Annotated in this window: 51 protein-coding genes and 1 riboswitch (2 of these 52 cut by a window edge); of the genes, 14 read left to right on the top strand and 37 right to left on the bottom strand. The window is 74.6% G+C overall.

Translation table 11 applies throughout. The features are described 5' to 3' along the window. Positions 1 to 194: the 3' portion of a gamma-glutamyl-gamma-aminobutyrate hydrolase family protein gene (locus WCD41_RS27710; RefSeq protein WP_337718471.1), read on the top strand. The gene continues 505 nt to the left of window position 1, outside the view; only the last 194 of its 699 coding nucleotides appear in the window; the start codon falls outside the window, past its left edge; it ends in the stop codon at positions 192 to 194. Here the strand turns inward: WCD41_RS27710 and WCD41_RS27705 are convergent. From WCD41_RS27705 to lepA, 8 genes are all read right to left on the bottom strand, one after another. Beyond that, entirely contained in the window at positions 184 to 1605 is a 1422-nt protein-coding gene (locus tag WCD41_RS27705; RefSeq protein WP_337718470.1) for an aldehyde dehydrogenase family protein, read from the bottom strand. The genes WCD41_RS27710 and WCD41_RS27705 overlap by 11 nt on opposite strands. Then, entirely contained in the window at positions 1602 to 2309 is a 708-nt protein-coding gene (locus WCD41_RS27700; protein WP_337718469.1) for a glutathione S-transferase family protein, read from the bottom strand. Before WCD41_RS27700 ends, WCD41_RS27705 begins: the two co-directional genes overlap by 4 nt. Before the next feature lie 19 nt (positions 2310 to 2328). Then, positions 2329 to 3051, bottom strand: a complete 723-nt coding sequence (isoI, locus tag WCD41_RS27695) for an iIsoprene-epoxide--glutathione S-transferase (protein ID WP_337718468.1) — start codon at positions 3049 to 3051, stop codon at positions 2329 to 2331. Positions 3052 to 3061: 10 nt separating this feature from the next. Further along, a complete protein-coding gene (gene isoH / locus WCD41_RS27690; protein ID WP_337718467.1) occupies positions 3062 to 3766 on the bottom strand; it encodes a 1-hydroxy-2-glutathionyl-2-methyl-3-butene dehydrogenase in 705 nt (234 codons plus the stop codon). Further along, the gene (locus WCD41_RS27685) at positions 3763 to 5025 is read right to left on the bottom strand and encodes a CaiB/BaiF CoA transferase family protein (RefSeq protein WP_337718466.1); all 1263 of its coding nucleotides are present in this window, start codon (positions 5023 to 5025) and stop codon (positions 3763 to 3765) included. The genes isoH and WCD41_RS27685 overlap by 4 nt, the downstream gene beginning before the upstream one ends. A 69-nt stretch (positions 5026 to 5094) precedes the next feature. Further along, complete coding sequence (locus tag WCD41_RS27680) at positions 5095 to 5631, bottom strand: MarR family winged helix-turn-helix transcriptional regulator (protein WP_337718465.1); 537 nt, start codon at positions 5629 to 5631, stop codon at positions 5095 to 5097. Positions 5632 to 5758: 127 nt separating this feature from the next. Then, positions 5759 to 7687 (bottom strand): DEAD/DEAH box helicase, encoded by a 1929-nt coding sequence (locus WCD41_RS27675; RefSeq protein WP_337718464.1) that lies wholly within the window; start codon positions 7685 to 7687, stop codon positions 5759 to 5761. Positions 7688 to 7844: 157 nt separating this feature from the next. Next, positions 7845 to 9758, bottom strand: a complete 1914-nt coding sequence (gene lepA / locus WCD41_RS27670) for a translation elongation factor 4 (RefSeq protein WP_337718463.1) — start codon at positions 9756 to 9758, stop codon at positions 7845 to 7847. 171 nt (positions 9759 to 9929) lie between these two features. Between lepA and rpsT the strand changes: the two genes are divergently transcribed. Beyond that, entirely contained in the window at positions 9930 to 10223 is a 294-nt protein-coding gene (rpsT, locus tag WCD41_RS27665) for a 30S ribosomal protein S20 (RefSeq protein ID WP_274281743.1), read from the top strand. A 60-nt stretch (positions 10224 to 10283) separates the two neighbouring features. On the opposite strand, the gene holA is transcribed toward rpsT, so the two are convergent. Continuing rightward, the gene (gene holA / locus WCD41_RS27660) at positions 10284 to 11333 is read right to left on the bottom strand and encodes a DNA polymerase III subunit delta (RefSeq protein ID WP_337718462.1); all 1050 of its coding nucleotides are present in this window, start codon (positions 11331 to 11333) and stop codon (positions 10284 to 10286) included. A 144-nt stretch (positions 11334 to 11477) separates the two neighbouring features. After that, positions 11478 to 11591: riboswitch (SAM riboswitch) on the top strand. A gap of 11 nt (positions 11592 to 11602) precedes the next feature. On the opposite strand from holA, the gene thrC reads away from it, so the two are divergent. Further along, positions 11603 to 12862: a threonine synthase gene (gene thrC / locus WCD41_RS27655; RefSeq protein ID WP_337718461.1), complete on the top strand. Its 1260-nt coding sequence runs from the start codon at positions 11603 to 11605 to the stop codon at positions 12860 to 12862. 32 nt (positions 12863 to 12894) lie between these two features. Here the strand turns inward: thrC and WCD41_RS27650 are convergent, their stop codons facing one another. The 6 genes from WCD41_RS27650 to rsfS form a co-directional block, all read right to left on the bottom strand. Continuing rightward, positions 12895 to 15249 carry a ComEC/Rec2 family competence protein gene (locus tag WCD41_RS27650; protein ID WP_337718487.1) on the bottom strand — a complete coding sequence of 785 codons (2355 nt, stop codon included), beginning with the start codon at positions 15247 to 15249 and terminating at the stop codon, positions 12895 to 12897. Between the two features lie 110 nt (positions 15250 to 15359). Further along, positions 15360 to 16175 carry a ComEA family DNA-binding protein gene (locus WCD41_RS27645; RefSeq protein ID WP_337718460.1) on the bottom strand — a complete coding sequence of 272 codons (816 nt, stop codon included), beginning with the start codon at positions 16173 to 16175 and terminating at the stop codon, positions 15360 to 15362. A 362-nt stretch (positions 16176 to 16537) separates the two neighbouring features. After that, positions 16538 to 16969, bottom strand: a complete 432-nt coding sequence (locus tag WCD41_RS27640) for an SRPBCC family protein (protein ID WP_337718459.1) — start codon at positions 16967 to 16969, stop codon at positions 16538 to 16540. 48 nt (positions 16970 to 17017) lie between these two features. Next, complete coding sequence (octT, locus tag WCD41_RS27635) at positions 17018 to 17761, bottom strand: diglucosylglycerate octanoyltransferase (protein WP_337718458.1); 744 nt, start codon at positions 17759 to 17761, stop codon at positions 17018 to 17020. Continuing rightward, positions 17758 to 18372 (bottom strand): histidine phosphatase family protein, encoded by a 615-nt coding sequence (locus tag WCD41_RS27630; protein ID WP_337718457.1) that lies wholly within the window; start codon positions 18370 to 18372, stop codon positions 17758 to 17760. Before WCD41_RS27630 ends, octT begins: the two co-directional genes overlap by 4 nt. Next, positions 18369 to 18767: a ribosome silencing factor gene (rsfS, locus tag WCD41_RS27625; protein ID WP_337718456.1), complete on the bottom strand. Its 399-nt coding sequence runs from the start codon at positions 18765 to 18767 to the stop codon at positions 18369 to 18371. Before rsfS ends, WCD41_RS27630 begins: the two co-directional genes overlap by 4 nt. Before the next feature lie 100 nt (positions 18768 to 18867). Here rsfS and WCD41_RS27620 point away from each other — a divergent pair, with 100 nt between their 5' ends. Further along, entirely contained in the window at positions 18868 to 20025 is a 1158-nt protein-coding gene (locus tag WCD41_RS27620) for an FIST signal transduction protein (RefSeq protein ID WP_337718455.1), read from the top strand. A gap of 58 nt (positions 20026 to 20083) precedes the next feature. Then, on the top strand, positions 20084 to 20500 hold the full coding sequence (locus WCD41_RS27615) for a TIGR03618 family F420-dependent PPOX class oxidoreductase (protein ID WP_337718454.1): 417 nt from the start codon (positions 20084 to 20086) through the stop codon (positions 20498 to 20500). Between the two features lie 4 nt (positions 20501 to 20504). Here the strand turns inward: WCD41_RS27615 and WCD41_RS27610 are convergent, their stop codons facing one another. The 5 genes from WCD41_RS27610 to WCD41_RS27590 all read right to left on the bottom strand — a co-directional run bounded on the left by WCD41_RS27610 (position 20505) and on the right by WCD41_RS27590 (position 25562). Beyond that, the gene (locus tag WCD41_RS27610; RefSeq protein ID WP_337718453.1) at positions 20505 to 21125 is read right to left on the bottom strand and encodes a hypothetical protein; all 621 of its coding nucleotides are present in this window, start codon (positions 21123 to 21125) and stop codon (positions 20505 to 20507) included. Then, positions 21122 to 22387: a DUF6777 domain-containing protein gene (locus tag WCD41_RS27605; RefSeq protein WP_337718486.1), complete on the bottom strand. Its 1266-nt coding sequence runs from the start codon at positions 22385 to 22387 to the stop codon at positions 21122 to 21124. Before WCD41_RS27605 ends, WCD41_RS27610 begins: the two co-directional genes overlap by 4 nt. A 146-nt stretch (positions 22388 to 22533) precedes the next feature. After that, entirely contained in the window at positions 22534 to 23169 is a 636-nt protein-coding gene (gene nadD / locus WCD41_RS27600) for a nicotinate-nucleotide adenylyltransferase (RefSeq protein ID WP_337718452.1), read from the bottom strand. Positions 23170 to 23205: 36 nt separating this feature from the next. Continuing rightward, positions 23206 to 24660, bottom strand: coding sequence for a VWA domain-containing protein (locus WCD41_RS27595; protein WP_337718451.1), 1455 nt, complete (start codon positions 24658 to 24660; stop codon positions 23206 to 23208). Positions 24661 to 24671: 11 nt separating this feature from the next. Then, on the bottom strand, positions 24672 to 25562 hold the full coding sequence (locus WCD41_RS27590; RefSeq protein WP_337718450.1) for an AAA family ATPase: 891 nt from the start codon (positions 25560 to 25562) through the stop codon (positions 24672 to 24674). A gap of 149 nt (positions 25563 to 25711) precedes the next feature. Here WCD41_RS27590 and WCD41_RS27585 point away from each other — a divergent pair, with 149 nt between their 5' ends. Beyond that, positions 25712 to 27220: a DUF8692 domain-containing protein gene (locus WCD41_RS27585; protein WP_337718449.1), complete on the top strand. Its 1509-nt coding sequence runs from the start codon at positions 25712 to 25714 to the stop codon at positions 27218 to 27220. A gap of 13 nt (positions 27221 to 27233) precedes the next feature. After that, positions 27234 to 28688 carry an amidohydrolase gene (locus tag WCD41_RS27580; RefSeq protein WP_337718448.1) on the top strand — a complete coding sequence of 485 codons (1455 nt, stop codon included), beginning with the start codon at positions 27234 to 27236 and terminating at the stop codon, positions 28686 to 28688. A gap of 153 nt (positions 28689 to 28841) precedes the next feature. Here the strand turns inward: WCD41_RS27580 and WCD41_RS27575 are convergent, their stop codons facing one another. Then, positions 28842 to 29459 carry an MSMEG_1061 family FMN-dependent PPOX-type flavoprotein gene (locus tag WCD41_RS27575; protein WP_337718447.1) on the bottom strand — a complete coding sequence of 206 codons (618 nt, stop codon included), beginning with the start codon at positions 29457 to 29459 and terminating at the stop codon, positions 28842 to 28844. 104 nt (positions 29460 to 29563) lie between these two features. Between WCD41_RS27575 and WCD41_RS27570 the strand changes: the two genes are divergently transcribed. The 5 genes from WCD41_RS27570 to WCD41_RS27550 all read left to right on the top strand — a co-directional run bounded on the left by WCD41_RS27570 (position 29564) and on the right by WCD41_RS27550 (position 36623). Continuing rightward, complete coding sequence (locus WCD41_RS27570) at positions 29564 to 31702, top strand: RecQ family ATP-dependent DNA helicase (protein WP_337718446.1); 2139 nt, start codon at positions 29564 to 29566, stop codon at positions 31700 to 31702. Positions 31703 to 31771: 69 nt separating this feature from the next. Beyond that, a complete protein-coding gene (wsfD, locus tag WCD41_RS27565) occupies positions 31772 to 33433 on the top strand; it encodes a glycan biosynthesis hexose transferase WsfD (RefSeq protein WP_337718445.1) in 1662 nt (553 codons plus the stop codon). A gap of 48 nt (positions 33434 to 33481) precedes the next feature. Next, the gene (locus WCD41_RS27560; protein ID WP_337718444.1) at positions 33482 to 34375 is read left to right on the top strand and encodes an MOSC domain-containing protein; all 894 of its coding nucleotides are present in this window, start codon (positions 33482 to 33484) and stop codon (positions 34373 to 34375) included. A gap of 32 nt (positions 34376 to 34407) precedes the next feature. Further along, entirely contained in the window at positions 34408 to 35916 is a 1509-nt protein-coding gene (locus WCD41_RS27555; RefSeq protein ID WP_337718443.1) for an acyl-CoA synthetase, read from the top strand. Further along, complete coding sequence (locus WCD41_RS27550; protein WP_337718442.1) at positions 35913 to 36623, top strand: helix-hairpin-helix domain-containing protein; 711 nt, start codon at positions 35913 to 35915, stop codon at positions 36621 to 36623. The genes WCD41_RS27555 and WCD41_RS27550 overlap by 4 nt, the downstream gene beginning before the upstream one ends. A gap of 6 nt (positions 36624 to 36629) precedes the next feature. Here the strand turns inward: WCD41_RS27550 and WCD41_RS27545 are convergent, their stop codons facing one another. Further along, entirely contained in the window at positions 36630 to 38924 is a 2295-nt protein-coding gene (locus WCD41_RS27545; RefSeq protein WP_337718441.1) for an ATP-binding cassette domain-containing protein, read from the bottom strand. Between the two features lie 127 nt (positions 38925 to 39051). Between WCD41_RS27545 and WCD41_RS27540 the strand changes: the two genes are divergently transcribed. Then, complete coding sequence (locus tag WCD41_RS27540) at positions 39052 to 40701, top strand: N-acetylmuramoyl-L-alanine amidase (protein ID WP_337718440.1); 1650 nt, start codon at positions 39052 to 39054, stop codon at positions 40699 to 40701. 52 nt (positions 40702 to 40753) lie between these two features. On the opposite strand, the gene WCD41_RS27535 is transcribed toward WCD41_RS27540, so the two are convergent. The 9 genes from WCD41_RS27535 to WCD41_RS27495 form a co-directional block, all read right to left on the bottom strand. Continuing rightward, a complete protein-coding gene (locus WCD41_RS27535; protein WP_337718439.1) occupies positions 40754 to 42034 on the bottom strand; it encodes an aldehyde dehydrogenase family protein in 1281 nt (426 codons plus the stop codon). Next, complete coding sequence (gene proB / locus WCD41_RS27530; protein WP_337718438.1) at positions 42031 to 43173, bottom strand: glutamate 5-kinase; 1143 nt, start codon at positions 43171 to 43173, stop codon at positions 42031 to 42033. Before proB ends, WCD41_RS27535 begins: the two co-directional genes overlap by 4 nt. Next, positions 43170 to 44654: a GTPase ObgE gene (gene obgE, locus WCD41_RS27525; RefSeq protein ID WP_337718437.1), complete on the bottom strand. Its 1485-nt coding sequence runs from the start codon at positions 44652 to 44654 to the stop codon at positions 43170 to 43172. Before obgE ends, proB begins: the two co-directional genes overlap by 4 nt. Before the next feature lie 205 nt (positions 44655 to 44859). Beyond that, on the bottom strand, positions 44860 to 45129 hold the full coding sequence (gene rpmA / locus WCD41_RS27520) for a 50S ribosomal protein L27 (protein WP_337718436.1): 270 nt from the start codon (positions 45127 to 45129) through the stop codon (positions 44860 to 44862). A gap of 11 nt (positions 45130 to 45140) precedes the next feature. Beyond that, entirely contained in the window at positions 45141 to 45440 is a 300-nt protein-coding gene (gene rplU / locus WCD41_RS27515; protein ID WP_337718435.1) for a 50S ribosomal protein L21, read from the bottom strand. A gap of 179 nt (positions 45441 to 45619) precedes the next feature. Continuing rightward, positions 45620 to 48943: a translation initiation factor IF-2 N-terminal domain-containing protein gene (locus tag WCD41_RS27510; RefSeq protein ID WP_337718434.1), complete on the bottom strand. Its 3324-nt coding sequence runs from the start codon at positions 48941 to 48943 to the stop codon at positions 45620 to 45622. Positions 48944 to 49131: 188 nt separating this feature from the next. Then, a complete protein-coding gene (locus tag WCD41_RS27505) occupies positions 49132 to 49929 on the bottom strand; it encodes a TIGR03936 family radical SAM-associated protein (protein ID WP_337718433.1) in 798 nt (265 codons plus the stop codon). Further along, positions 49929 to 50453 carry a GNAT family N-acetyltransferase gene (locus WCD41_RS27500; RefSeq protein WP_337718432.1) on the bottom strand — a complete coding sequence of 175 codons (525 nt, stop codon included), beginning with the start codon at positions 50451 to 50453 and terminating at the stop codon, positions 49929 to 49931. Before WCD41_RS27500 ends, WCD41_RS27505 begins: the two co-directional genes overlap by 1 nt. Before the next feature lie 29 nt (positions 50454 to 50482). Then, positions 50483 to 52447, bottom strand: coding sequence for a TIGR03960 family B12-binding radical SAM protein (locus WCD41_RS27495; protein WP_337718431.1), 1965 nt, complete (start codon positions 52445 to 52447; stop codon positions 50483 to 50485). 87 nt (positions 52448 to 52534) lie between these two features. On the opposite strand from WCD41_RS27495, the gene WCD41_RS27490 reads away from it, so the two are divergent. Beyond that, the gene (locus WCD41_RS27490) at positions 52535 to 53398 is read left to right on the top strand and encodes an alpha/beta fold hydrolase (protein WP_337718430.1); all 864 of its coding nucleotides are present in this window, start codon (positions 52535 to 52537) and stop codon (positions 53396 to 53398) included. On the opposite strand, the gene ndk is transcribed toward WCD41_RS27490, so the two are convergent. The 6 genes from ndk to WCD41_RS27465 all read right to left on the bottom strand — a co-directional run. Further along, a complete protein-coding gene (gene ndk, locus WCD41_RS27485; RefSeq protein WP_337718429.1) occupies positions 53379 to 53783 on the bottom strand; it encodes a nucleoside-diphosphate kinase in 405 nt (134 codons plus the stop codon). The genes WCD41_RS27490 and ndk overlap by 20 nt on opposite strands. Before the next feature lie 81 nt (positions 53784 to 53864). Then, positions 53865 to 54251 (bottom strand): DUF4233 domain-containing protein, encoded by a 387-nt coding sequence (locus WCD41_RS27480; RefSeq protein ID WP_337718428.1) that lies wholly within the window; start codon positions 54249 to 54251, stop codon positions 53865 to 53867. Beyond that, positions 54248 to 55813 carry a bifunctional tetrahydrofolate synthase/dihydrofolate synthase gene (gene folC / locus WCD41_RS27475; RefSeq protein WP_373695207.1) on the bottom strand — a complete coding sequence of 522 codons (1566 nt, stop codon included), beginning with the start codon at positions 55811 to 55813 and terminating at the stop codon, positions 54248 to 54250. The genes WCD41_RS27480 and folC overlap by 4 nt, the downstream gene beginning before the upstream one ends. 11 nt (positions 55814 to 55824) lie before the next feature. Further along, positions 55825 to 56100, bottom strand: coding sequence for a DUF6457 domain-containing protein (locus tag WCD41_RS27470; protein ID WP_337718427.1), 276 nt, complete (start codon positions 56098 to 56100; stop codon positions 55825 to 55827). Next, positions 56101 to 56208: an MFS transporter small subunit gene (locus WCD41_RS31255; protein ID WP_444876309.1), complete on the bottom strand. Its 108-nt coding sequence runs from the start codon at positions 56206 to 56208 to the stop codon at positions 56101 to 56103. Then, positions 56205 to 57048 carry the 3' portion of an OFA family MFS transporter gene (locus WCD41_RS27465; RefSeq protein ID WP_337718426.1) on the bottom strand. Its footprint extends 533 nt past the window's final position, so 844 of the gene's 1377 nt are visible here — the last part of the coding sequence; its start codon lies off the right edge, out of view; its stop codon occupies positions 56205 to 56207. The genes WCD41_RS31255 and WCD41_RS27465 overlap by 4 nt, the downstream gene beginning before the upstream one ends.

The following is a 57048-nucleotide window of genomic DNA, read 5'->3' as shown; positions in this document are numbered from 1 at the left end:
ACCAGGGCGTCGACCGGGTCGCGGACGGCCTGGCGGTCACCGCCCGGGCGCCGGACGGCCTCGTCGAAGGCCTGGAGAGCGAGGGTCTCGTCGCCGTGCAGTGGCATCCCGAGCAGCAGGAGGACGCACCGCGGCCCGTGTTCCGCTGGCTGGTCGACGCCGTGCGCTCCCCGGGGCACCGCACTACCTCTTGACCGACAGGACCCGCAGGTCGGTGTAGGCGTGCAGGCCGTGGCGCGAACCCTCCACGCCGATCCCGGACTGCTTGGCGCCCCCGAACGGCACGGTCGCGGTCACGACGGGGTGCTGGTTCACCCAGACCGAGCCGGCCACGAGCCGCGCCCCGACCGCTGCCGCCCGGTCGAGATCCAGGGACCACACCGACGCGCCGAGCCCGTAGTCGGTGGCGTTGGCGCGCGCGACGGCGTCGTCGACGTCGGTGTAGGTCAGGATCGGCAGCACGGGCCCGAACGGCTCCTCGTCGACCAGCGGCACGCCCTCGGCGACGCCGCGGACGAGGGTCGTCGGGAACCAGTAGCCCGGGCCGTCGGGGACCTCGCCGCGGAAGAACGCCTCCCCGCCACGACGCACGGCGTCCTCGGTGAGCCTCCGTACTCGCTCGAGCTGCGGCGCGTTCTGCACCGGCCCGGCCGTCACCCCGTCCTGCAGGCCCGGGCCGACGACGACCGTGGCGGCCTCCGCGGCGACGGCCTCGCAGATCGCGTCGAACCGCGACGCGGGCACGTAGAGCCGCTTGAGCGCGGCGCACACCTGGCCGCCGTTGGAGAACCCGGCCCAGAACAGGTCGGCGCCGACGGTCGCCGGGTCGGCGTCGTCGAGGACGATGCCGGCGTCGTTGCCGCCGAGCTCGAGCGTGACGCGCTTGACGGTGCGCGCCGCCGACGCCATGACACGCTTGCCGGTCTCGACCGACCCGGTGAACGAAATCTTGTGGATGCCGGGGTGCTCGGTGAGCGCGGCGCCGAGCTCGTCGCCCCCCGCGACCACCTGCACCACCGCGGGCGGCAGCACCTCCTGCACGAGCTCGCCGAGGCGCAGGGTCACCACCGGGGTGAACGGCGACGGCTTGATGATCACGACGTTGCCCGCGACCAGGGCGGGGACCATCTTGAACATCGCGACGAGGAACGGGTAGTTCCACACCGTGATGGCCCCGACGACGCCGAGCGGGGCGCGCCGGACCTCGACGCGGCCGGTCTCGTCGTCCTTGAGCACCTCGACGGTGTCGACGTCGAGCCCGCCGAAGTAGTCCACCTGCCGCAGGCCGGCCTGGATCTCGCCGCGTGCCTTGGCCAGGGGCTTGCCCTGCTCCAGGGTGATCAGCACCGCGAGCTCGTCGAGGTGCGCGAGGACGAGGTCCTTGATCGCACGGACGAGCTGCTGACGCCGTCCCGCGGGCGTGTCCCGCCACGCCGGGAAAGCGGCGTTCGCCGCCGCCACCGCCTCGTCGAGCTGGGCGAGCGACGCCGCCGGCACCTCGACGAAGGGCGCCCCGACCGACGGGTCGACCACCGGCAGCATCGTGTCGGCGCCGTACACCCGCCCGGCGATCGTCAGGCCCGGGGCCGTCACGGACGTGGTCATGAGCGAGCCTCCGGGGCCGTCGGGAAGAGCACCGCCCGCTGGGCGGCGCTGTACTCGAACCGCTTCGTGGCCTCGTCACGGCGGTCCTCGATCTTCGCCCTCGCCGACGGCCGCGTCGCGATCCGTTCCGACCACGCGGCGACGTGCGGGTACTCCGCGACGTCGACGCCGTGGTTGCGGTGCAGGCGCGTCCACGGGAAGCAGGCGATGTCGGCGATCGAGAACATGTCCCCGGCGAGGTACTCGCGCCCGGCCAGACGCTCGTCCAGCACCCGGTAGACGCGCCCCGCCTCCGCGCGGAACCGGTCCTGGGCGTAGGGATCGGTGTGCCCGCCGTCCGGCGCGTACTTCAGGAAGTGGGTGGCCTGCCCGAGCCCCGGCCCCTGGTTGGCGACCTGCCAGACCGTCCAGCAGATCGCCTCCCACCGGGCGACGGGGTCGTCGGGCAGCAGCGCCCCGGTCTTCTCGGCCAGGTAGAGCAGGATCGCCGCGGACTCGAACAGGGCCACGGGCGCGCCCCCGGGGCCGTCGTGATCGACGATCGCCGGGATCTTCCCGTTCGGGTTGACCTGCAGGAACTGCGGCGCGAACTGGTCCCCCGTGGTGATGTCGACCCACCGGACGGCGTAGGGCAGGTCGAGCTCCTCGAGCGCCATGTGGATCTTGCGGGCGTTCGGGCTGACGAAGTAGAACAGGTCGATCACGGCGGGACCCCTGGGCCGTTCAGACGTTGAAGCGCTCGCGCATCCGCTCGGCGTACGCTGCGAGGTTCTCCTTGGAGCGGGCGTGGTCGCGGCCGGCCCAGTCCCAGGGCGAGTCGGTGACGTGCCGATAGGTCGAGTAGATCGTCGCGTCGTACGACGTCGGCTCGTCGCCCAGGAAGAACGGCTTGTCGCCGAGGTAGGCCGAGAGGGCGTCCATGTCCTCGGCCAGGCACGCCACGATGTCCTCGTGGGCCCGCAGACCCATGCCGTGCTTGAGGTGCTGGTCGTGGATCTTCTCGCGGAACGCGAGCAACGCGTCCTGGACCTCTTGCGGCAGCTCGTCGAGCCCTGGTCCTCCGGTGATGTACGGGACGTAGATCCGGAAGCGCTCGACCGTGGGCCACCGCGGCTCGATGACGCCCGACCAGTACGTGTACTCCTCGACCATCCGCTGGAAGGCGAGGCCGACCGCCTTCTCGCTCTCGCTCAGGTGGTCGTCGAGCTTGTCGCCGTACTTCTCCTTGAGGTACTGGATGATCCGCGTCGAGTCGGTGACCTGCGTGCCCTCGTCGATGATGTAGGGCAGCTTCGCGGTCGGCGAGTCGGTGCCGAGCGTCCCCAGGTCCTGGGCCTTCTGCTCGTACGGGATGCCGGCCATCGTCATGTAGTTGACGACCTTGGTGACGAACGGGCTGATGCACGGCAGTCCCCACGCCGGGACGTAGCCGTAGACGGTGATCATGAATCTCCTCCTACCAGGGCAGTTCGGTGCCGTCGGCGTGCTGGAAGCGGCCGGCGGACTCGGGGGTGAGGGCGTCCAGCACCGTGACGAGACGGGCCGCGGCCTGCTCGGGCGTCGAGAACGCCGCGGCGTAGCGCTCCATCTCGCCGGGATCGATGACGTCCAGCAGGTGGGTCCGGACCATCCCCGGGTGGAGCGCCTGCACCATCACGCCCCGCGGCGCGAGGTCGTGGTGCAGGTTGAGCGCGACCATGTTCGCGCCGGCCTTGGAGATCCGGTACGCGTAGTCGCCGCCGCTGGCGTTGTCGCCCAGCGACCCGACGCGGCTCGTGAGGATGCCGACCTTGCCGCCGGCGTCGATCAGGCCGCGCAGCGTGCGCACCACGCGCAGGGGACCCAGCGTGTTGACCTCGAACTGGCGCCGGGCGTCGTCGAGGTCGACGGTCTCGAGCGTGTCGAGGTGCATGATGCCCGCGACGTGCACCAGCCAGTCGAGGCGCGTGCCCCGCTCCTCGAGCCGCTTCGCGAGCCCGGTGACGGCTTCGTCGGAGGTGACGTCGACGTCCGGCTCCACCGTGACGCCCGCCGCGGCGAGGTCGGCGCCGTCCCCGACACACACGGCCACGACCGCGTCGCCCCGGCCGTGGAGATGGCGGGACATCGCGTGGGCGATCCCGCGGTCGGCCCCGACCACCAGTTTGACGTGCACGGTCATGCCCCCCGGGTCAGCACGGCGTCGGCGTCCTCGACACCCGTCGGCCCGGGCTCCGCCGGATCGACCCGGTTCTCGTCCCCGACGACGCCGCTCTCCACGAGCCGGTCGACGGCGGCCCGGTCGAGCCCCAGCTCGGCAAGCACCTCGTCGTTGTGCTGCCCGAGCAGCGGCGCCCCGCGGGGCGGGTCGACGGGGGTGTCGGAGAAGCGCGGCGCCGGACGGGCCTGGCGCAGGCGCCCGGCGACCGGGTGGTCGCTCTCGACGACGGTGCCCGACGCGAGGATCTGCGGGTGGTCGATGAGCTCGTGGCGGCGCAGCGCCGGGGCGCAGGGCACGCCGTGCTCCGGCAGGATGCGCAGCCAGTCCGCGGCGGGACGCTCGCGCAGCACCTCCTGGATGCACGCCAGGCGCTCGTCGACGTTCTCGTCGCGCCCGGCCGCGGTGGTGAAGCGGTCGTCGGCGAGCAGGTCGGGGCGCCCGGCCGCGGCGCAGAACGCCGACCACTCGCCGTCCTTCATCGTCGAGACCGTGATGTAGTCGTCGGCCGTCTCGTAGATCAGGTCGATGAAGCTCGCGGCCCGCTCGGGCTCCACCGGCCGGTCGGCGAACGTGTACGCGTTCATGTCGGTGGCCCAGAGGAACGACACGACGGTGTCGAGCATCGAGAGGCGGACGTGCTGCCCCTCGCCGGTGCGGCCCCGGGCCACGAGGGCGGAGGTGATCGCCTGCGCGCCGGCCATCGCCGTGAGCTTGTCCGGCAGCACGGTGCGGATCAGCCGCGGCCGCGCGGTGTCGGACCCGGCCTGCACCGTGGTCAGCCCGGAGAGGGCCTGGACGATCGGGTCGTACACGCGGCGGTCGGCGTACGGCCCGGTCTCCCCGAACCCGCTGATCGACAGGTACACCAGCCCCGGGTTCGCCGCGCGCAGGTCCTCGTAGGAGATCCCGAGCCGCTCGACCACCCCCGGGCGGAAGTTCTGCACGAGGACGTCCGCGGACGCCACCAGCCGTCGCAGGATGTCGACGCCGTCGGGGACCTTGAGGTTCAACGTCAGCGACCGCTTCGAGCGGTTGACGTTGACGAACATCGAGGCCAGACCCTGGGCCTGGTTGCGCAGCGCCCGTACGTGGTCGCCCGCGCCCGGCGGCTCGACCTTGACGACGTCCGCGCCCTGGTCGCCGAGGAGGTCCGCGGCCCAGGGCCCGGACAGCATCGCCGACAGGTCGAGCACGCGGACGCCCGCCAGCGGACCACCCATCGTTCACCTCGCGATGTGGCACCAGTTGTGTCTGGCGTCACACACTAGCGGGGTTATCTTAGGAGTCAATTACTTTGCATCAAGCTGATCTTCCGGAGGCTCGAGGGTCAGCAGGAGCTTGCGCAGGAGCTGCCGCAGGCTCTCCTGCTCCGGGACGGTCAGGGCGTCGTCGAGCACCCGGCTGTCGTGCTCCATCAGGCCGACGAGCACCGCGTCGACGAGGTCGACGCCGGCCGGGGTGAGCTCGACGTCCACGCGTCGGCGGTCCGCGGTGTCGACGTGGCGGGTCACCAGCCCGGCCCGCTCCAGCTTGTCGAGGCGCTGGGAGACCCCGCCGGAGGTGATGAGCGCCGAGCGCGTGAGCTCACCGGCGGTGCGCCGGAAGGGCGGTCCGGACCGGCGCAGCATGGCGAGGACGTCGAGGCTGCCGCGGTCGGTGTCGAACCGGTCGAGCTGCGCCTTGCGCTGCTGCTCGAGGTGCCGGCCCACCCGCCACACGCGGCTCACGATGCCGATCGAGCTGACGTCGACGTCCGGCTGCTCGCGGCGCCAGTCGCGCTCGACGCGGTCGACGTCGTCGGTGGCCTCGTCGCGTTCCGTCGTCACCGACCCGGCCCCTTCCCGCGGACGTCCCCGGCGGTCGGAAGCGTAGTCCGGAACTCCTCAGCGCCCGGAGACACGACCGCGCCCGCCCGTGCGGGATGCACGGACGGGCGCGGAGGGTCGTTCCGGACTAGCGCGGCCGACGCTGCGGGCGGCCCGGACCGCGGCCGCTGCGCGCGGACGCCGCCTCGTCGCCGGACGCGCGGCGCAGGCCCATCGGGCGGCCGGCGACGCGGGCGCGCTGCAGGCGCTTGACCACGGGGCCGGGCACGTCGGCGGGCAGTTCCACCAGCGTGTGGTCGGTGCGGATGTCGATGTGCCCGATGTGCGCCGAGTCGAGCCCCGCCTCGTTGGCGATGGCCCCGACGATGGCGCCGGGGCGCACGCGCTGGTTGTGCCCGACGTCGATCCGGTAGGTGTCGGTGCCCGACCCGACGCTCCACTCGGGCGCCTTGCCCCGGCCCTGTCCACGGCCCGGCTTGTCGTCCCGCGGGCCCCGCTTCTCGCCGCGCGGCGGCGGGGCGGGCAGGTCCTCGACCAGCAGCGGCTTGTCGCCCTGGACCATCTTGGCCAGCGCGGCGGCGAGCTCGAGTGGGTCGGCCCCGGTCTCGGCGACGTAGTCGCCGACGATGCCGCGGAACACGTCCATCGGGTCGCCGCCGGAGACGGTGCCGTCGAGGGTGCCGGTGATGCGCTCGGCGAAGCGGCGCTTGCGCACCGCGTTCACCTCGGCGGTGTCCGGCACCGACATCTCGTCGGCCTTCTGCTTGGTGACGCCCTCGATCATCCGCATCGTGCGGATCTGGCCGCGGGTGACGAACGAGATCGCCTCGCCGCTGCGCCCGGCCCGGCCCGTGCGCCCGATGCGGTGCACGTAGGACTCGGGGTCGGTGGGCAGGTCGTGGTTGACGACCAGCGAGATGCGGTCGACGTCGAGACCGCGGGCGGCGACGTCGGTGGCCACCAGCACGTCGATCTTGCCGGCGCGCAGGTCGCCGATCGTCTTCTCGCGCTGGGGCTGCGAGAGGTCACCGGAGATCGCGACGGCGGCGAAGCCCCGGCGGTTGAGGGCCTCGGTGACGTCGGTGGTGTTCTGGCGGGTGCGCACGAACACCAGGCAGGCGTCGAAGTCCTCGACCTGCAGGATGCGCGACAGCGCGTCGGCCTTGAGCCGCTCGGGCAGCACGACGTAGCGCTGGCGGGTGTTGACGCCGGTCTGCGTCTTCGACTTGATCGACACCTCGGCGGGCGCGTTCAGGTGCCGCCGCGAGACCTCGCGGATCGCGCCGGGCATCGTCGCCGAGAAGAGCGCCACCTGCCGGTCGGCGGGCAGCAGGTCGAAGATGTGCTCGACCTCCTCGAGGAAGCCCATCTGCAGCATCTCGTCCGCCTCGTCGAGCACGAAGTGCGCGACGTCGGTGAGGTCGAGGGTGCCCTTCTCGAGGTGGTCGGAGATGCGGCCCGGAGTGCCGACGACGATCTGGCCGCCGCGGCGCAGCCCGTGCAGCTGCGGCCCGTAGGGCGCGCCGCCGTAGAGCTGGACGACGTTCAGGCCGGGCACGCCGGCGCCCAGGCGCTCGATGGCCTCGGCGACCTGGATGGCGAGCTCGCGCGTCGGGGTGAGCACGAGGGCCTGGACGGACCTCTGCGCCGGGTCGATCGCCGAGAGCATCGGCAGCGCGAACGCGGCGGTCTTGCCGGTGCCGGTCTGCGCGAGCCCGAGGACGTCGCGGCCCTCGAGCAGCAGCGGGATCGTCTCGGCCTGGATCGGCGTCGGGGTGTCGAACCCGGACTCGACCAGCGTGGGGAGCAGGCGCTCGGCGACGCCGAGCGCGGCGAAGGCCGAGGCGGGGACCTCGTCGGTCGCCCCGTCCTCGGTGCTCTCGTCGGTGTCGTGGGTGTCCTCGGCGTCGTTCCCGACGTCCTCGAGGCTCTCGTTCTGGTCCTCCGGGGCGTCGACGGCGGCGTCAGCAGCGTCGTCGGTCGCGTCGGAGGTGGAGGGGGAGATCACGTCCACGAGTTCGACGTCGTGGTCGGACAGGACAGCAGCGTTGGTCACGTAGATCTTTCAGGAGAGGGAACTCGGACACGAGAGCTGTCCGCGGACCCGGTCACACTCCGGAGGGTCCTACCCAGGCCGACAGCTCGGCGTTGGTAACCACTCTACGCGAGTGGTCATTCCCGACCGGCCACCTGTGCCCCGTCCGACACCGCCGCTACTTCTTCGCCTTGCTCTTCTCGACCGCGTTCTGGTCGGTGGACAGCGCCGCGACGAAGGCCTCCTGCGGGACGTCGACCCGCCCGATGGTCTTCATCCGCTTCTTGCCCTCCTTCTGCTTCTCGAGCAGCTTGCGCTTGCGGGTGATGTCCCCGCCGTAGCACTTGGAGAGCACGTCCTTGCGGATCGCGCGGATGGTCTCGCGGGCGATGATGCGCGAGCCGATGGCGGCCTGGATCGGCACCTCGAACTGCTGGCGCGGGATGAGCTCGCGCAGCTTGCCGGCCATGTCGTTGCCGTAGGCGTAGGCGGCGTCCTTGTGCACGATCGCCGAGAACGCGTCGACGGGCTCGCCCTGCAGCAGGATGTCGACCTTCACCAGGTCGGCGGCCTGCTCGCCGGCCGGCTCGTAGTTCAGCGAGGCGTAGCCGCGGGTGCGCGACTTCAGGACGTCGAAGAAGTCGAAGATGATCTCGGCGAGCGGCATGGTGTAGCGCAGCTCGACGCGGTTGTCGGACAGGTAGTCCATGCCCTCGAGCGACCCGCGCCGCGACTGGCAGAGCTCCATGATCGGGCCCACGAAGTCCGCGGGCGCGAGCACCGAGACCTTGGTGATCGGCTCGTAGATCGTCGAGACCTTGCCCTCGGGCCACTCGGCGGGGTTGGTGACCTCGACCTCGCCGCCGTCGTCGAGCTCGACGCGGTACACGGTGTTGGGCGCCGTGGAGATCAGGTCGAGGCCGTACTCGCGCTCGAGACGGTCGCGGGTGATCTCCAGATGGAGCAGGCCGAGGAACCCGCAGCGGAACCCGAAGCCCAGCGCCGCCGACGTCTCGGGCTCGTAGGAGAGCGCGGCATCGTTGAGGCGCAGACGGTCGAGCGCGTCGCGCAGCAGCGGGTAGTCCGACCCGTCGATCGGATAGAGCCCGGAGTAGACCATCGGCTGCGGGTCGCGGTAGCCGCCGAGTGGCTCGGTGGCGCCCTTGCGCTCCCAGGTCACGGTGTCGCCGACGCGGGACTGGCGGACGTCCTTCACGCCGGTCATGAGGTAGCCGACCTCGCCGACCCCGAGGCCCTGGCAGGGCTTCTGGTCCGGCGAGATGATCCCGACCTCGAGCAGCTCGTGCACCGCGTTGGTCGACATCATGCGGATGCGCTCGCGCGGGGTGATCCGGCCGTCGACGACGCGGATGTAGGTGACGACGCCGCGGTAGGTGTCGTAGACCGAGTCGAAGATCATCGCGCGGGCGGGCGCGTCGGCGTCGCCGACCGGGGCGGGCACGCGGCGCACGACCTCGTCGAGGACGGCCTCGACGCCGTCGCCGGTCTTGGCCGAGATGCGCAGGACCTCGTCGGGCTCGCAGCCGATGAGGTGCGCGAGCTCCTCGGCGTAGCGCTCGGGCTCGGCGGCCGGCAGGTCGATCTTGTTGAGCACCGGGATGATCTCGAGGTCGTGCTCCATGGCCAGGTAGAGGTTGGCCAGGGTCTGCGCCTCGATGCCCTGCGCGGCGTCGACCAGCAGGATCGCGCCCTCGCACGCGGCCAGCGACCGGCTCACCTCGTAGGTGAAGTCGACGTGACCGGGGGTGTCGATGAGGTGCAGGACGTGGTCGCGCATCTCGCCGTCGGGACCCGCGGCGTACCAGGGCAGCCGCACGTTCTGCGCCTTGATCGTGATGCCGCGCTCGCGCTCGATGTCCATGCGGTCGAGGTACTGGGCGCGGTAGGCGCGCTCGCCCAGGACGCCGGTCATCTGCAGCATGCGGTCGGCCAGCGTCGACTTGCCGTGGTCGATGTGGGCGATGATGCAGAAGTTCCGGATCTGCGCGGGCGGCGTGAACGTCTCGTCCGCGAAGCCCTTCGTGCCCGGCCGTCCCGGCGTGCTGGCGGACTGCTGGGTGGTCTGGCTCAACGGGTTCCTCACGCTCTCACTCGGCCGGATCGCCACCATCGTCCCACGAGGCCCGCCCGCGTTCCGCGACGAGCGGTGTTGCTAACCTTGTGGACACGTGTGAGGCGGTCGAGCGCCCCCGCGCGCTCCCGTGACGCCAGACAGCACCGACAGACGAGGTTCGAAGACTCCGTGGCGAACATCAAGCAGCAGGTCAAGCGCATCCGCAAGAGCGAAGAGGCGCGCCAGCGCAACAAGGCGGTGAAGTCGCGCATCAAGACCGCGATCCGCCGCTACCGCGAGGCCGTGCAGGCCGGCGACCAGGAGCAGGCCACCACCCGCCAGCGCGAGGCCGCCCGCCTGCTCGACAAGGCCGTCAGCAAGGGCGTCATCCACAAGAACCAGGCGGCGAACAAGAAGTCGCGCATGGCCCACCGTGCCGAGCGCTTCACCGTCGACGCCAAGGCGGGCAAGACCCCGGCCTGAGCCGGTCCCCGCTCTCGCGACAGCCCGTCCCCGGACTCCGGGGGCGGGCTGTTCCGCGTCTCAGCGCCGGGCGCTCCCCCGCGCCGCGACCACGGCCTCGACCGCGGACTCGAGCGCGTAGGACGGGTCGGCGGCCGCGCCCTTGACGTTCGCGTTGAGGTCGGCGACCACCCCCATGGCGTGGGTGAGCCCCTCGCCCGTCCACCCGCGCCCGTTCTGCTGACCCCGTTTGACCTTCCACGGCGGCATCTTCAGCGAGGACGCGAGGCTGTAGGGGTCGCCGCGGCCGGCGGCCGTCACCCGCGCCGCCGTGCGCACCCCGTCGGCGATCGCGTCCGCGACGACGACGTGGGGCACCCCGGTGTCGAGCGCCCAGCGCAGCGCCTCGAGGGCGCCGGCACGGTCACCGGTCATCGCCCGGTCCGCCACGGCGAAGCCCGTGACCTCGGCGCGGCCGCGGTGGAAGCGGCGCACGGCGTCGGCGTCGACGTGCCCGCCGGAGTCGGAGGCGAGCTGGGACGCCGCGGCGGCGAGCTCGCGCAGGTCGGACCCGACGGCGTCCATGAGCAGCCCGAGCGCATCCCCGGTGATCTTGCCGCCGGCCTGGCGGACCTCGGCGCGCACGAAGTCGGCCCGCTGGTCGTCCGACAGTGACGACGCCGACGTCTCCGTGGCGCCCGCGGCGCGCAGGCCCTCGAGCAGCGCGTCGCCCTTGGCACCGCCGCCCTTCGCCGGAGCCTTGGCCGCGCCGCGGGCGGCGGGCCGGCGGCCCTTGGCCCCCTTCGGCGGCCCGCGGTGCACGACGACGAGGGTGACGCCGTCGCTGGGCGCCTTCGCGTAGTCGAGCAGCAGCGTGGTGACCTCGGCGCCGGCGTCGTGACCGTTCTCGACCACGACCACCCGCGACTCGGCGAAGAGCGAGGGGCTGACCAGCTCGCCGAGCACGCCGGCGGTCAGGTCGCCCGCCGGGAGGCTCGAGACCTCGACCGCCGGGTCGGCCTCACGGGCCGCGGCGACGGCCCGCGCCACCGCCCGCTCGACCAGCAGCGCCTCGTCGCCGACGACGAGGTGCAGCGGCCCCGGCGGGCTGGTGGTGCTCACGGGGGTCATGGTTCCACGACCGTCCGACGGTCCCCGCCGCGCGCTCGCGGGTGAGGCACGTCTCGGCTCGGGGGTGCTCGGTGGTCGACCCGGCGCGGGTCCCGTAGTGTCCTGCGCCGGATGTCCCACGGTGGACGCCCCACAACCGAATACGGCTCATCCAGAGGGGTAGAGGGACCGGCCCGACGACACCCCGGCAACCGGCGTCAGCGTTCTCCGCAGGCGATCACGGTGCCAATTCCGACCCGTCCGCGGGGAAGATGAGGAGGAATCCTTCCATGACGCTGACCGCCCAGCCCACGAGCACCGGCCTCGATCTCGGTCCTGCTGCCGCGCTCGCCTGCCGCGCCTGCGGCCACCGCCTCGACCTCGCCGCCGAGTTCGCCTGTCCGCAGTGCTTCGGCCCGCTCGAGGTCGCCTACGACTTCGGCCGCGTCACCCGCGAGGACATCGAGCGCGGTCCGCGCAGCATCTGGCGCTACAAGTCCCTGCTGCCCGTGCCCAGCACCGTCGAGACGCTGCCCAACACCGACCCGGGCTGCACGCGCCTGCTGCGCGCCGACCGCCTCGGCGCCGAGCTCGGCATCCGCAACCTGTGGGTCAAGGACGACACCGGCAACCCGACCCACTCCTTCAAGGACCGGGTCGTCGCCGTCGCCCTCGCCGCGGCCCGCGAGCTGGGCTTCACCGTCCTGGCCTGCCCGTCGACCGGCAACCTGGCCAACGCCACGGCCGCCGCGGCGGCGCGCGCCGGCTGGGACTCCGTCGTGCTGATCCCCGCGTCCCTCGAGCGCGCGAAGATCCTCATGACGGCGGTGTACGACACGAACCTGCTGGCCTGCGAGGGCACCTACGACGACGTCAACCGCCTCGCCACGGAGCTCGCCTTCGAGCAGGAGGACTGGGCGTTCGTCAACGTCAACGTCCGCCCGTACTACGCCGAGGGCTCGAAGACCCTGGGCTACGAGGTCGCCGAGCAGCTCGGCTGGCGCATCCCGGCGCAGACCGTCATCCCGATCGCCTCGGGCTCGCAGCTCACCAAGGTCGACAAGGCCTACGGCGAGCTGATCTCCCTCGGCCTCGTCGACGACGCCGAGTACAAGGTCTTCGGCGCCCAGGCCGCGGGCTGCTCGCCGGTCTCGACCGCCTTCCGCGAGGGCACCGACGTCGTGCGCCCGCAGAAGCCGGACACCATCGCCCGCTCCCTGGCGATCGGCAACCCCGCCGACGGCCCCTACGTCCTCGACGCGGTGCGCCGCTGCGGCGGCACCGTCACCGACGTGACCGACGAGGAGGTGCGCGACGGCATCCGGCTGCTCGCCCGTACCGAGGGCGTGTTCGCCGAGACCGCGGGCGGCGTCACCGTGGCGAACGCCAAGAAGATGGTGGAGTCGGGCGACCTCGACCCCGACGCCGACACGGTCCTGCTGATCACCGGCGACGGGCTGAAGACCCTCGACGCGATCGAGCACCAGGTCGGCCCGAAGGCGACGATCCCGGCCACCTCGGCGGCGGTGCGCGAGGCACTGGGCCTGTAGTCCGGCCCGCCACCCGGTTCCCGGGCCGAGGTTCATCGCTTCCTCGGATCGGGGCGCGGGTCGCCACGGGCCACGACGGCGGGGGCTCCCGCACCGGACCCCGCACCGGCCCCCGCCACGACGGCGAGGTCGCCGGACTCGTCGGTGCGGCGCACGAGCGCGCCGGTGCGCGCGAGCAGCCCCACGACCTGCGGGTTCGGGTGCCCGTAGGTGTTGCCGCGCCCGACGCTGACCAGCGCGAGCGAGGCCCGCGCGGCGGTCAGGAAGGTCGGCAACGACGACCGTGACCCGTGGTGCGGCACCTTGAGGATCTCGGCGTGCAGGTCCGACCCCGAGCCCAGCAGCGACGACTGCGACGAGAGCTCCGCGTCGCCGGGCAGCAGCACCCGCCCGACCGTGGTGTGGGCCCGCAGCACCACCGAGGTGTCGTTGACCGCGGTGCCGTCCTCGCCGTCGACGTGGGTCGCCGGGTGCACCGGCCCGAGCACCTCCAGCGTCAGCCCGGGCCAGCGCAGCACGATCCCGCGGGCCAGGCCGACCAGCGGCGCGCGCACGCTGCCGGCCCGGCGCACCACCTGCGCGAGCGTGTCGGCGGGCTCGCGGGCCGGGCCGAGGGCCACCCCGCCCACCGGGCGCCCCGCCAACGCACCGGCCAGCCCGCCGACGTGGTCGGCGTGCAGGTGGGTGAGCACCACCAGGGCCAGCGACCGCACCCCGAGCCGCGCGAGGCATCCGTCGACCGCACCGGCGTCCGGGCCCGCGTCGACGAGCACCGCCCGCCCCGGCTCCCCCGTCGCCAGCACCAGCGCGTCGCCCTGGCCGACGTCGCAGGCGACCACCGACCATCGCTCCGGTGGCCAGCCCGGCGGCGCGACCCGGGTGGGGACGAGCACCAGCAGCAGGCCGACCAGCGCGGCGGCCACCACCACGCGCAGCCGCCGCCAGCGCAGCGCGGCCCCGACCAGCACGACGACCGCGGCCAGCGCCAGCGCTCCCGGCACCCCGCCGGGCCACGCGAACGTCGCCCCCGGCACCGCGGCGCAGCGCCGCGCCACCCACACCAGCCACGACACCCCCGGCCCGGCGACCCCCACGAGGACGTGCGCACCCGCGGTCCACCACGGCGCCACGGTCGCGGCCAGCACGCCGAGCACCGTCACCGGCGCGATCACCGGCGCCGCGAGCAGGTTCGCCGCCACCGCCACGACGCTGACCTCGCCCGAGAGCCCCGCGATCACCGGCGCGGTCACCACGTGCGCGGCGACCGGCACCGCGAGGGCCTCCGCGACGCCCGCCGGCACCCCGCGCGCCCGCATCCGCGCAACGAACCCCGGCGCGAGCAGCACCAGCGCCCCGGTCGCGAGCACCGACAGCGCGAACCCCGGATCGGTCGCCAGCCCCGGGTCGACGAGCAGCAGCACGACCACCGCCGTGCACAGCGCCGGCACCACCGACCGCCGCCGCCCCACCGCCAGGGCCAGCACCGTGACCCCGCCCATCACCGCGGCGCGCAGCACGCTCGGCGACGGCCGCGCGAGCACCACGAACCCCACCAGCGCGAGCCCCGCCAGCAGCGCCGCCGTCCGTGGACCGAGCCGCCCCAGCCGCGCGAGCAGCAGCACCGCGCCGCAGACGATCGCGACGTTCGTCCCCGACACGGCCGTGAGGTGGGTCAGGCCGGCCGTGCGGAAGTCGTCGGCGAGACCCGGGGACACGCCGGAGGTGTCGCCGACCACGAGGCCCGGCAGCAGGCCCGCCGGGTCCTCCGCCAGCACGGCGCGCGCCGCATCGCGCAGGCCGCCGCGCAGGTCGCCCGCGACCCGCTGGAGCGCGGGCACCGGTCCGACCGCCCGCGGGGGTCCGCGGACCTGGAGCACCGCGACCGTGAGGTCGGCGCGGTCGGGCGGGCCGAGCCGCCCCCGCGCACCGACCAGCTGACCGGGCAGCAGGTCCGCCCAGCCGTCCGCCGGCGCGAGCAGCACCACGCGGCCCCCGGCACGCCACGACGGCCCCGGCCCGACCTGCCCGCCGACCAGCTCGCCGCGCACCACCACCCGGCCCGGGCCCGGCACCGACGAGCGGACCGGACGCGGGTCGGCGGTGACCACGAGGTCGAGCGACGCCGACGCCCCGGCGCCGGTGGCCGGGCGCAGCGGGTGGCTCGCGACCGCGAACGCCCCGAGCCCGGCCACCAGGCCCACCGCGGCCCCGCACCCGCCCGCGGCGATGACCACGGCGCGCAGCCCGGGCCGCCCGACGGCCCCGCCACGACGCCGTCCCGCGACCACCGCCGCCGCGGCGCCGACGACGACCAGCACCAGGGCCGCACCCCAGCCCGCGGTGAGGGCCGCGATCGCCGCGCCCCACGAGGCGAGCGCGGCCGGCACGAGCCGCAGGTCGGGTGGCGCCGGCGGCTCGGGCGGGGACGCAGCCCGCCGGTCGGGTGAGGACGCGGCCTGCGGGGCCGCGGCCACCCGGGTGCGCCCGTGAGCCGAGCTCACACCGCGACCAGGTCGCGCAGGGTCGCGAACCGTGCGTCCCCGATGCCGCTGACCTCCTGCAGCTGCTCGACCGCGGCGAAGCGCCCGTTCTGGTTGCGCCACTCGAGGATCCGCTGCGCGGTCACCGGGCCCACGCCGGGCAGCTGGTCGAGCTGTTCGAGGGTGGCGGTGTTGAGGTCGAGACGCCCACCCGGCGCACCACCGCCCGGTGGCGCGGCCCCACCGCCCGCAGCAGCACCCGCCGTACCCCCGGCCGGCGGCGTCTCCGGCGCGGGCACCCCGACGACGACCTGCTCCCCGTCGGAGAGCCGCGTCGCGAGGTTGAGGCCGGTGAGGTCGGCGTCCGGCGACGCACCGCCGGCCGCGTCGACGGCGTCGCCGACCCGGCTGCCGGGCGGGAGACGCACCAGCCCCGGCCGTGCCACCTTCCCCGACACCGAGACGACGATCGGGCCCGCGTCGACCGGTGGCCCGCCGGGAGCAGCCGGCGACGGCGCGGGCGGCCCGGCCACCACGGGCAGTGCCGGCACCGGCTCCGGGACCGGGCGGTCGGACCACACCCCCACCGCCGCCACGACGGCCGCGACCGCGGCGACCGCCGCGAGGGCGAGCGCGCCCGACCGTCCCGGGTCCCAGCGCGCCCCCGCCCACGACGCCGGCAGCCACCGCGCCGCCCACCGCCGCGCCCGCTCGGCGTGCTCCGGCGGGTCCCAGGCGCTCCCCCGCCGCGCCGAGGGCGCCGGTGCCGGCTCGTCCTCCTCGTCCTCCCACCAGGTGTCGTCCTCCGCGGACACCGACACCGGCGGCGACACGGGCCCCGACCGTGGCGGCAACCGCAGCCGCGCCGCGGGCGTGCCCGGAGGCGCTCCCGGCCAGCCGACCCGCGCGCCCCCGGCGGACCCACCCACCTCGACGCTCTCCCGCCCGCCCCAGGACCCGGCACGGGGAGGCGAAGGCGGAGGCGGCGCCGACCGTGCGCCGAGCGACCGCAGGCGGGTCCGGGCGCCGTCGGCGTCAGGTGGTGCGGAGCGGGCCATGGGCGAGAACGCTAGGAAGCGCGCGGGCCGCTGGCCCAGCGTCGGACGACGGCCTGGGGACAGCGACCCGGGGTGGGGACGGTCCGCCGTCATGGCGGCGGCGCGAGAGCCCCGGACGGTGCAGCGGCGGCGCCCGCTCAGACCCCCGGCATCGTCAGCAGCCGACCGAGGCGACGCATGTTGCCCCGACCCGCCACCCGCAGCCCGGCCGCGAGCACGGGCAGCACCGGACGCAGGACTCCCGACGGCGTGAGCTCGATCGTCAGGGTGAGGCGGCTCCCCCGTCCCCGGGCCTCGACGTCGCCGACGAGGTCGATGTCCAGCCCACGGAACCGGCACCGCGAGCGCCAGTGCGCCGGCCGCTCGAACTCGACGATCTCGGCGGTCCCGCGACCCAGCCCGAGCCACGTCCCGTCGAAGCGCGACCCGGTCCCGATCGGCTCGCGGGTCACCAGGTCGATCCGCCGGGCGGCCGGGTTCCACAGCGCCTCGGTGCGCAGGTCGGAGACCTCGTCGAACACCTTCTCGGGATCCGCGTCGACGTCCAGCCGGTTCACGACGGTGGTCACCCCGTCATCGTCGCCGGTCGGGGCCCCGACGGTCACGCGGCCGAACGGTCAGGACCGCGCCCGCAGCGCCGCCGCCACCTCCCGGCCGACCGCCTGTCCCACCGCCTCGTGCGCCGCCCAGCCCCAGTGGATGCCGTCGGGGTTGCCGTGCCCGCCGAGGACGTGGTCGGCGACGAGGGGCACGGGGTCCACCAGCAGCACGCCCCGGGACGACGCCCACGCCGTCAGCGCCGCCACGTGCCGGTCCCGCCCCGCGTGCACGCCGCCGTACAGCGGCGCCCGGTGCACCGCCGGCAGCACGCCGACCACCGGCAGGCCGGGGATCAGCGTCGTCACCGCGACGCGCAGACGTTCGAGGTACCGCACGGTCTCCCCCGGCGGCAGCGCCACGGGGCCGGCGCGCCCGAGCACACGCGCGGCGCGCGGCGTCATCCACCGGTGCGCGTCGCGCACCGACCGTCGCAGCCACGACGGCCGTACGGCGGGGATCAGCTCCCGCAGCGCCGTGGGCAGCGGCGAGGGCAGCGTGTCCATCCCCCCGACCCCGAGGACGACCGCGTCGGCGTGGCGCAGCGACGCCCAGATCCGCGGGTCGCCGAGCATCGCGCGCCACGCGTGCCGGGCCGTCCAGCCCAGGCCCGCGTGCAGCTCGGCGCGGCCCCCGGCGGCCCGGCCGGCGACGTGCGGCCACAGGCGCGGCTCGTCGGCGGGCTCGGCGCGGTCGGGTCCGTGGAAGGACAGCGAGTCCGCGATCACCACGAGGACCGGCGCTCCGCCTCCCCCGGGGCTCACGCGTGGAGGCCCCAGGCCCGCAGGCGCCAGCGGTCGATGCGGTGCTCGAGGATCGCCCAGGCGCAGTTGTGCAGCGGGGAGAGCGAGTGCCACGCCTCGATCGGCCAGGCGAGCGCCGAGGCCGTCAGCGCGCCGATCGTGCCGCCGTGCGCGACGACCATCGCGGTCTGTCGCTCGTCGCTGCCGGCGAGCTCGGCGTCCAGCTCGGCGAGCACGGGGAACGCGCGCTCGGCCACGTCGACCCGGGACTCGCCACCGGGCGGCGCCCAGCCCGGATCGGTGCGCCACGCGTCCAGCCCGCCGGGCCAGCCGCCCTCGACCTCGGGACCGGTCAGGCCCTCCCAGTCCCCCAGCGCCGTCTCGCGCAGCCGCGGCTCGGGCCGCGGCACCAGCCCCGCCTCCTTGGCGACGGCCTCGGCCGTGCGCCAGGCGCGGACCTGGTCGGACGCGACGAGCAGCACCGGCTCGAAGGCGGCGAGCAGCGGCGCGGCGGCCAGGGCCTGGGCGCGCCCGACGTCGTCGAGATCGGGGTCGAGCCTGCCCTGCATCCGGCTCTCGGCGTTCCACGTCGTCCGACCGTGGCGGACGAGGACCAGCCGGGTGAGGCTCACTCGCCGGTGACACCCGGACCGGAGGGCGGCCCGGACACCTCGGCGGGCAGCGGCACGGCCGGGCAGTCCTTCCAGAGCCGCTCGAGCCCGTAGAACTCCCGCTCCTCGGAGTGGAACACGTGCACGACGATGTCGGCGAAGTCCAGCAGCACCCAGCGGGCCTCCTGGGTGCCCTCGCGGCGCACCGCCTTCGCGTCCAGGTCGCGCAGCTTCTCCTCGACGCTGTCGACGACGGCCTGCACCTGGCGCTCGTTGGGCGCCGAGGCGATGACGAACGCGTCGGTGAGGGGCAGCCGCTCGGACACGTCGATGGCGACGACATCCTGGGCCAGCTTGTCGGCGGCGGCGAGCGCGGCGGTCTCGGCGAGACGGCGCGCGCGGTCGGTGACGGCCACGAAACCCTTCGGAGGTCGACGGCAACGGCGTGTCGATGCTACTCGACCGCGCTGCGTGCACGCCGGAGCACGACGTCGGGGCCGGGCGCATACTGGCCCGATGGCGGACTTCGGGGACGGGCTGGCCCAGGGCGCCGACCTGGTGGCGGCCGCCGAGAGCGCCGTCGCGCAGGCCACGGCCCCGCTCGGGGGCCGCCGGCCGGACCTGCTCGCCGTCTTCGTCTGCCACCCCGATCCCGACGAGATCGCCCGGGCCGGGGAACGCGCGATGGAGGTGGCGGGCGCGCGGGTCGCGGTCGGCTGCAGTGCCGGTGGCGTGATCGGTGACGGGCGCGGCGTCGAGGCGCAGCCCGCCGTCGCCGTGTGGGCCGGGGCCCTGCCCGACGCGTCGCTGACGCCGTTCCGGCTCGACGCGAGCCGCACCGACACCGGGATCGTCGTCGGCGGGATGCCCCACCGCGGCGACGGCGACGAGGTCGCGCTCCTGCTCGCCGATCCCTACACCTTCCCCATCCAGGGCTTCGTGGAGCAGTCCGGTGAGGCGCTGCGGGGCCTGCCGCTGGTCGGCGGCCTCGCCTCCGGTCCCGGCGGACCCGGGGCGACGCGCCTGTTCCTCGACGGCGCCGTCCACGAGCGCGGCGTCGTCGGCGTGACGATCGGCGGTGACGTGCGGGTGCGCACGCTCGTCAGCCAGGGCTGCCGGCCGGTGGGCCCGACGATGACCGTCACGGCCGCCGACGGCCCGCGTCTCCAGGGCCTCGCCGGCCAGCCCGCGTACCGCAAGCTCGAGCAGATCGTCCGCGAGCTCGACGAGGACGAGCAGCAGATGGTGGCCCGGGGCCTGCACCTCGGGGTCGTGATGGACGAGTACGCCGACGACCACCGCCAGGGCGACTTCCTCATCCGCGGCGTCGTCGGCGCCGACCCCGAGGAGGGCACGGTCACCGTCGGCGACGTCGTCGAGGTGGGCCGCACCGTGCGCTTCCAGGTGCGCGACGCCTCGTCCGCGGACGCCGACCTCGACTGGCTCATGACCCGCTTCCGCGGCGAGGGCGGCACCGCCGGCGCGCTGCTGTTCTCGTGCAACGGGCGCGGGCGGGCCATGTTCCCCGACGCCGACCACGACGTCACGGCCGTGGCGCGCGGCCTCTCCCCCGAGGGCGTCGCCGGGTTCTTCGCCGCCGGCGAGATCGGGCCCGTGGCGGCCCGCAACCACCTGCACGCCTTCACCGCGTCGGTCCTCGCGTTCGGCGGCTGACCCCCAGGAGACGGGCCCCTCGCACGGCCCGTGACCACCGGTCCTACCGTGGGGGGCGATGAGCGTCGAGCCACGGCAGGACGAACGCCTCCCCGAGGACGTCGTCTCGCTGCTGCGTGGCCCGAACCCGTGCTTCGTCGCGACGGTGATGCCCGACGGCTCCACGGAGACCACCGAGACCTGGGTGGACACCGACGGCACCCACGTCGTGCTCAACGCCGTCGAGGGCCTGCAGAACGTCGCGAACGTCCGGCGGGACCCGCGGGTCTCGGTCGCGATCGCCGACGTCCGGCAGCCAGGGCGCTACGTCGCGGTGCGCGGCCGCGTCGTCGACGTGACGCCCCACGGCGCGACCGAGCACCTCGAGTCCCTCGCCCGGCGCTACCTCGGGCGCCCGTACCCCTGGCACCGGCCGGACCAGACGCGCCTGATCCTGCGCATCGCCCCGACCGCCGTGCGCCGCGAGAGTTCCTGACCCGTCAGCGCGTCCCCGGGACGACCTGGGCCACGCCGGGAGCCTGCTCGCCGCCGGTCGCGAACACCGGGCCACCGGAGAGCCCGACGAGGTCGGGCCGGACGAGCGCGACGCCGAGGACCGCGAGCATGACGACGAGCACGACGATCGTGCCGATCATCAGGGCCGTCGTACCGCGGCGTGCCGGCGCGACGGGGGCCATCGGGGCGACGACGGGAAGCGGCGCCGACCGGGGGCGGGCGATCGCGGGGTCCGCCGGCCACGGTCCCCAGCCGTCCGCCGCGTCGAGGGGATCCGGCGGGAGGAGCCGCGGGGCCTCGACCGGGGCGTGCGGCGGGCGTGCCGCCCGCCCGGCGCCCCACGGGCGGGCGAACTCGCCGGGCGCGTCGGCCCAGGCGCGGGCCCGGTCGTCGAACCGGGGCACCGGCCGTGGCGGGATCGCGACCGCTCCCGGTGCTCCGTCGACCCCATCGGGCGGGGTCGACGGACCAGCCGGGGCGATCAGGTCGGCCGGCGTGCGGGTCACCAGCACGACCCGCGGGGAGGGCAGGGCCACCGGCCCGGTCGGGGCGTCGTCCACCGCGACCTCGTCCCTGTCGGGGGCGGACATCCGGTGCCGGCTCACGACTGCGTCAGCGTGCAGCCGGCGGTGTCGCTCCACAGCGCGGTGCTCCCGGTGAACTCGACCTCGGTGCCGGAGCTCGGCGTCAGGACGAGGTCGTCACCACGCATCTCCCAGGTCCCCGAGCCGCTCTCCGAGGTGTAGCCGCCGTCCTCGAACGTGAGCGTGCCGCTCCCGACGCTGCAGGAGCCCGAGGCGGTGTAGTCACCGGAGGGCTCGCTCGCCGAGGTGGTGGTCGTCGTCGCGCTCGACGACGGCGTGGCCGACGAGGACGTCGGGTCGTCCGCGAGGGTCGTGGCGTCGGGTCCGCCGGCGGTGTCGCCCGTCGTGTCGCCCGTCGTGTCGCCCGTCGTGTCCGCCGTCCCCTCGGGCAGGGCGCCGGCGACGGGAGTGCTCCCGTCCGGCACGACCGGGCCGGCGGAGCTGTCCGGCGTGCCTCCGGCAGCCTGGCCCGCCTCGGGGTCCGTGGCCGGGTCGTTCGCCCGCACGGTGGGGTTCGGACGGTCCTGCTCGCCCTCGGTGCCGTGCGGCCGGTCGTGCCCGCGCCCGGTGTGGACGTCGATGATCGTGAACTCGTTCGTGACCTGCGTGGTCTGGTGGGTGATGACGGTGACCGACGACGACGTGAAGGACGACCAGCGCGGGCCGACGTAGGCGACGCTGGTGAACGACTGCGGCGCGGTCAGCGGGTTCCCGCAGAAGCAGCGGGTGACGAGGTTGCCGTACCGGTCGACGAGCACGGCGGTGCCGGCCTGGAGGACCGCGGGCCAGGACGTGACCTGTCCGCTCGCCCAGCCGTGGTTGGTGACGAAGGTGTCCGAGCGCAGGACGACGGCGGTGAGCCCGTCGACGTAGCTCGTGATCGTCGAGGAGGACGCGTCACGCAGCCCGAGCACCGAGGCCCAGCCGGCGGCGCGGTCGGGGTGCCGGCCGAGGAAGGAGCTCAGGCGGGAGCGGTCGCACGCCGCGTCGCTCCCCGACCCGCCGTAGAGGCCCGGCGTCGTGCCCGCGTAGCTCCCGCTGGTGTGGGCGACGGGGCGGACGTCGGGGACGTCGGTGCCGACGCTCTCCATGAACGGGTTGGCCCCGGCGGTCGCGACCGGCTCGAGGGCGACGTCGGTCGGCGCGTTCAGCTCCCGCGCCACGATGACGCCCCCGAGCGCGGCGACGAGCATCGCGAGCACGACGACGGCGATGATCGGTCCACGGGCGGCGCGCCGCGGCGGTGGCGGTGGGGCCTGGTGGGCGACGGGCGGCGGCGGCATCAGCACCGAGATCACTCCCCGAACAGGTGCCGCACCCCGGTCGGGCGTGGCGTCGAGTGGATCTCGCCGGGTCGACGCAGGGTGTTAGTCGACGCGCCGTCATGTCACTCGTTCGTGGCGCACAGGCCCTGATCGGACCAGGGCGGCTACTCCGAGGCGACGTGCTCGGTCGGCCCGAGCACCCAGCCCTGACCCCGCGGCCGGTAGAGGCCGCGCTTGGCGATGTACTGCACGACGCCGTCGGGCACGAGGTACCAGACCGGCTCCCCCGCGGCGACGCGCTCGCGGCAGGCCGTCGACGAGATCGCCATCGCGGGGACCTCGAGGAGGCTGACCGACCCGCGCGGGAGGTGGTCGTCGACCAGCTCGAACCCGGGCCGGGTGACGCCGACGAAGTGGGCGAGCCGGAACATCTCGTCGGCGCGGTGCCACGACAGGATCTGCTCGAGGGCGTCCGCGCCGGTGATGAAGAAGAGCTCGTCGTCCGGGAAGATCGTCGCGAGGTCGGAGAGAGTGTCGACCGTGTACGTCGCGCCCTCGCGGTCCACGTCGACGCGGCTCACGGTGAAGCGCGGGTTCGACGCCGTCGCCACCACCGTCATGAGGTAGCGGTCCTCGGCCGGGCTCACCGACCGGCTCTCCTTGCGGTACGGCTGGCCGGTGGGGACGAACACGACCTCGTCGAGGGCGAAACGGATCTGTGCCTCGCTGGCGGCCACGAGGTGGCCGTGGTGAATGGGGTCGAAAGTGCCGCCCATGACCCCGATCCGGCGGCCGCTCATCCGTTCAGACTAGATCGTCGCGACACGGGACCCGTCTCACACCGGCAGGAGCCCGGACACCACGCCCGCGAGCTGGGCGGCGGTGCGGCACTCGTGCATGGGCACGACCTCGCCGTAGCGGCGGGCCGCCGAGTCGCCCGTGCCCCACTGCGCCTGGGGCTCCGGGTTGAGCCAGTGCACGTGGCGGGCCTGGTCGGCGAGCTGACCGAGGACGGTGAGGTTGGGGTCGCGGTAGTTGGTGCGGGCGTCACCGAGCAGCAGCAGCGAGGTCCGGGGCCCGACGACGTCGGGCCAGCCCTCGCGGAAGCGCCCGAGCGCGGACCCGTAGTCGCTGTGCCCGTCGAAGGCGATCAGCCCGGGCCGGGCGGTGATCTCGGCCATCACCCCGCCGAGGTCGGCGTTGGGGCCGAACAGGTCGGTGACCTCGACGCAGCCGTCGACGAAACAGAAGATGCGGATCCGGGAGAACTGCTCGCGCAGCGCCTGGACCAGCATCATCGTGAAGTGGCTGAACCCCGCGACCGACCCGGACACGTCGCAGAACAGCACCAGCTCGGGGCGTCCGGGGCGCGGGCGGCGGAACGCGGGCCGCATCGGGACGCCCCCCGTGGACATCGACCGGCGCAGGGTGCGGCGCAGGTCGATCGGGCCCCGACGGGCCCGGCGCCGGCGCGCGGCGAGCCGGGAGGCGAGGTGGCGGGCGAGCGGGGCGACGCGGCGGCGCAGGTCGGCGAGCTGCTCGGAGTTGGCGGTGAGGAAGTCGACGCGGTCGCCCTGCTTGGGCACGCCGGTGCGCGCCGCGGCCTCGCGGCCCCGGATCTCGGCGCCGCGACGGCGGGACTCGTCGGTGACCATCCGCCGGAACGACGAGATGCGGTCCCGGACCTGGCGCCGCGAGACCTCCTCCGCGAACGGGCTGTCCCACTCCGCGTCCGGGCCGCCGCGCAGGTCGGCGAGCACGCGCGCCAGCAGCGTCTCGGGCCGCACGGCGTTGAGCGCCTGGTAGGCCGACCACGTGGCGGGCCGGCCGCCCCCGCCCTCGCCGCGGTCGCCGCCTCCTCCGCCCTGGCCCTGACCCTGGCCACCGGCCCCGGTCCCCCGGCCCACCGCGCCCAGGCCGTCGACGATCGCCCGGGCCAGCTCGGCCATGGCCGCGGTGTCACCGTCACGCAGCAGGCCCGCGAGCAGGTCGCGCAGCGCCTCGACGTCGACCGACCCGTCCTCGGCGTACGGCAGCGCCACCTCACCCAGCGCGGCGCCCTGCCCCAGCGGGAACCACAGGTCGAACAGCGCGTCGAACACCGCGCGCTGCCCCGAGCGGCGCAGCATCGCCGCGGCCAGGCCCTCGCGCAGCTGCTCGCGCTGCAGCAGGTCGAGCTCGGCGATCACCGCGGCGGCGTCGACCGACTCGCCCGGCCCCACCGCGATCCCGGCGCGCCGCAGCGCGCCGACGAAGTCGACGAGGTGTCCGGGCAGGCCACCGGCGACCACGGGGGACACGGTCAGTTCAACCGCAGCTCGGCCATCGCGCGCTGCGCGTCGGCCTGGTGCTTGAGCACGACGCCGAGGGTGGAGCGCACCGTGTCGTCGTCGAGGGTGTCGAGCCCGAGCGCGAGCAGCGTGCGCCCCCAGTCGATCGTCTCCGACACCGACGGCGCCTTGCGCAGCTGGATGCCGCGCAGCACCCCGACGATCCGCACCAGCTCCTCGGCGAGCGCCTCGGGCAACTGGGGCACCCGGGCGAGCACGATGCGGCGCTCGAGCTCCGGGTCCGGGAAGTCGAGGTGCAGGAACAGGCAGCGCCGCTTGAGCGCCTCGGAGAGCTCGCGGGTGGCGTTCGAGGTCAGCAGCGTGAACGGCCGCTGGTTCGCCGTGATCGTGCCCCACTCGGGGACGGTGACCTGGAAGTCGCCGAGCACCTCGAGCAGCAGGCCCTCGACCTCGACGTCGGCCTTGTCGGTCTCGTCGACCAGCAGCACGGTCGGGTCCTCGCGCCGGATCGCGGTGAGCAGCGGGCGCGGGAGCAGGAACTCCTCGGAGAACACGTCGTCGCGCGTCGCGTCCCACGACTCGCCCTGGCTCGCGGTGATCCGCAGCAGCTGCTTCGCGTGGTTCCACTCGTAGAGGGCGCGCGCCTCGTCGATGCCCTCGTAGCACTGCAACCGCACCAGGCCCGCGCCGGTGGCCTCGGCGACGGCACGCGCCAGCTCGGTCTTGCCGACGCCGGCGGGTCCCTCGACGAGCAGCGGCTTGCCCAGCCGGTCGGCGAGGAAGACGGTGGTCGCGACGGCGGTGGACGCGAGGTAGCCGACGTCGGCGAGCCGGGTCAGGACGTCGTCGACGGAGTCGAACAGGGCCTCCTGGGCCTTCCCGCCGACCGGCTCGGTGCTCACGGGCCGCATCCTGCCTGCCGCGCCCCGTGTTGTCCCGGCGATGTGGTCGACGCGGGCCCGGTGAAGGCACTCCACCGGGCGAACACCGGGTGACGCGCCGGTTTCCGAGCAACTCCCGTGCCGGACACCTCGTTGAACGCGAGGTGAACGTGAACCGGCTGCTCCTGGTGGTCCTCGTCACGGTGACCACCGCGCTGACCGCGCTGTCGCTCGTCGTCGCGCTCGTCCGGCCGTCGCCGCCCGCACTCTGGGCCTACGTCGACGTGCTCGAGCCGTACAACCTCCCCACCTGGTTCGGCGCGGCCGTGCTGGTCCTGACCGCCCTCGTCTGCCTCGTCGACGCGCTGGTCGCCGCCGCGCGCGGCCGGTGGGGCACCGGGCTCTGGCTGGCGGCCGCGGGCGCGGCGGCCGTGGCGTCGCTGTGCGTGGCGACCGGCCTCCACACCCGGATCGACGGCCTGGCACGCCAGATCGTCGGCACCACGCCGCTGACCACCGACTGGCTGCTCCCCGCCGTGGTGGTCGGCATCCTGCTCACGACGCCGTTCGCGCTCCTCGCGCGGCGGCTGCCGCAGGGCCGGTGGCTGGTCGCCGCGCTGGTGACGTTCGGTGTCGGCGCGCTCGGCGGCGAGCTGCTGGCGCGGACGCTGGGCGACGGCGGGCGGGCCCTCGCCGCGCTCGCGGAGGGCGTGCAGGGCCTCGGGGGCGCCGGTCTGCTGGTCGTCGCCGTGACGGCCCTCGGCGCCACCACGGGGAACTCCGAGGTCCACCTGGTCTCGGGCCTCGCGGACGAGGCGCCGCGGGAGCTCCCCGCCGTGCCGCGGCGGCGGGCGTTCTGGGCGGTGCTGGCGGCGGGGACGCTCGCGCTGAGCGTGGTGAGCCTGGTCGCGACCCTCGCGCTCCCGGCGCCCGGCCCGAAGCTCGCGCAGTGGATCGGCTACCTCGACGTCAACCGCGAGGGGAACCTCCCGACCTGGTGGAGCGTCGGTCTCCTGCTGACGGCGGCGGCCGCGCACCTCGCCGCCGGGATCGGCGGCCGCGCCGCCCGCGCCCGCGGAGCGATGGGCTGGTTGGTGACGGCCGCGATCCTCGCGGGCATGTCGCTGGACGACATGACCTCGATCCACGAGCGCGTGGGCGACCTCGTGCGCCCGGAGGGGGCGGCCGCCGCCGGCAACCCGGAGGGTGACTTCTCGTTCTACTGGGTCGTGCCCGGTGCCGGGGTGGCGCTGCTCGTCGCGGTCGCGGTCGGGCTGCTCGCGCTGCGCCTGCACGGCCGCCCGCGGCGGCTGCTCGTCACCGGCCTGGCGGTCCTGTTCTTCTTCGCCCTCGGCCTCGAGGGCGTCCAGGGCGCGGTCCTTGCCAGCGGCTCCGGCGGGCGGATCGGCGAGATCCTCGGCTACCACCTCGAGGAGCTCGGCGAGAACCTCGGCGCGCTGCTGCTCCTCGGGGCCGCGGCGAGCGCGCTGGCGCTGCGCCGCCGCGACGACGGTGTGGACGTGTCCTACGTCGGCGCCGGGGACACCGTCGCCGAGCACGACGCCCTGTTCGCGGCCGAGCAGCAGGCCGCGCGGATCGCCGGGAGCCCGACCGAGGCCATCCCCGTCGTCGCGACCGGCCCCGTCACCCGGCTCCGGGGCGTGCGCCCCGCCGGGTGACAGGCTGGGGCTCGTGAGCGCCCTCCTGCTGCGCGGTGCCCGGTCCCCCGGCTCCGCGCGCGAGATCGACGTGCGCCTGGCCGACGGGCACGTGGCGTCCGTGACGCCGGTCGGCGAGGCCGAGGTCCGTCACGGCGACGAGGTCGTCGACGCCCGGGGCACCACGGTGCTGCCCGGGCTGGTCGACGCCCACGTGCACTGGACCCAGTGGGCCCAGGTGCGCCGGCGGGTGGACGTCGGCGCCGCCCGCGACCCCGAGGAGGTCGCGACGACGATGGCGGGCGCCGCGACGGGCGGGCCCGGGATGGTCGTCGGGCACGGGTTCCGCGCCGCGCTGTGGTCGCGCCCGCCGCACAAGGAGATGCTCGAGCGGGCCGCGCCCGGCGTGCCGATCGCCCTGGTCAGCGACGACCTGCACGCCGTCTGGCTCAGCCCCGCGGCGCTGGTCCGGCTGGGCCGCGAGCACCCGACGGGCCTGCTGCGCGAGCACGAGGCGTTCGCCGTGATGCCCGCGCTCTCCGCCGGACCGGACGTCGCCGAGCTCGACCGCTGGGTGGCCGCGGCGTCGGCGGAGGCCGCGGCGCGGGGGCTCACGGCCGTCCGGGACTTCGAGTACGACGACACCGTCGCCGCCTGGTCCCGGCGCGCGGCGGACGGCGGGCTCGCCCTGCGCGTCGACGCCGCCGTCTGGGAGCCGTGGCTCGCCGCGACGCTCGACCGCGGGCACCGCACGGGCGACGCGGTCGCCGACCTCGTGCGCGTCGGCCCGTTCAAGATCCTCGCCGACGGCTCGCTGAACACCCGCACCGCCGCGTGCCACCACGCCTACCCCGACCCCGGGGACGGGTACGGCGCGCTCAACATCGACCCCGGCGACCTGCGGGACCTCATGGTGCGGGTGGCGCGCGACGGCCTGCACCCGGCGGTCCACGCGATCGGTGACCGCGCCAACGCCGTCGTGCTCGACGCCTTCGCGCACGTCGACGGCCCCGGCCGCGTCGAGCACGCGCAGCTCGTGGCGCCCGAGGACGTCGCCCGGTTCGCCCGTCCGGGCCTCGTCGCGTCGGTGCAGCCCGCGCACCTCGTCGACGACCGCGACGTCGCCGAGCGCCACTGGCCCGACGCCACGGCGCGCGCCTACCCCTACGCCGACCTCGTCGCCGCCGGTGCCCGCCTGGAGCTCGGCTCCGACGCCCCGGTGGCGGCGCCCGACCCGTGGCTCGCGATCGCCGCGGCGGTGGCGCGCACCGGCGACGAGCGCCCGCCGTGGCACCCCGAGCAGTCGCTCGACGTCGCCACCGCCCTGCGCGCCTCGTGCGGCGGGCGCCTCGAGCTGCGTCTCGGCGACCCGGCGGACGTGGTGCTCGTCGAGGAGGACCCGCTGCACGCCGATCCGGGCACGCTGCGCGCGATGCCGGTGCGCGCGACCGTCCTCGCCGGGCGCGTCACGCACCGCGGGGCGGCGTAGTCCCTCCGGTTTGCGACCGAACGGCACCTTCGCTCGGATAGACCGGCGAGGGGCGCCCTTCGCCGGAACCGCGACGGGGACGGAGGCGCGCGAGCGGCACGTTCGGCATGATCCACAGGCACGCCGGCCTGCCGAACGTGCCGCTCGCGAGCGTCAGTAGCGGTTGGCTCGCGCGTCGACCGCCAGCGCGGCGTCGATCGCGGCCGCGGGCACGTGGGTCCCCGACATGCTCTTGGCCATCTTCCCCGCGGAGGGGACCTCCCTGCTGCCGGGCCAGGCCTCCGGGTCCCACAGCGAGGACCGCAGGAACGCTTTCGCGCAGTGCAGGAAGAGCTCGTCGATCTCGACCTTCACCGCCAGCTCGGGCGTCCTGCCCTGCACCGTGAAGTCCCCGGCGAACGGCGGGTGCTGGAGGATCCGGGCGCGCCCGTTGATCCGCACCATGTGGTCGCGGCCGGGCACGAGGAAGAGCATCCCGACCTGCGGGTGCTCGAGGATGTTGCGGAACGAGTCGAGGCGGTGGTTGCCGGGGCGGTCGGCGAACGCGATTGCCCGGCCGTCGTCGAGCACCAGCACCTGGCCGGCGGGGTCGCCGCGCGGCGAGACGTCGACGCTGCCGTCGGCGCCGGTGGTGGCGAGCAGGAAGAACGGCGACGCCGCGAGGAAGCGCCGCGACTCGGCGTCCACGTGGTCGATGGCCTTGTCGGCGATGACCGGCGGCGGCTCGGACACGATCGCGCGCAGGGTCGCCAGGTCGGTGATCTCGGGCATCAGGTCGCCCCGTCCACGCGTCGCTCCACTGAGGTGACCCTAACTCCTGCGCGTTCCCCGGGACCACCCGCGGACTGTCGGACCCCTCGTCCACCATGGAGCCCATGACGAGTGCGACCACCGATCTGCGCGCCGACGCCGAGGCGACGCTGCAGCGCCTCGCGGGCCCCGGCGCCGCGCTGCGTGACGACCAGTGGGCGGCGATCCACGCGCTGGTGGCCGAGGGCCGGCGGGCCCTCGTGGTCCAGCGCACCGGGTGGGGCAAGTCGGCGGTCTACTTCGTCGCGACCGCGCTGATCCGGGCGCGCGGCGGCGGCCCGACGGTCATCGTCAGCCCGCTGCTCGCGCTCATGCGCAACCAGATCGACGCGGCGGGCCGCGCGGGCATCCACGCCGTCACCGTCAACTCCGCGAACACCGACGGCTGGCAGGAGGTCTACGCCCAGGTGCAGGCCGGCGAGGTCGACGTCCTGCTCGTGAGCCCGGAGCGGCTCAACAACCCCGAGTTCCGCGACCAGGTGCTCCCCGAGCTCAGCCGCACCGCCGGCATGCTCGTCGTCGACGAGGCGCACTGCATCTCCGACTGGGGGCACGACTTCCGGCCGGACTACCGGCGGCTGCGCACGCTCATCGCCGAGCTGCCCGACGGCGTGCCCGTGCTCGCCACGACGGCCACGGCCAACGACCGCGTCACCACCGACGTGGCCGACCAGCTGGGGGTGTCCCAGGGTCAGGAAGCACCGGGCCACGACCACGCACTGGTGCTGCGCGGCGAGCTCGACCGCGAGTCGCTGCGTCTCGGCGTGCTGCCGCTCGACAAGGGGGCCGACCGCTTCGCCTGGCTCGCCCAGCACCTCGACGACCTGCCGGGCTCGGGCATCGTCTACACGCTGACGGTCTCGGCCGCCGACGAGCTGGCCGCGTTCCTGCGCGAGCGCGGCCATCCCGTCGCCGCGTACACGGGCAAGACCGACCCCGCCGAGCGCGAGCGCGCCGAGGACGACCTGCTGGCCAATCGCGTCAAGGCGCTGGTGGCGACGAGCGCACTGGGCATGGGCTTCGACAAGCCCGACCTCGGGTTCGTCGTGCACCTGGGCGCGCCGCAGTCGCCGGTGGCCTACTACCAGCAGATCGGCCGCGCCGGCCGCGGCGTCGAGCGGGCCGAGGTGCTGCTGCTGCCCGGCCCGGAGGACCGGGACATCTGGGCCTACTTCGCCTCGCTCGCCTTTCCGGCCGAGCCGCAGGTCCGGGTCGCCCTGTCCGTGCTCGGCGACGCGGGGCGCCCGATGTCCACCGCCGCACTCGAGCCGCGCGTGGAGCTCTCGCGCGGGCGCCTCGAGATGATGCTCAAGGTCCTCGACACCGACGGCGCGGTGCGCCGGGTCAAGGGCGGCTGGGAGGCCACCGGCCAGTCCTGGGAGTACGACGGCGCGCGCTACACCGGGCTCGCCAAGGCCCGGCGCGTCGAGCAGCAGGCGATGCTCGACTACATCGCCACCGACGGGTGCCGCATGGAGTTCCTGCGCCGCCAGCTCGACGACCCGGGTGCGGCGCCGTGCGGGCGCTGCGACAACTGCACCGGCCGCCACGCCGACCCGACCATCGGCGAGGACGTCCGGGTGCAGGCGCAGACCACCCTCGACCGCCCGGGCGTGCCGCTCGCGCCGCGCAAGCAGTGGCCCAGCGGCATGGACGCCCTCGACGTGCCGCTCAAGGGCAAGATCGCGCCCGACGACGCCGCCGACGAGGGGCGCGCGCTCGGCCGGCTCACCGACGTGGGGTGGGGCCCGCGCCTGCGCCCGCTGCTGCGCGCCGACGACCTCGTGCCCGACGCCGCGGTGGACGCGGCCGTCGAGGTGCTCAAGGGGTGGGGCTGGGCGCAGCGCCCGGCCGGCGTGGTGTGGCTGCCGTCGCGACGGCGTCCGGTGCTGGTCGAGAGCTTCGCCCAGCGCATCGGGAGCATCGGGCGCCTGCCGCTGCTCGGCGCGCTGGCCGACACCGCGCCCCCGATCCACTTCGACCCCGAGGACGACGCGGAGCCCGAGCAGCCCAACTCCGCCCAGCGCCTCGCCGAGGTGTGGTCCCGCCTCTCGGTGCCGGCGGGTCTCGATCCGAGCGGTGGGCCGGTCCTGCTGATCGACGACGTGGCCGACTCCGGGTGGACGCTCACGGTGGCGGCCGCGCTGCTGCGCCGGGCGGGCGCCCCGGCGGTGCTGCCCCTCGTGCTCGCCACCACCGGCTGAGTCCCGGTCCGGGTCTGACATGCTCGGTGAGATGGGGGTCGGTCGGCCCCGGACCCTCGGGGAGACGTGATGGCGAGCCGGTCGAGCGTGGCGCCGACCCCCGACACCGAGGGACTCCACGGTCCCGACGGGCCCACCGACACCCCGCCCGGCACGCCGCGCCCGGAGGCGCTCGGTGCCCTCGGACGGCTGCTGCTCGCCGTCCTCGCCGCCCTGGTCGTCGCCGCGGCCCTGGTCGGGCGGCTCGGGCTCGTCGGCGCGGACGGCATCGGCGCCGGAGACAACGCCGACGGCGCCCGCCTGTACTGCGCGGCCGAGCTGACGGCCGTCGCCCCCGACGGCCGGGCGTCGTGGCGCGACGTCGTCGTCACCGAGTTCCGCACCGGGGGCGAGGCCTGCCCGCCCGAGGCCCCCGTGTCGTCCGCGGGGCTCGTCCTGCGCGCCGCCGTCGCCGCCGGGGCACTGCTGGACGGGGCTCCCGCCGGGTCGGACGGCGCGCAGCGCTTCTCGCTCGAGTGGCTCGGGGTCCTGTACGTCGGCCTGCTCGCGCTCGGTGCGGGCGCCGCGACCTGGGCCGCGTCCGCCCGACGATCCCGGCGACACGTCGCCCCCGCCGTGCTGGCCGTCATCGTCCCGCCGGTCGCGCCGCTGCTGCTCGTGCCGTGGTGGTCGCGGTTCCTCGTCTCGACCTACGCCGAGCCGGCCGGTCTCGTCGGCACGGTGTGGGTGGCGCTGGGCCTGCTCGCGGTCGCCGTCACCCGCCCGGCCGACCGCGGGGCACGCCTCGTGGCGCTCGGCCTGCTCGCCGCGGGCGGGGTGCTGGCGGCCTCGGCGAAGCCCGGCTTCCTCCCGATCGGGCTCGTGGCCGTCGTGGCGTGCCTGCTCGTCGGAGTCGGTGGGGCCGTCGGGACAGGTGGGTGGCGCCGCCGTGTCGCCGGGCTCGTCGCCGCGCTGCTCACCGTCGCGGTAGCGGCCGTGCCGGTGTGGTCGGGCATCCGCGCCCAGGACGACTACTACGAGGTCGTCAACGCCCACAACCTCGCCTTCACCGCGGTGCTCCCGGAGTCGGGGCCGGCCGCGACGGCCGGGCTGGGCCTGCGTCCCGACGCGTGGGGGCACTCCGGCGAGGGGTTCTACCTCGATCGCGGACGTAGCGTGCCGGGCTGGCAGGAGACCGTCGGCGACCGCCCCGCCGAGCTCCGCGCCGACGCGTACCGGTGGCTCGCGGCGCACCCGCGCGTCCTCGCCCGCGTGCTGCAGCGCGGCATGGTCGCGACGATGCGCCCCCAGATGCCCTACCTGATCACCGCGACGGGTGACCCCGGCCAGGTCGTCACCGACGGGCCGGTCGTGTTCCACCCCGAGGCGCCGCCCTTCATGGGCCCGTTCTTCTCCTACACCGACGAGATCGCCGTGCCGTGGCTGCCGGCCGCGCTGGTGGTGGTGTCGGTGCTGGGGGCGGTCGCGACCGTCGTCGTGACGCGACGGCGCGGGCCCCCGGCCACCGCGTCGGGCGTCGCCGCCGTCCGCCTCGTCCGGGTCGCGGCCGGCCTCGCCGTCGCCGGCACGGGCGTCGTCGTGCTCGCGGTGATCGGCGACGGTTACTACGAGCTCGTCAAGCACGTCTGGCTCGGTTCCTACGCCTTCGCCGTCAGCGGCGTCGTCCTCGCCGGCGCGGTGGTCGCCGCCGGGACCGGGGCCCTCCTCGCCCGAGGTCGGACGGACCCCTGACCGACCGGCCGGTGACGGGGGCGTGTCCCGGGTGGTATCTCCTCGGGTGTGACGATCGCTGCGCTGTACCGCTACCCCGTGAAGTCGATGCTCGGGGAGTCCCTGAGCCGTGCCGTGTTCGACGAGCGCGGTGTGGTGGGCGACCGCGCCTACGCCGTGCTCGACGTCGAGACCGGCATCGTCGCCAGCGCGAAGGTGCCCAAGCGGTGGGCGACGCTGCTCGAGTTCTCCGCCGCGTTCAGCGGTGAGCCGGTGCCCGGCGAGGCGGCGCCCCCGGTGGTGATCACGTTCCCGGACGGGTCGACGCGCCGCAGCGACGACGCCGACATCGACCAGGCGCTCTCCGACGTGCTCGGCCGCGAGGTCAAGCTGATCACGACGCCGCCCGACGGCGTGGCCTTCGAGGAGCTCTGGGTCGACATCGAGGGCGTCGAGCGCGCCGAGCTGGGCCCCGAGCACATCATCGAGGCCACCACCAAGCGCCAGGAGGACACCGGCGAGGCGATCAGCCACTTCGACGTCGCCGCCTTCGCGCCCCCCGGGCGCTTCTACGACCTCGCCGCCCTGCACGTCGTCACCGAGTCGACCCTCGACCGGCTGCGCGAGCTCGCCCCCGAGAGCGACTTCGACGCCCGCCGCTACCGCCCGAACGTCGTCCTCGCCGACACCGCGCCCGGGTTCGTCGAGAACGACTGGCCGGGACAGGAGATGAGCCTCGGTGGCGACGTCCGGCTCGCCTTCACCTTCCAGACCATGCGCTGCGTCATGACCACCATGGCGCAGGGCGACCTGCCCGAGGACCGCAACACCCTGCGCACGGTCGCGAAGAACAACCGCATCGACATCACCAAGCCGGAGGTCGCCGGCAAGTGGGCCTGCGCCGGCGTCTACGCCGACGTCAGCGCGGGCGGCGAGGTCGCCGTGGGGGACGCCCACTCCTGACACCGGGCCCGGTGCGGGGGATCATCCTCGGTGTGGACACCCGCTCCAGCACCGTCGACGGGGTGCTGACCCGCAGCGCCCGCCGCACCCCCGACCGCGTGGCACTGCACTTCGCCGACCGCACGTGGACCTACCGCGAGCTCGACGACGCCGTCACCCGCGCCGCAGGCTTCCTCATCGAGCTGGGCGTGGGTGGCGGCGACCGCGTCGCCACCTACGGCAAGAACTCCGACGCCTACCTGCTCGCCTTCCTCGGCTGCTCGCGGATCGGCGCGGTCCACGTGCCGATCAACTACGCGCTGACCGGCGAGGAGCTCGCCTACCTCGTCGAACAGTCCGGGAGCCGACTGCTGCTGATCGACCCGGCGCTGGCCGGCCCGGTGGACGCGCTGCGCGAGCAGCCGAAGCAGGTGGTGCCGCTGCGCGACGCGCCCGGGTCGCTGCTGGAGCGCTCGATGTCGGGCGACCTCCCGGAGCTGACCTCGACCGTCGCCGACACCGACCTCGTCCAGCTCCTCTACACCTCGGGCACCACCTCGCGACCCAAGGGCGCGATGATGACCCACCGCGGGCTGGTGCACGAGTACGTCTCGGGCGTGCACGCGCTGGCCATGTCCGACGGGGACCGCCCGCTGCACGCCATGCCGCTCTACCACTCGGCGGGCATGCAGCTCTTCCTCATGCCCTACCTCATGGTCGGCGCCACCAACCACCTCATGGAGGCGCCAGACATCCCCGAGATCCTGCGGCGGGTCGAGGCGGACGGCATCGGGGCGATCTTCCTGGCGCCGACGGTGTGGGTGCCGCTGGTCAACCACGCCGACTTCGGCACCCGCGACCTGACGAGCCTGCGCAAGGCGTTCTACGGCGCGTCGATCATGCCGGTGCCGATCCTGGACCGGCTGCGCGAGGCGCTGCCCGCCCTCGGGGTCTACAACTGCTTCGGGCAGTCCGAGATCGGCCCGCTCGCCACCGTGCTGCAGCCCGAGGAGCACGACGCCCGGCCCGACTCCTGCGGGCGCCCGGTGCTGTTCGTCGAGCTGCGCGTCGTCGACGACGAGGGCCGGGACGTCGAGCCGGGCGGCACCGGCGAGGTCGTCTACCGCTCCCCGCAGCTCTGCGAGGGCTACTGGGACAAGCCCGAGGAGACCGCCGAGACCTTCCGCGACGGCTGGTTCCACTCCGGCGATCTGGTGCGCATCGACGCCGAGGGCTACATCACCGTCGTCGACCGCATCAAGGACGTGATCAACACCGGCGGGGTGCTCGTCGCCTCCCGCGAGGTGGAGGACGCGCTCTACACCCACGAGGCGGTCGCCGAGGTCGCCGTGATCGGCACGCCCGACGAGCGGTGGATCGAGGCGGTGACGGCGTTCGTGGTGCGGAAGACCGAGGTCTCCCCCGACGACCTCATCGCCCACGCCCGGGGTCGCCTCGCCGGCTACAAGACACCGAAGCACGTCCACTTCGTCGACGAGCTGCCCCGCAACCAGTCGGGCAAGCTGCTCAAGCGCGTGCTGCGCGACCAGGTGCCGTCGTGACGCAGCCCGCGCCCGCCGAGGCGCCCCGCGCCGGGAACTGGTTCACGCGGGGTGGCTGGTGGTTCCTCGTCCACCTGCTCAGCCTGGGCCTCCTGCTGCCGGTGCCGCTCGCGCACGCGGCGGTGCGTACCCGGCGGCCGGGCTACGTCGTGCTCGCGCTGGCCTCGGTGGTCCTCGTCGTCACGACCTTCGTCCTCGTCCGGGTCTCCGACCACGCCCCGGACGGCAGCTACGTCGGGCTCGCCTCGACCCTCTCGAGCGTCACGATGCTGACGGGCCTGCTCGGCGGGCTCGTCGTGCTGATGCTCGTCCGGCCGCGGGTGTTCGACCGCCCGGCGCCTCGGCCCGCCGGCTGGGACCGGCCGCCGCCCGACCCGGCGATCGCGGCGGCGCTGGCGGCGCGGGAGCGGCGCGCCGAGGCCCGGCGCCTCGCCGCGGAGGACCCGCTACTTGCCCGCGAGCTGCGGATCGGGCGTCCCGACCTCCAGCGCACCTACGACGACGGCGGGCTCGTCGACCTCAACACCGCGCCCGGCTCGGTGATCGCCCGGACGCTCGGGATCGCGCCGGTGCACGCCGAACAGATCGTGGCCTGCCGCACGGCCGCGGGGCGCTTCACGGCCGTCGAGGACGTGTTCGCCTGGGCCGACCTGCCCGTCGACGTGTGGGACCTGGTCCGCGACAGGGGTGTGGTGCTGGGGCGCTGAGTCCGGTCACCCGCTCGCGAGATGCCGGGCGAGGTGATGCCCGGTGTGGGAGCCCGCGACGTCGAGGAGCTCCGCGGGCCGGCCACTGAAGACCACGGTGCCGCCCGCGTCGCCGCCCTCGGGCCCGAGGTCGATCACCCAGTCCGCGTGGGCCACCACGTCGAGGTTGTGCTCGACGACCACCACCGTGCTGCCGCCGTCGACGAGGCGATCGAGCAGGCCCAGCAGGTGGCCGCAGTCGGACATGTGTAGTCCGGTGGTCGGCTCGTCGAGCACGTAGAGGTTGCCCTCCTCGTGGAGGCGGCCGGCGAGCTTGAGCCGCTGGCACTCGCCGCCCGACAGCGTGGAGAGCGGCTGGCCGAGCGTCAGGTAGCCCAACCCGACGTCGACGACGGCCTGCAGCTTGCGGCGAACGTCCCTCGAATCGAAGAACGCGACGGCCCGCGCCGCCGTCATGTCGAGCGCGTCGGAGATGGACACCCCGTCGACGGTGAGCGCGAGGACCTCGGGGGTGTAGCGGCGTCCCTCGCACTCGGTGCACACCGAGCGGACGCCGTCGAGGAACGCGAGGTCGCTGTACTGCACGCCGAGCCCGCTGCACCCCGGGCAGGCCCCTGCGGAGTTGAAGCTGAACAGCGACGCCGCGACGCCGTTGCGCTTGGCGTAGAGCTTGCGGATCGAGTCCATGACGCCGGTCCACGTGGCCGGCGTGGAGCGGCTCGACGTCGCCACGGCGCTCTGGTCGACCACGATGGCCTCCGGGTGGGCCGGCACGAGCGCCTCGCGCACGAGCGTGCTCTTGCCGGAGCCGGCCACGCCGGTGAGCGCCACGAGCACGCCGGTGGGCACGTCGACGTCGACGTCGCGCAGGTTGTGCGCGGACGCGCCCCGCACGGGCAGCCGGCCCGTCGGCGTGCGCGGTGCCTCGCGCAATCGGACCGGGCGATGGAGGAACCGGCCCGTGAGCGTGTCGGCGGACTCAAGACCGGCGACATCGCCCTCGTAGACGATCTCGCCGCCCTCGGCCCCGGCCCGCGGCCCGATCTCGACCACGTGGTCGGCGGCGGCGATGACGTCGGTGTCGTGCTCGACGACGAGCACCGTGTTGCCCTTGTCGCGCAGCCGGCGCATCAGCGCGGTCATGCGCCCGACGTCGCGGGGGTGCAGCCCGATCGTCGGCTCGTCGAAGACGTACATGACGTCGACCAGCGACGACGACAGGTGGCGGACCATCTTCACCCGCTGCGACTCGCCGCCGGACAACGTGGACGTCGCGCGCTCGAGCGTCAGGTAGCCCAGCCCCATGTCGACCAGCGCCTGCAGGCGCCCGACGGCCTCGTCGACGAGCGGGGCGACGCCGGCGTCGGACACCGTCGGGAGCCAGGCGGCGAGCGCGGCGAGGTCGAGCCGGCAGGCCCCGGGCAGCGTCACGCCGTCGACGGTGGCCGTGCGCGCGGGCTCGGCGAGACGGTCGCCGTGGCAGGCGGTGCAGCGGACCGCCGTGGTGAACCGGGCGAGGACCTCCTTCTTGCGGTCGGAGAGCTCCTCGGTCCCGGTGTGGATGTAGAGGCGGCGGAACTTCGTCTCGACGCCCTCGAAATCCATGTTCACGGGCTTGCCGCCCCCGCCGGGGCCGCGGACGGGGATCTTCTCGTCGGCGCCGTGGAGCAGCAGCCGCCACTCGTCGTCGTCGTACTCGGCCAGCGGCTTGTCCATGTCGAACCGGCCGGACTGGGCGTAGATGTTCCAGTACCAGCCCTCCACCGCGAAGTCGCGGTGCAGCATCGCCCCACCGGCGAGCGACCTCGTGGTGTCGAAGAAGCGGGCGTGGTCGAGCGTCACCTCCTCGCCGGCGCCCGAGCAGGTGGGGCACATGCCCTCGGGCAGGTTGAACGAGAACGCGTACCCGTGGCCGACGTGCGGCACCGACCGGCGGGACCACAGCAGGCGCAGCAGCGGGTGGATGTCCGTGACCGTGCCCAGCGTCGAGCGGGGCCCGCCGCCGAGCCGCTTCTGGTCGACGATCACCGCCGTCGACAGGTTCTCGATGAGATCGGCGTCGGGCCGGCCCATCTTCGGCAGGACGCCCCGCACGAAGGCCGAGAACGTGTCGTTGAGCTGGCGCTGCGCCTCGGCGGCGATCGTGTCGAACACCAGTGACGACTTGCCCGACCCGGACACGCCGACGAAGGCGGTGATGGCCCGCTTGGGCACGGCCACGGAGACGTCGCGCAGGTTGTTCTCCCGCGCGCCCGTGACGGTCAGGTGCTCGGGCGGGGTGACGGCCCTGCTGGTGGTCACGTCCGGGGACACTGCCACCCACCCCCGACAGCGCCCGTATCCCCGGGGCGATCACGCGCGTTCTCCTCGTGGGCAACCGATCGGGGGGATGGGCGTGCGCCGGACGACACGGCTCGAGGGACGGTGGGTGAGCGCGGCGGTCGTCGCCCCGCTCGCGGCGGTGCTGCTGGTGAGCGGGCTACCGGCGGTGGCGGCCACCCCGGTGGTCCTCCCGGCAGCGGCACCGCCGTCGGGCGAGCCCGAGGACGTCACCCCGGCCCGGCTCCCGGACGCGTCGGCGACGCCGGCGCAGGTGGAACAGGAACGCCTCACCACGCCGAGCCCCTCCCCCGACTCCGGCGGGGCCCGGCAGGTCTCGAGCCCGGACCCCCTCAAGCTGGTCGCGGTGACCTGGACCGGCCCGGCGCCGCAGCTCGTCGAGATGCGCAGCCGCCTCGTCACCGGCCTGTTCGGCCCGTGGACGCGCGTCGACCCCGTCGACACCGAACGGGACGGCAAGCGGTCCGCGTCGACCGGCACCGAGCCGGTGTGGGTGGACCAGAGCCGGGAGGTGCAGGTCCGGGCGTCCACCAACGGCCAGCCGGAGACCCAACGGGTCGCCCTGACCTCGATCGACCCCGGCACCAGCAGCAACGACGCCCGGATCGCGGCCGCGGCGACGACCCCCGGCGGCGCCACCGGCAGCCCGAGCAGCCCCGCGGTGGTCACCCGGGCGCAGTGGGGCGCCGACGAGCGCCTCATGACGTGGACCCCGGAATACACGCCCACCGTGCGTGCCGTGACCGTGCACCACACCGCGGGCACCAACGCCTACACCGCGGCCGAGTCGGCGGCGATCGTCCGCGGGATCTACACCTACCACGCGCGGACGCAGGGCTGGGGCGACATCGGCTACAACGTGCTGGTCGACCGCTTCGGCACGGTGTTCGAGGGACGCGCGGGCGGGCTGGCCCGCTCGGTGATCGCCGCCCACGCCGGCGGGTTCAACCGCGAGACCTTCGGCATCGGGATGATGGGTGACTTCACCTCGGTCGCCCCGCCCGCGGCGACGATCGAGGCGACCGCGCAGCTCGCGGCCTACAAGCTCGGCGGGCTCTACCGCGACCCGGCGGCCACCGTCACCCTGACCAGCTCGGGCGGCGGGACGTCGCGCTACCCGGCGGGGCGGGCGGTGTCGCTGCCGACGGTGTTCGCGCACCGCGACGTGGGCGCCACCGAGTGCCCGGGCAACACCGGTGTCCGGTCGATGCCCACCATCCGCTCGCGCACCGCGGCGCTGGTCGGCAACCTCGCGAGCTACCCGATCCGCCAGAAGTGGCTGACGCTGCGGACCGTCATCGGCGAGCCCTCGGTGGTCGAGAGCCCCACCGCGCGCTCGGCCCGCGTCACGCGGTTCTCCGCGGGCAACGGCGCGATCTACTGGTCGCAGGCCACCGGCGCCCGCGCGGTGTACGGCTCCATCGGCAGCCGCTACGACGCCCTCGGCGCCGCGGGCTCGGCGCTCGCCCTCCCGCGCTCCGACGAGCTGGGCGCCCCGGACGGGCGCGGGCGCTACAACCTGTTCCAGTCCGGCTCGATCTACTGGACCCCGCAGACCGGGGCCTGGCCGGTGCGCGGACCGATCCTCACCAAGTGGGGCCAGCTCGGCTACGAGCGCTCGAGCCTCGGCTACCCGAAGGGCGACCAGCGCGCCGTCGCCGGCGGGCAGCGCCAGGACTTCGAGCGCGGCTACCTGCGCCTCAACACCGCCACCGGCGTCGTCACTGTCAACAGCTGATGTGGCCTTCGGCCATGTGAGCAGAATGAAGTGCTCTGGCACTTCTTTCTGCTCACATGCCGTCAGGCACCCCGATCGCCGTCGAGGCGGGCACGACCACGAACTGGCGCAGGCACAGGTCGGTGAACACCACGGGGCCGCGCGGGCCGGGCACGTGGTCGACGTTGATGCCGGTCTCGGGGACCCGGCGCAGCTTGACCCCGTCCAGGAGCCGGGTCGTCGCGTTCCAGAACGCCCCGGTGCCCGCGTAGGTGTCGAGGAAATCGCGCGCGGCCGCTTCGTCGGCGGTGACGATCGTCGCCGCCAGCCCGGAGGTCTCGCGGTTGGCGATCGTCGCGGCGTCGGCGGGCCCGTCCGCCGGCGCCAGCGTCACCGTGGCCTCGCGGCCGTCGTCGAGCGCCCACTCGTGGCCGAGCGGGTGGTCGTGCGGGGGCAGCGAGGCGCGCAGGCCGTTCTCCTCGAGCAGCGCGACGAGCCCGGGGACGACCTCGTCCCACCGGTGGCGCTCGACGAGCAGGAGGTTGAGCCGGTTGCAGACGCCGAGCCGGTCGAGCGACGACGTCACCATCGTGTGCGCGAGCTCGACGGGCGCGGCGCGGTCGACGTAGAGGACGCCGCCGCCGTCGGCGTGGGCGAGGGTCCGCACGCCGTGCTGTGCGGCCTCGAGACCGAGCGAGCGCGTGGTGTCGCCGGATCCGCGCAGGATCACCAGCGGGACGAGGTCGGGCCGGCGGACGAGCTCGACGGCGCACTCGCGGCGCGGGTCGGTCACCAGCACCACCGCGTCGGGGTCGAGCCCGGCGCCGGCGAGCGCCGGGGCGACGACGGCCTCCATCAGCGCGGTCGCCGAGGCCAGGGCGGCGCCCCCGGTGCGCAGGACGCCCGCGTTGCGGGACTTCACCAGCTGCGAGGCGACGTCGACCACCACGTTGGGCCGGGCCTCGAAGTTCGCGCCGATCACCCCGACCGGCCGGCGCCGCTCGATGAGCCGCAGCCCGTCCGGGCGCTCCTCGAGCACGGTGTCGGCCGGCGGGACGGGGACGTCCGCGAGCTCGCGCAGGGTCTCGGCCATCGCGTCGAGGCGGGGGCGGTCGAGGCGCAGGCGGTCGACGAGCGCGGGCGTGGTGCCGGCGCGCTCGGCCGCCTCGACGTCGGCGAGGTTCGCGGTGATGACGGTGTCCGCGGCCTCGGTGAGCAGCCGCGCCATGCCCCGCAGCGCGGCGGCGACCTCGTGGTCGTGCGCGGCCGCCATGCGCGGGGCCGCGGCGGCGGCGCGGCGGCCGCAGTCGGTGACGATCGCCTCGGGGTCGGCGGCGACGGGGGTGGTGGTCACGGCGAGCTCACCTCGGCGGGGTCGGGGATGGTCGCGACGACCGGCACGAGGTCGTCGGCGTGCACGACCTCGCGCCGCAGCTCCGGCGGCAGGTCGTCGCTGGAGCGCCCGGAGATCTCGGGCAGTTCCTCGGCGTCGAACGCCACGACGCCGCGGGCGACGACCTCGCCGCGCGGGTCGACGAGGTCGACCACGTCGCCGGCCTCGAAGTCGCCGTCCGAGCCCACGATGCCGGCGGCCAGCAGGGACCGGCGTCGCCCGACGACCGCGCGCACCGCACCGTCGTCGAGGTGCAGCCGACCGCGGGTGCCGGCCATGTGACGCAGCCAGAACCGGCGCGCCGAGAGCCGCGGGCCGTGGGGCGCGAAGACCGTGCCCACCTCGGCGCCGTCGAGCGCGGCGGGCGCGTCCGCGGCGGCGGCGACGAGCACGGGGACCCCGGCGCCGCTGGCGAGGTCCGCCGCGGCGAGCTTCGAAGCCATCCCGCCGGTGCCCAGCGAGGACGTCTTGCCGACGCGGACGCCGGCGAGGGCCGGACTGCCCGGACCGCCGGTGACCTCGCGGACGAGGCTCGCTCCCGGCGAGCGCGGGTCGGCGTCGTAGACACCGGCGACGTCGGAGAGCAGCACGAGCGCGTCCGCGGAGATCACGTGGGCGACGAGCGCGGCGAGCCGGTCGTTGTCGCCGAAGCGGATCTCGTCGGTGGCGACGGTGTCGTTCTCGTTGACCACGGGCACGACGCCCAGACCGAGCAGGCGCTCGAAGGTCCGCTGCGCGTTGCGGTAGGGCTGGCGGCGCACGACGTCGTGCGAGGTCAGCAGCACCTGGCCCACCGTGCGGCCGTGCCGGGCGAACGCCTCGGCGTAGGCGCGGGTGAGGTGGAGCTGCCCGACGCCGGCGGCGGCCTGCTGGGTCGCGAGGTCGCGGGGGCGGCGCGGGAGCCCGAGCGGGCGCAGCCCGGCCGCGATCGCCCCGGAGCTCACGAGCACCACCTGCGTGCCCGCAGCCCGTGCGGCCACCGCGTCGACGAGGGCGTCGAGACGACCCACGTCCAGCCCGCCGTCCACCGTGGTCAGCGACGTCGACCCGACCTTGACCACGAGCCGGCGCGCCCCGGCGACGGCCTCGCGGGCACTCACCGGCCGTCGTCCTCGTAGTCCTCGTGCCACGGCGTGATGCCGAGCTCGTCGTCGCTCTGGTGGCGGCGGCGCTCGTCGCGGGCGGCACGGCGGTCGGTGGCCGACGGGCGGTCGACCCGCTCGATGCCCTCGAGACGGGGGTCGGTGCCGCGGTTGCCGCGCATCGCCGCGACACCGGCCGGGGTCGAGGGCTCCCAGTCGAAGGTGTGGATGCCGATCGTCACCATGTCCCCCGGCCGCGCTCCGGCCTCGGCGAGCGCCTCCTCGACACCGAGGCGGGCGAGCCGGTCGGCGAGGTAGCCCACGGCCTCGTCGTTGGCGAAGTCGGTCTGGCGCACCCACCGCTCGGGCTTCTCGCCCGTCACCACGAACCCTTCCTCGGGGTCGGGCGCGACCGCGAAGCCGGTGTCGTCGACCGCGGTGGGCCGCAGCACGACCCGGGGGGCGGTCGAGGGCACCGCGGCGGCGCGGGCGTCGTCCACGGCGGCGGCCATCCTGTAGGCCAGCTCGTTCAGGCCGGCGTGGCTCGCGGTGGAGATCTCCACGACCGGCCAGCCGAACCCGGCGACCTCCTCGTGCACCATCTCCGCGAGGTCGGCGGCGTCCGGGACGTCGATCTTGTTGAGGGCGACGATCCGGGGGCGCTGCTCGAGGTCGGTGCCGAGCGCCGGGGTGTAGGCGGCGAGCTCGGCCTCGAGGGCACGGATGTCGGAGACGGGGTCGCGGTCGGCCTCGAAGGTCGCGCAGTCGACGACGTGCACCAGCACCGAGCAGCGCTCGATGTGGCGCAGGAAGTCGAGGCCGAGCCCCTTGCCGGCGCTCGCACCCGGGATGAGGCCCGGGACGTCGGCGACGGTGAACGTGCTGCCGCCGGCGGAGACGACGCCGAGGTTCGGGGCGAGCGTGGTGAACGGGTAGTCGGCGATCTTCGGCTTGGCGGCGCTCATGGCGCTGACCAGCGACGACTTGCCGGCACTCGGGTATCCCAGGAGCCCGACGTCGGCCATCGAGCGCAGCTCGAGCACCAGGTCACGCGACTCTCCCGGCTCGCCCAGCAGCGCGAACCCCGGGGCCTTGCGCGACGGTCCCGCGAGCGCCGCGTTGCCGAGCCCGCCCCGCCCGCCGCGCACGGCGACGAAGCGCGTCCCCATCCCCGTGAGGTCGCCGAGGACCTCGCCGTCGGTGTCGAGCACGACCGTGCCCTCGGGGACGGCGAGCTCGATGTCGTCGGCGTTGGCGCCGTTGCGGAAGCTGCCCTGCCCCGGGCGCCCGTTGCCGGCGGTGGCGTGCGGGCGGTGGTGGAAGTCGAGCAGAGTGTGGACGCCGGGATCGACGACGAGCACGACGTCGCCGCCCCGCCCGCCGTTGCCGCCGTCCGGCCCGCCGAGGGGCACGAACTTCTCGCGGCGGATCGACGCGCAGCCGTGCCCGCCGGACCCCGCCGTGACGTGCAGAGTCACGTGGTCGACGAAGCGGGCCATCTCCGGCGTGTCCTTCCCGGTGTGTCGTGTCAGCGGTGGGCCACCGCAGACACTCAGTGTCCGTGACGCCACACGCTCGCCTCGGGACGAGGCGCAGTGGAACAAGCGAAAGGGGTGGGTCCGTGTTCCCGGACCCACCCCTGACGGTACTGCTGATGCTGTCGTCGGCCTTCGGCGTCGCAGCTCCGCTGCGCTCCGTGCGACCTCAGGCGGAGACGGTCTCCTCCGCCGGGGTGATGCCGACGGTCTTGCGACCGCGCTTCGACCCGAACGTCACCGAGCCGGCGACGAGGGCGAACAGCGTGTCGTCGCCGCCACGGCCGACACCGACGCCCGGGTGGAACTTGGTGCCGCGCTGGCGGACGAGGATCTCGCCGGCCTTGACGACCTGGCCGCCGAAGCGCTTCACACCGAGCCGCTGGGCGTTCGAGTCGCGACCGTTGCGGGAGCTGGACGCACCCTTCTTGTGAGCCATGTCTGCTCCCCTTACTTCGAGATGTTCGTGACCTCGAGGCGGCTGTAGCGCTGGCGGTGGCCGACGCGCCGCTTGTACCCGGTCTTGTTCTTGTACTTCATGATCTTGATCTTCGGGCCCTTGTTCTCACCGACGATGCTGCCGGTGATGGAGACCTTCTCGAGGTCGGACGCCGAGCTGAGCACGGTGCTGCCGTCGACGATCAGGACGGGCTGCAGGTCGACCGTGTCACCGTCGAGGAGCTCCACGTCGATGACGTCGCCGACCGCGACCTTGTACTGCTTGCCGCCGGTCTTCACGATCGCGTACATCTTCCGCGGGACTCCTGTCTGCGAGGGCTTCCGGCTCTCGCGCGCGGCTCGTGCGGTGCGAGCTCGGCGCGCATGGTGCCGCGGGTGACGACCCGGCGGGCTCCGACGTCCTAGGGTACCCGCCCCCTGGTGCGGGTCCGACCCCGGGGGACGACCCGCACCACGGAGGGCGCGAACGGTCAGTCGGTGGGCGGTCCGGCCGGGCGCGAGGCGGCGCGACGACGCCCCCGACGGGCGGTGCCGCTGCCCGTGGGGACGGCGGCGGTCTCGGGCGTCTCGGCCTCCTCCTCGGCGGCCCGCGGGGCGCCCGCGGGCGTCACGAGGGCCTCGTCGGGGCCGTGCCCGTTGCCGTTGCCGTTGGGGGCGCCGATGGCACCGGTGATGCGCGGCCCAGCAGTAGCAGCGGCCCCGGTGCCCGCCCGGGCGTCGGTGCCGGTGTCCGGGCCGGTGCCGTTCCCGCCGGGGACGTGCTCCTGGAGATCGGCCTCGAGGGCGACCTCGGCCTCGACGGCGTCGTGGATCGTCTCCTCGACGGCCTCGGTGTCGGCCTCGGTGTCGGTCTCGGTCTCGGTGTCGGCCGCCGGCTCGGCGACGGCCTCCTCGGCGCCGGTCGCGGACGCGAGGCCCGCCTCGAGCTCCACCTCGGCCTCGTCCGCCTCGACGACCGTCTCGGTCTGGGTCCCCACGGACGTCCCGACGGTCTCGGTGACCTCGGTGACGTCTGTGGCCTCGGTGGCCTCGGCCTCCTCGGCGTCCTCGCCGCCCTGCTCGGGCAGCAGACCCGTCGCCGCGGCCACCGCCGCGGGCGAGCCTCCCTCGGAGCGCTCCGAACGACGGCCGCGACGGCCGCGCCGCCCGGACCCGCCGGAACCGGAGTCCTTTCCGGACTCCTTGCCCCCGGACTCCTTGCCGCTGGACTCCTTGCCGTTGTCCTTCCCGGAGTCCTTGCCGGAGTCCTTGCCGCTGTCCTTCGACCCGTTCCCGTTCGACGACCCGTGGTCGTGGCCCATGACCGGCTCGGACGACACGATGACCCCGCGCCCGCGGCAGTGCTCGCAGGTGGTGGAGAACTCGTCGAGCAGGCCCTGCCCGACGCGCTTGCGCGTCATCTGCACCAGGCCGAGCGAGGTGACCTCGGAGACCTGGTGACGCGTGCGGTCACGCCCGAGGCATTCGGTGAGGCGGCGCAGGACGAGGTCGCGGTTGGACTCCAGCACCATGTCGATGAAGTCGATGACGATCATGCCGCCGATGTCGCGCAGCCGGAGCTGGCGGACGATCTCCTCGGCGGCCTCGAGGTTGTTGCGCGTGACCGTCTCCTCGAGGTTGCCGCCGGACCCCGTGAACTTGCCGGTGTTGACGTCGACGACGGTCATCGCCTCGGTGCGGTCGATCACCAGCGTGCCGCCGGAGGGCAGCCAGACCTTCCGGTCGAGGGCCTTGATCAGCTGCTCGTCGATGCGGTGCGCGGCGAACACGTCCTCGGGTCCGGTGTGGCGGGTCAGGCGCCCGGCGAGCTCCGGCGCGACGTGCGACACGTAGCCCTCGAGGGTCTCCCACGCCCGCTCACCGGAGACGACGAGCGAGGAGAAGTCCTCGTTGAACATGTCGCGGACGACGCGGATGAGGAGGTCGGGCTCCTCGTAGACGAGGGTCGGCCCCTTCGAGCTCTTCGCGCCGGCGGCGGAGGACTCGATGACCTCCCACTGCGCGGTGAGCCGACGGACGTCGCGGTCGAGGTCCTCCTCGCTGACGCCCTCGGCGGCCGTGCGGATGATCACGCCCGACTCGTCGGGGACGATCCGCTTGAGGATCTCCTTGAGTCGCTTGCGCTCGGTGTCGGGCAGCTTGCGGCTGATCCCCGTGGCCCCGCCCGCGGGCACGAACACGAGGAAACGGCCGGGCAGGCTGATCTGGGTCGTGAGGCGGGCGCCCTTGTGGCCGACGGGGTCCTTCGTCACCTGGACGAGCACCTGGTCGCCGGTCGACAGCGCCTGCTCGATCTTGCGCTGCTTGCCCTCGAGGCCAGAGGCGTCCCAGTTGACCTCTCCGGCGTAGAGCACGGCGTTGCGCCCGCGCCCGATGTCGACGAACGCGGCCTCCATCGACGGGAGCACGTTCTGCACCCGGCCGAGGTAGACGTTGCCGACCATCGAGTTCTGGCCGTCGCCGGCCACGAAGTGCTCCACGAGGACGCCGTCCTCGAGCACCCCGATCTGGCTGCGCCCGGCCTGCTGGCGCACGACCATGGTCCGCTCGACGGCCTCGCGCCGGGCGAGGAACTCCGACTCGGAGAGGATCGCGGGGCGCCGACGGCCGGACTCGCGGCCGTCCCGGCGACGCTGGCGCTTGGCCTCGAGACGCGTCGAGCCCTTGACGCCGCGCACCTCGTCGTTGGACGACTTGCCGCCCTCGGGCCGCTCGACGCGGTCGCGGACGTGGGTGACGGTGTCCGGCGGGTCGTCCCCCTCGGACGACGAGCCGTCGGAGGACGAGCCGTCTCCCTCCGAGGACCGACGGCGCCGCCGACGCCGGCGCCGGGAGCTGCCCGACGACCCCTCGCCCTCGTCGCCGTCGTCGGTCTCGGAGCTGTCGGAACCCTCGGAGGCGTCACCGGACTCGTCCTCGGAGTCACCGGACCCACCGGTGCGCTCGTCGGTGTCGCCCGCGTCGTCCGCGTCCGAGCCGTCGCCGTCGGCGTCGTCGCTGCCACCCCGGCCCCGGCCGCGCCCGCGGCGGCCCCGGCGGCGCCGGCGGCGGCCGCCGTCGTCCTCGTCGTCACCGGCGTCGGAGTCGGGCCCGGAGTCGGCCCCGGAATCGGCCCCGGAATCGGCCCCGGAATCGGCCCTGGAGCTCGCGTCGGACCCGCTGCCGGCGGACGTGCCCGACGAGGTGCCGGACGAGGTCTCGGCGTCCTCGGCGGGCGCGGAGTCCCCGGTGGTCTCGGTCTCGGTGGCCTCCCCGGGGGTGACGACGCCGGTAGAGCGGCTGCCGCGACGCCGGCGGGTGCGCGACGGGGCGACCTCGGCGTCGGGGGTGCTCTCGGGGGCCAGGAACATCGGCGCCGCGAAGGCCGGGGCGCCGGCGGTCTGCGGTGTCGCGGTGGTGTCGGACGTGACACCCGTCGTGACGTCGTCCGTGGTGTCGCGCTCCGACTCCGGCAGGAGCAGCGGGTCGTCCGGGGTCGCCGGGTCCTCGCCGAGCACGCTCGCGCTCGACTCGGCGGCCGCCGTCGTGCCGGCGGGGGCACCCGGAGCCGGGAACAGGTCGTCGACGACCCGGCCCACGACCTCACGGTCGACGCTGGACTGCGCGCTGCGCGCCCCGACGCCGAGCCGGGCGAGCACCGCCAGCAGCTCGCGACTGGACGTGCCCACGACGCGGGCGAGCGCGTGCACCCGCACCTTGTCGGGCAGCGCGGCCAGGGCCGCGTCGTCGGGGCGTCCGGGTGCGACGGCCCCCGCGGCGGGTGATCCGCCGGGAGGGGTGTCGGTGTCGGTCATCCATCTCCTCCGCCCCCGGGCGCGACACGGAGGTCGCGGCCACACGGGGACCTCGCGTGGTCTCGCCGGAGCGGCCGTCCCGGGGGACGGTCGCCGAGTTGCGGCACGACCGGCGGATCGGGTGGCCGTCGGATCGTGCAGTGCGGCGACGCGAGAGCACCGAGGCCGACCGGGTCCGTCCGGAGGGGCTACGCGGGGGGTGCCGCGCGGTCCGCCGCGAGCGGGTCGATCAGCTCCCCGCGCTCGTCGAGCCGGCCCTGGGCCCTCCGGGTGGCCCTGACGGGCTCCGGGAACTCGAGGTCGGCGACGGCGCGAAGGGCACTGCACACATCGTCGGGTCGTGCGGCCGGCGTGGTGTGCCGTACGACCGCTGTCAGTCTCCCACACGTCGCCGCCGGTGCACGGTCCTCCCGGTCAGCCGCCGCTGGTTCGTCCTTTCGGGTGAGCCCACACCCCAGTTCGGCGACGGCCGCGCGCACGTCCAGCGGACGGGGTCCGTTCTTCGTGAGGCGCTCCACCGACACCTCCGGCGCCGCGAGGAACGCCTCCACAGCGGCGGCGAGCGCGTCGTCCGACACGCCGGGGGTCTCGATGTCCCAGATGCTCGCGTCGATGCGGTCGGCGAGGGCGCCGGGGCCGGCGAGCACCACCTCGACCACGGCGATCCCGTCGGGCAGGACCGCGTCGACCTCCCGCGCGACGACCGCCGGATCGAGGTGCTCGGTGACCCCGATCTCGACGTACTCGGCCTCGCTGGCCGCGCCCGTCGGCGCGGCACCGATCCAGGACAGCCGCGGATGGGGACTGAAGCCGTGCGAGAGCGACACCGGCACCCCGGCGCGGCGCAGCGTCCACTCCATGGTCCGCGCGACATCGCGGTGCGAGCTGAACCGGGCACGCCCGCGCTTCGCGAACCGCATCCGGAGCTTGGCGACGGTGGGCGCGGAGGGGTGGGGCGCCTCGCCGGCCTTCGTCCTGGACGCCATCAGCCATCCCCTCCCCCGGTCGACAGCACCATCATCTCCTCGCCGGCCGGGCTGAAGCCGGCCGCGCGGTAGAACGCCGCCCCGGCCGGGGACGGCCGCAGCACGAGCCGGACCAGCCCGCGGTCGCGCGCGTGGGCCACCGCGGCGCCCAGGAGCTTGCGGGGCACGCCGCGGGGCGCCTCGCCGAGCGCGACGAGGCTCCCGACGTATCCCCAGCGCTCCCCCGGCCGTCCGGGCGCCGGCATGGCGGCGACCTCGGCGACGTCGAGGGACCCGACGGCCGCCCACTCGGCCCACTCGGCCCCGGCGGCGCGGGCCTCGGCGACCCACACGGCGTGGTGGGACAGCTCGGCGCGCCACCACGTCGCGAACCCGTGCTCGAAGCCCGGGTCGGCGCCCGGGGTCGCGCGGCCCCGCTGCTCGACCCACGCCCGGCGCAGCGCGGCGACGGCGTCGCCGTCCGTGGTGCCCGCCCGGCGGACGCGGACCTCGGGCTCCGCCGGCTCCTGCCCCGCCGTGCTCACGGGTGCCCGGGCACGGTGATCACCGGCGGTCACACCCCGCGGTCGGACGCGAGGGCGGGGTTGCGCACCGGGGTCGACCGCCGGCTCTCCACCGGCGTGATCGGCAGGGACGGGCGCCCCGCCGGGGCCATCTGGATCTCGGTGCCCATCGTCGGGCAGACGCCGCAGTCGAAGCACGGCGTCCAGCGGCAGTCGTCCTGCTCCTCGGCGTTCAGCGCGTCCTGCCAGTCGTCCCACAGCCAGCCGCGGTCGAGCCCGGAGTCGAGGTGGTCCCACGGCAGGATCTCGTGCTCGCCGCGCTCGCGGGTGGTGAACCACCCGAGGTCGACGTCGTGCAGCTCCGCCTCCGCCGCCGCGACCCAGCGCTCGAACGAGAAGTGCTCGCTCCAGCCGTCGAACTGCTGGCCGTCGCGCCACGCCCGCTCGATCACCCGGCCGACACGGCGGTCACCCCGGCTGAGCAGCCCTTCGATCAGGCTGGGCTCGCCGTCGTGGTAGCGCAGGCCGATGTTGCGGCCCAGCGAGCGGTCGCTGTTGATCGCCTCGCGGAGCTTGCGCAGCCGGTTGTCGACGACGTCGGGCGCGGTCTGTGCGGCCCACTGGAACGGCGTGTGCGGCTTGGGGACGAACGCGCCGATCGACACCGTGGTGCGGACGTCGCCGCGGCCGGCGGCCTTGCGTCCGGCGCGGATGACCTCGTGGGCCATCGACGCGATCTGGAGGACGTCCTCGTCGGTCTCGGTGGGCAGACCGCACATGAAGTACAGCTTGACCTGCCGCCACCCGTGCTCGTACGCGGTGGAGACGGTCGCGATGAGCTCCTCCTCGGAGACCATCTTGTTGATCACCTTGCGGAGGCGCTCGGACCCGCCCTCGGGGGCGAACGTGAGGCCGGACCGGCGACCGCTGCGGGTCAGCTCCTCGGCCAGGGTCACGTTGAACGCGTCCACGCGGGTCGACGGCAGGCTCAGGCCCGTACCCGTGCCCTCGTAGCGGTCGGCGAGCGACGTGGCGATCTCGCCGATGCCGGAGTGGTCTGCGCTGGAGAGCGAGAGCAGCCCCACCTCGTGGTAGCCCGAGTTCTGCAGGCCCTGCTCGACCATCTCCCCCACGCCCTGCGGCGACCGCTCCCGCACCGGCCGGGTGATCATGCCGGCCTGGCAGAAGCGGCAGCCGCGCGTGCAGCCGCGGAAGATCTCGACGCTCATCCGCTCGTGGACGGTCTCGGCCATCGGGACCAGCGGCGCCTTCGGGTAGGGCCAGTCGTCGAGGTCGCTGGTGGTGCGCTTGTGGACGCGGGCGGGCGCCGCGTCACTGGTGGGCGTCACCGCGGCGATGGCGCCGTCGTCGCCGTAGGTCACGTCGTAGAGGCCGGGGACGTAGACACCGGGCACCGCGGCCGCGCGCTCGAGGGTCGCCCGCCGGTTGAGGCCCTGCGCCTTGGCCTCCCTGACGGCGTCGGTGAGCTCGCCGACGACCTCCTCGCCGTCACCGAGGGCGACGAGGTCGACGAAGTCGGCGATCGGCTCGGGGTTGAACGCCGCGTGCCCGCCGGCGAGGACCAGCGGGTGCTCGCCCGTCCGGTCCGCGCTGTGCAGCGGGATCCCGGCGAGGTCGAGGATCGAGAGCAGGTTCGTGTAGCCCAGCTCGGTGGCGAAGCTGACGCCGAGCACGTCGAACGCCCCGACCGGACGGTGTCCGTCGACGGTGAACTGCGGGACGTCATGCTCGCGCATGAGCGCGGCGAGGTCCGGCCAGACGGCGTAGGTGCGCTCGGCGAGGGCGTCGGGGCGCTCGTTGAGGACCTCGTACAGGATCATGAGGCCCTGGTTGGGCAGCCCGACCTCGTAGGCGTCGGGGTAGCACAGCGCCCAGTGGACCGGCACCGAGTCCCACGGCTTGGTGCCCGCGTTGCGCTCGCCGCCGACGTACTGCACCGGCTTCTTCACCCGCGGCAGCAGGGGTTCCAGGCGTTCGAACACGGACTCGACCACGGGACCCAGGGTAACGATCGGGGCCGACGGCCCCCTCGACCCGGGCACACGGTGAACTGACCGGCCACCGCAGCCGAAGATCGGCCCGTGGAGGAGTTCGCCCGGGTCGGGGACGTCGAGCTGTGCTACGAGGTCCTCGGCGAGGAGCGGGCCCCGACCGTCCTGCTCGTCATGGGCCTCGGGCTGTCGATGGACTGGTGGCGCGACGACTTCTGCCACGCCCTGGTCGACCGCGGGTTCCGGGTGGTCCGCTTCGACAACCGGGACGTGGGCCGCTCGACGCACCTGACCGGGCGAGGGATCGGCCCCTGGGGGTTCCTGACGCGGCGGGCGGACCCCGTCTACACGCTCGGCGACATGGCCGACGACGCGGCGGGCCTGATCGCCCGGGTGGCACCCGAGGGCGCCCACGTGGTCGGGGCGAGCCTCGGCGCGATGGTCGCCCAGGAGATCGCGATCAGGCATCCCGCGAGGACCCTGAGCCTGACCTCGATCATGGGACGTCCCGGCGACCGCCGCACCGGGAAGGTCGCGTGGCGGATGGTCCCTGAGTTCCTGCGCCCGCCGGCGGCCGACCCTGTCGAGGGCCTCGTGGCGTCGTTCCGCCGTATCGGGTCGGCCGGGCGCACGCCCGAGGACGACGAGGACGTGCGGGTCACGGCGCGCCGGGCGTTCGCCCGGGAGTCCGGCGACGGCGGGTCACGCCAGCTCGCCGCGTGCGTCGGCGAGCGCGACCGCACCGCCGACCTGCGAGCGCTCGCGTGCCCGACCCTGGTCATCCACGGCGACCGGGACCGCGTCATCACGCCGTCAGGGGGACGCGCGACCGCCGACGCGGTGCCCGGTGCCGAGCTGCTGACGATCCCGGGGATGGGTCACGACCTGGCCCGCTGGACCTGGCCGGTGATCCTGGACGGGATCGCGCGGGTGGCTAGCCGAACCAGAGCTTGATCTCGCGCTCGGCGGACTCGGGCGAGTCGGAGCCGTGCACGATGTTCGAGCCGGTCTCGAGGGCCAGGTCGCCGCGGATCGAGCCGGGCACCGCCTTCTCCACCGGGTCGGTGCCGCCCGCGATCTGGCGGAAGGCGGCGATGGCGCGCGGGCCCTCGACGACCATGGCGGCCACGGGCGCGGAGGTGATGAAGGTGATGAGCTCCTCGTAGAAGCCCTTGCCCTCGTGCTCGGCGTAGTGCTGCGACGCGAGGTCGCGGTCGACGTCCTTCAGCTCCAGCGACACGAGGCGCAGACCCTTGCGCTCGATGCGCGAGACGACCTCGCCGATCAGCCCGCGCTGTACGCCGTCGGGCTTGACCAGCACCAGGGTGCGCTCACTCACGTCGTTCGTTTCCCCTCTTCGTGGACCGCCTGTCGGCGCCGAGGGTAACGAGCACCCTCAGACGCCCCGCTCCGCCCACTGCTACCCGGGTCCGGCTCCGCTGCGCTCCGCGAACAGTCGCTGGCGTCGCAGCACCTCATGACGCATCCACAGCATCAGCGCCCACACGAGGCAGAAGACCAGCCCGAGCACGCCGAGGGACGGCGAGACGATCCACCCGAGCAGCATCAGCACCTGCAGGCCCAGGGCCAGCGGCAGGCCCCAGGGCCGCGAGAAGGTCGCGATCGCGACGATCATGCCGAGGGTCAGCACGACCACCCAGATGATCTTCGCCGGGGTGAGGCCGCCCTCGACCTTGTCCATGACCAGCAGCCCGAGCGGCACGATGACGACCTCGAGCGACAGGCACGCGCTGGCGGGGCCCCGGAACGCCTTCCGGGCCGCCGCCCCACCATCGGCCACCGTCATGCCGGCTCCCTCCCCAAGAGCGTCCGGGCCTCGCCCGCGGCGACGACCGACCCCACGACGAGCACGCCGGCGCCCGCGACCGGCGTGTCCGGGTCGTCGGTCTCCTCGGCGAGCCCGATCGCCGTCTCGAGTGCGGCGTCCATCCGGGTCTCGACGACCACCCGGTCGGCGCCGAAGAACCCGACTGCGAGGCTGCCGAGCTCGTCGGCGTCCATCGCCCGTGGCGACGCGACGGCGGTGACCACGACCTCGTCCAGCACCGGCTCGAGCGCGGCGAGGATCCCGTCGGCGTCCTTGTCGCGCATCACGGCGACGACCCCGACGAGGCGGCGGAACGAGAACTCCTCGCGCACCGCGGCGGCCGCGGCGCGGGCCCCGTGGGGGTTGTGCGCGGCGTCGACGACGACGGTCGGCGCAGCGCGCAGGCGCTCCAGCCGCCCCGGCACCCGCACCGACGCGAACGCGTCCCGCACCGCGGTGATGTCGAGCTTGCGGGAGGCGCCGGCGCCGAAGAACGCCTCCACCGACGCGAGCGCCAGCGCGGCGTTCTTGGCCTGGTGCTCGCCGAAGAGCGGGAGGTAGATGTCGTCGTACTCGCCGCCGAGCCCCTGCAGGCGCAGCTGCTGGCCGCCGACGGCGACCTCGCGCCCGAGCACCCCGAACTCCATGCCGGAGCGGGCGACCTCGGCGTCCATCGCGACCGCGCGCTCGAGCAGCACCTTCGCGGCCTCGGGCGCCTGCTCGGCCATGAGGGCGACCGCGCCCTCCTTGATGACGCCCGCCTTCTCGGCCGCGATCCCGCCGAGCTCCGGGCCGAGGTAGTTCACGTGGTCGATGTCGATCGGCGTGATCGCGGCGACCGCGGCGTCGGCGACGTTGGTGGCGTCCCAGCTCCCGCCCAGCCCCACCTCGAGGACCGCGACATCGACCGGGGCGTCGGCGAAGGCCGCGAAGGCCATGCCGGTGAGCACCTCGAACTTCGAGAGCCGCGGGCCCTCGCCCTGGGCACGGTCGACGATCCCGAGGAACGGGGCGATCTCCTGGTAGATCTCGACGTAGCGCCGGGCGCTGATCGGGACGCCGTCGATCGCGATCCGCTCGGTGACCCGCTGCAGGTGCGGGCTGGTGTAGCGCCCGGTGCGCGGGCCGATGCGGGTGAGCAACGCGTCGATCATGCGCGTCACCGAGCTCTTGCCGTTGGTGCCCGCGACGTGGATCACCGGGTACGAACGCTGCGGGTCGCCGAGCACCTCGACCAGTGCGCGGATGCGCTCCAGCGAGGGCTCGATGCGGGTCTCGGGCCAGCGCTGGTCGAGCTCGGCCTCGACGGCGCGCAGCGCGGCGAGCGACTCGGCGTCGTCGGGCTCGTGGCCGGGCCGGTCGTCGGTCGGGCCGGTGGTGACGCCCTGGCTCAGCGCGTCGGCGAGCGCGCCCCCGCCCGGCCCGGAGCCGGCGTCGTCGGCGCCGCCCGCCATCGCGAGGAGCTGGGCCAGCTCGTCGGCGTCGGCGTCACCCGACGCGTCCTGATCTGCGGAGAGGGAGCCCCATCGGTCGTCGCTCATCACCCACGATGCTACGGCGGCGAGTCACCCCGGGCCCGCGCCGCCAGCCGGTCGGCGAAGCCCTGCGCGAGCTCCGGCTCCCCCGGCCCCGACCCGGCCGCCCGCCCCACGGCGAGGCCCAGCAGGTAGGCGCTGATCGGCGCCGCCGGCCGGGCGACGCCGTGGGCGACGTCCCTGGTCATGTCGAGCACGAGCGGGGTGACGACCGCGGGCTCGACGAGCTCGCCCAGCTCGTCGATGCCGAGCTCGCGGGCCACCTCGTCGATCCAGTCGGAGAGATCACTCACCTAGAAGAGGGCTCCCACGTTCTGGAGCAGGGACCAGACCCCGTAGAGGAACGGGATCACGACCCACGCCCAGGCCAGAACGGCGAGCACGGTGCGGTTGGCGGTCATCGGGACACCTCCTCGCTCGGCTTGACCCCGGCGTCCTCGACGCCCCCGCGTTCGGAGTCGGGGACGTAGTGCTGCGGGTCGACCGGGCGGATCAGCTCGTTGGCCACGAAGCCGACCGCCAGCAGCCCGATCATGATCGAGAACGAGACCGTGTACTTCGCCGGCCCGGCCACGTCGCCCTGGGCCTCGACGACCGCGTTGACGATCAGCGGGCCGAGCACACCGGCCGCCGACCACGCGGTGAGCAGGCGGCCGTGGATGGCGCCGACCTGGTAGGTGCCGAAGAGGTCCTTGAGGTAGGCCGGGATGGTGGCGAACCCGGCGCCGTAGAAGGACAGGATCAGCAGCGAGGCGATCAGGAAGATCACCTTGTTGCCCTCGCCGAGCAGCAGGATGACGAGGTAGAGCAGGGCTCCCACCCCGAGGTACATCCGGTAGATGTTCTTGCGGCCCACGACGTCGGACGTCGACGACCACACGAACCGCCCGAGCATGTTCGCGAGCGACAGGATCGACACGAACGCCCCGGCCGCGGCCGCGATCGTCGGCCCGGGACCGGTGGTGGCGAAGAAGTCCTGGTAGATCGGCTGCGCCTTCTCGAGGATGCCGATGCCGGCGGTGACGTTGAAGCACAGCACGATCCACAGCAGCCAGAACTGCGGGAGCCTGATGGCCGTCGAGGCCGAGACCGCCGGGCCGGCTCCGGTCGCGCCGGGCGAGGCCTGCGGCGGGTTCGGGGGCTGCCAGTCGTCGGCGGGCACGCGCACGAGCAGCCAGCCCACCGACATGAAGATCGCGTAGCCGATCCCCATCACGAGGAACGTCTGCGACAGCCCCGCC

The organism is Actinomycetospora aeridis, from assembly GCF_037400275.1.
GTDB classification, from domain to species: Bacteria; Actinomycetota; Actinomycetes; order Mycobacteriales; family Pseudonocardiaceae; genus Actinomycetospora; species Actinomycetospora aeridis.
The sequence above is the reverse complement of the archived record's forward strand: the minus strand, read 5'-3'. Positions and strand labels throughout refer to the sequence as shown.

What these genes read in the sequence shown, in the direction of transcription:
- WCD41_RS27705 (WP_337718470.1), bottom strand. Translation starts at nt 1,605, where the DNA reads ATGACCACGTCCGTGACGGCCCCGGGCCTGACGATCGCCGGGCGGGTG.
- isoI (WP_337718468.1), bottom strand. Translation starts at nt 3,051, where the DNA reads ATGATCACCGTCTACGGCTACGTCCCGGCGTGGGGACTGCCGTGCATC.
- isoH (WP_337718467.1), bottom strand. Translation starts at nt 3,766, where the DNA reads ATGACCGTGCACGTCAAACTGGTGGTCGGGGCCGACCGCGGGATCGCC.
- WCD41_RS27685 (WP_337718466.1), bottom strand. Translation starts at nt 5,025, where the DNA reads ATGGGTGGTCCGCTGGCGGGCGTCCGCGTGCTCGACCTGTCGGCGATG.
- holA (WP_337718462.1), bottom strand. Translation starts at nt 11,333, where the DNA reads ATGACCCCCGTGAGCACCACCAGCCCGCCGGGGCCGCTGCACCTCGTC.
- thrC (WP_337718461.1), top strand. Translation starts at nt 11,603, where the DNA reads ATGACGCTGACCGCCCAGCCCACGAGCACCGGCCTCGATCTCGGTCCT.
- WCD41_RS27620 (WP_337718455.1), top strand. Translation starts at nt 18,868, where the DNA reads ATGGCGGACTTCGGGGACGGGCTGGCCCAGGGCGCCGACCTGGTGGCG.
- WCD41_RS27615 (WP_337718454.1), top strand. Translation starts at nt 20,084, where the DNA reads ATGAGCGTCGAGCCACGGCAGGACGAACGCCTCCCCGAGGACGTCGTC.
- WCD41_RS27605 (WP_337718486.1), bottom strand. Translation starts at nt 22,387, where the DNA reads ATGCCGCCGCCGCCCGTCGCCCACCAGGCCCCACCGCCACCGCCGCGG.
- nadD (WP_337718452.1), bottom strand. Translation starts at nt 23,169, where the DNA reads ATGAGCGGCCGCCGGATCGGGGTCATGGGCGGCACTTTCGACCCCATT.
- WCD41_RS27575 (WP_337718447.1), bottom strand. Translation starts at nt 29,459, where the DNA reads ATGCCCGAGATCACCGACCTGGCGACCCTGCGCGCGATCGTGTCCGAG.
- WCD41_RS27570 (WP_337718446.1), top strand. Translation starts at nt 29,564, where the DNA reads ATGACGAGTGCGACCACCGATCTGCGCGCCGACGCCGAGGCGACGCTG.
- wsfD (WP_337718445.1), top strand. Translation starts at nt 31,772, where the DNA reads ATGGCGAGCCGGTCGAGCGTGGCGCCGACCCCCGACACCGAGGGACTC.
- obgE (WP_337718437.1), bottom strand. Translation starts at nt 44,654, where the DNA reads ATGGCCCGCTTCGTCGACCACGTGACTCTGCACGTCACGGCGGGGTCC.
- rpmA (WP_337718436.1), bottom strand. Translation starts at nt 45,129, where the DNA reads ATGGCTCACAAGAAGGGTGCGTCCAGCTCCCGCAACGGTCGCGACTCG.
- rplU (WP_337718435.1), bottom strand. Translation starts at nt 45,440, where the DNA reads ATGTACGCGATCGTGAAGACCGGCGGCAAGCAGTACAAGGTCGCGGTC.
- WCD41_RS27510 (WP_337718434.1), bottom strand. Translation starts at nt 48,943, where the DNA reads ATGACCGACACCGACACCCCTCCCGGCGGATCACCCGCCGCGGGGGCC.
- WCD41_RS27505 (WP_337718433.1), bottom strand. Translation starts at nt 49,929, where the DNA reads ATGGCGTCCAGGACGAAGGCCGGCGAGGCGCCCCACCCCTCCGCGCCC.
- WCD41_RS27480 (WP_337718428.1), bottom strand. Translation starts at nt 54,251, where the DNA reads ATGACGGTGGCCGATGGTGGGGCGGCGGCCCGGAAGGCGTTCCGGGGC.
- folC (WP_373695207.1), bottom strand. Translation starts at nt 55,813, where the DNA reads ATGAGCGACGACCGATGGGGCTCCCTCTCCGCAGATCAGGACGCGTCG.
- WCD41_RS31255 (WP_444876309.1), bottom strand. Translation starts at nt 56,208, where the DNA reads ATGACCGCCAACCGCACCGTGCTCGCCGTTCTGGCCTGGGCGTGGGTC.